This is a genomic window from Armatimonadota bacterium (genome assembly GCA_031459765.1).
GTDB classification, from domain to species: Bacteria; Sysuimicrobiota; Sysuimicrobiia; order Sysuimicrobiales; family Kaftiobacteriaceae; genus Kaftiobacterium; species Kaftiobacterium secundum.
The window spans coordinates 222923-269804 of record JAVKHY010000004.1; the positions used below are offsets into that span (position 1 = coordinate 222923).

45 protein-coding genes and 1 tRNA gene (1 of these 46 only partly in view) are annotated in these 46882 nt (G+C 71.1%); 15 read left to right on the forward strand and 31 right to left on the reverse strand.

Annotated features, from left to right (window positions below):
- On the reverse strand, positions 1-1147 hold the 5' portion of the coding sequence (locus QN141_07575) for a hemolysin family protein (protein MDR7558333.1). Its footprint begins 161 nt before the window's first position; the window shows 1147 of its 1308 coding nt (coding positions 1-1147); its start codon is at positions 1145-1147; the stop codon falls past the left edge of the window.
- Positions 1148-1305: 158 nt separating this feature from the next.
- Here QN141_07575 and paaA point away from each other — a divergent pair, with 158 nt between their 5' ends.
- Genes paaA through QN141_07605 form a run of 6 tightly spaced genes read left to right on the forward strand, consistent with a single transcriptional unit; the run spans position 1306 to position 4625 of the window.
- Entirely contained in the window at positions 1306-2244 is a 939-nt protein-coding gene (gene paaA / locus QN141_07580) for a 1,2-phenylacetyl-CoA epoxidase subunit PaaA (protein MDR7558334.1), read from the forward strand.
- Positions 2241-2777 (forward strand): DinB family protein, encoded by a 537-nt coding sequence (locus tag QN141_07585; GenBank protein MDR7558335.1) that lies wholly within the window; start codon positions 2241-2243, stop codon positions 2775-2777. Before paaA ends, QN141_07585 begins: the two co-directional genes overlap by 4 nt.
- A gap of 11 nt (positions 2778-2788) precedes the next feature.
- The gene (locus QN141_07590; GenBank protein MDR7558336.1) at positions 2789-3121 is read left to right on the forward strand and encodes a phenylacetic acid degradation protein; all 333 of its coding nucleotides are present in this window, start codon (positions 2789-2791) and stop codon (positions 3119-3121) included.
- Positions 3118-3918: a 1,2-phenylacetyl-CoA epoxidase subunit PaaC gene (paaC, locus tag QN141_07595; protein MDR7558337.1), complete on the forward strand. Its 801-nt coding sequence runs from the start codon at positions 3118-3120 to the stop codon at positions 3916-3918. The genes QN141_07590 and paaC overlap by 4 nt, the downstream gene beginning before the upstream one ends.
- Positions 3915-4391, forward strand: coding sequence for a 1,2-phenylacetyl-CoA epoxidase subunit PaaD (paaD, locus tag QN141_07600; GenBank protein ID MDR7558338.1), 477 nt, complete (start codon positions 3915-3917; stop codon positions 4389-4391). Before paaC ends, paaD begins: the two co-directional genes overlap by 4 nt.
- A gap of 27 nt (positions 4392-4418) precedes the next feature.
- Positions 4419-4625, forward strand: a complete 207-nt coding sequence (locus QN141_07605) for a hypothetical protein (GenBank protein MDR7558339.1) — start codon at positions 4419-4421, stop codon at positions 4623-4625.
- A 183-nt stretch (positions 4626-4808) separates the two neighbouring features.
- Here the strand turns inward: QN141_07605 and QN141_07610 are convergent, their stop codons facing one another.
- Positions 4809-5375: an ATP-dependent Clp protease proteolytic subunit gene (locus QN141_07610; protein MDR7558340.1), complete on the reverse strand. Its 567-nt coding sequence runs from the start codon at positions 5373-5375 to the stop codon at positions 4809-4811.
- Positions 5376-5515: 140 nt separating this feature from the next.
- Between QN141_07610 and lexA the strand changes: the two genes are divergently transcribed.
- On the forward strand, positions 5516-6130 hold the full coding sequence (lexA, locus tag QN141_07615) for a transcriptional repressor LexA (GenBank protein MDR7558341.1): 615 nt from the start codon (positions 5516-5518) through the stop codon (positions 6128-6130).
- Here the strand turns inward: lexA and QN141_07620 are convergent.
- The 7 genes from QN141_07620 to mutS are packed head-to-tail and all read right to left on the reverse strand — an operon-like array spanning position 6114 to position 14691.
- Positions 6114-6506 (reverse strand): retroviral-like aspartic protease family protein, encoded by a 393-nt coding sequence (locus QN141_07620; protein MDR7558342.1) that lies wholly within the window; start codon positions 6504-6506, stop codon positions 6114-6116. The genes lexA and QN141_07620 overlap by 17 nt on opposite strands.
- Positions 6503-6901: a DUF5678 domain-containing protein gene (locus QN141_07625; GenBank protein MDR7558343.1), complete on the reverse strand. Its 399-nt coding sequence runs from the start codon at positions 6899-6901 to the stop codon at positions 6503-6505. Before QN141_07625 ends, QN141_07620 begins: the two co-directional genes overlap by 4 nt.
- Before the next feature lie 46 nt (positions 6902-6947).
- The gene (gene hflX, locus QN141_07630) at positions 6948-8249 is read right to left on the reverse strand and encodes a GTPase HflX (GenBank protein MDR7558344.1); all 1302 of its coding nucleotides are present in this window, start codon (positions 8247-8249) and stop codon (positions 6948-6950) included.
- On the reverse strand, positions 8206-9372 hold the full coding sequence (locus QN141_07635) for an LL-diaminopimelate aminotransferase (GenBank protein ID MDR7558345.1): 1167 nt from the start codon (positions 9370-9372) through the stop codon (positions 8206-8208). The genes hflX and QN141_07635 overlap by 44 nt, the downstream gene beginning before the upstream one ends.
- A 50-nt stretch (positions 9373-9422) precedes the next feature.
- Positions 9423-10352: a tRNA (adenosine(37)-N6)-dimethylallyltransferase MiaA gene (gene miaA / locus QN141_07640; GenBank protein MDR7558346.1), complete on the reverse strand. Its 930-nt coding sequence runs from the start codon at positions 10350-10352 to the stop codon at positions 9423-9425.
- Positions 10331-12028: a DNA mismatch repair endonuclease MutL gene (gene mutL / locus QN141_07645; GenBank protein MDR7558347.1), complete on the reverse strand. Its 1698-nt coding sequence runs from the start codon at positions 12026-12028 to the stop codon at positions 10331-10333. The genes miaA and mutL overlap by 22 nt, the downstream gene beginning before the upstream one ends.
- Positions 12025-14691, reverse strand: coding sequence for a DNA mismatch repair protein MutS (gene mutS / locus QN141_07650; GenBank protein MDR7558348.1), 2667 nt, complete (start codon positions 14689-14691; stop codon positions 12025-12027). The genes mutL and mutS overlap by 4 nt, the downstream gene beginning before the upstream one ends.
- 174 nt (positions 14692-14865) lie before the next feature.
- Between mutS and QN141_07655 the strand changes: the two genes are divergently transcribed.
- From QN141_07655 to QN141_07665, 3 genes are all read left to right on the forward strand, one after another.
- Positions 14866-15939, forward strand: a complete 1074-nt coding sequence (locus tag QN141_07655; GenBank protein MDR7558349.1) for a GGDEF domain-containing protein — start codon at positions 14866-14868, stop codon at positions 15937-15939.
- A 127-nt stretch (positions 15940-16066) separates the two neighbouring features.
- Positions 16067-16228 (forward strand): hypothetical protein, encoded by a 162-nt coding sequence (locus QN141_07660; GenBank protein ID MDR7558350.1) that lies wholly within the window; start codon positions 16067-16069, stop codon positions 16226-16228.
- Between the two features lie 165 nt (positions 16229-16393).
- Positions 16394-16807, forward strand: coding sequence for a hypothetical protein (locus QN141_07665; GenBank protein MDR7558351.1), 414 nt, complete (start codon positions 16394-16396; stop codon positions 16805-16807).
- Positions 16808-16862: 55 nt separating this feature from the next.
- Here the strand turns inward: QN141_07665 and QN141_07670 are convergent, their stop codons facing one another.
- The gene (locus QN141_07670) at positions 16863-17705 is read right to left on the reverse strand and encodes a lytic transglycosylase domain-containing protein (protein MDR7558352.1); all 843 of its coding nucleotides are present in this window, start codon (positions 17703-17705) and stop codon (positions 16863-16865) included.
- A gap of 243 nt (positions 17706-17948) precedes the next feature.
- On the opposite strand from QN141_07670, the gene QN141_07675 reads away from it, so the two are divergent.
- On the forward strand, positions 17949-18857 hold the full coding sequence (locus QN141_07675) for a ParB N-terminal domain-containing protein (protein MDR7558353.1): 909 nt from the start codon (positions 17949-17951) through the stop codon (positions 18855-18857).
- Positions 18858-19196: 339 nt separating this feature from the next.
- On the opposite strand, the gene QN141_07680 is transcribed toward QN141_07675, so the two are convergent.
- From QN141_07680 to QN141_07780, 21 genes are all read right to left on the reverse strand, one after another.
- Positions 19197-19290, reverse strand: a tRNA-Sec gene (locus tag QN141_07680).
- An 18-nt stretch (positions 19291-19308) separates the two neighbouring features.
- Entirely contained in the window at positions 19309-21213 is a 1905-nt protein-coding gene (gene selB / locus QN141_07685; protein ID MDR7558354.1) for a selenocysteine-specific translation elongation factor, read from the reverse strand.
- Positions 21198-22574 carry an L-seryl-tRNA(Sec) selenium transferase gene (selA, locus tag QN141_07690; GenBank protein ID MDR7558355.1) on the reverse strand — a complete coding sequence of 459 codons (1377 nt, stop codon included), beginning with the start codon at positions 22572-22574 and terminating at the stop codon, positions 21198-21200. The genes selB and selA overlap by 16 nt, the downstream gene beginning before the upstream one ends.
- A 7-nt stretch (positions 22575-22581) precedes the next feature.
- Positions 22582-22794 (reverse strand): zinc ribbon domain-containing protein, encoded by a 213-nt coding sequence (locus tag QN141_07695; GenBank protein MDR7558356.1) that lies wholly within the window; start codon positions 22792-22794, stop codon positions 22582-22584.
- Positions 22795-22853: 59 nt separating this feature from the next.
- Positions 22854-23687: a PHP domain-containing protein gene (locus tag QN141_07700; protein MDR7558357.1), complete on the reverse strand. Its 834-nt coding sequence runs from the start codon at positions 23685-23687 to the stop codon at positions 22854-22856.
- A complete protein-coding gene (locus QN141_07705; protein ID MDR7558358.1) occupies positions 23677-24471 on the reverse strand; it encodes a TIGR00282 family metallophosphoesterase in 795 nt (264 codons plus the stop codon). Before QN141_07705 ends, QN141_07700 begins: the two co-directional genes overlap by 11 nt.
- Positions 24471-25991, reverse strand: a complete 1521-nt coding sequence (gene rny / locus QN141_07710; GenBank protein ID MDR7558359.1) for a ribonuclease Y — start codon at positions 25989-25991, stop codon at positions 24471-24473. Before rny ends, QN141_07705 begins: the two co-directional genes overlap by 1 nt.
- Positions 25992-26190: 199 nt before the next feature.
- Entirely contained in the window at positions 26191-26409 is a 219-nt protein-coding gene (locus QN141_07715; protein MDR7558360.1) for a hypothetical protein, read from the reverse strand.
- A complete protein-coding gene (locus tag QN141_07720) occupies positions 26406-27404 on the reverse strand; it encodes a hypothetical protein (protein ID MDR7558361.1) in 999 nt (332 codons plus the stop codon). The genes QN141_07715 and QN141_07720 overlap by 4 nt, the downstream gene beginning before the upstream one ends.
- A gap of 4 nt (positions 27405-27408) precedes the next feature.
- Positions 27409-27735, reverse strand: a complete 327-nt coding sequence (locus QN141_07725) for a hypothetical protein (protein ID MDR7558362.1) — start codon at positions 27733-27735, stop codon at positions 27409-27411.
- Positions 27736-27774: 39 nt separating this feature from the next.
- Positions 27775-29994: an AAA family ATPase gene (locus QN141_07730; GenBank protein ID MDR7558363.1), complete on the reverse strand. Its 2220-nt coding sequence runs from the start codon at positions 29992-29994 to the stop codon at positions 27775-27777.
- Positions 29991-31109: a DNA repair exonuclease gene (locus tag QN141_07735; GenBank protein MDR7558364.1), complete on the reverse strand. Its 1119-nt coding sequence runs from the start codon at positions 31107-31109 to the stop codon at positions 29991-29993. Before QN141_07735 ends, QN141_07730 begins: the two co-directional genes overlap by 4 nt.
- Positions 31106-34156: an ATP-dependent DNA helicase gene (locus QN141_07740; GenBank protein MDR7558365.1), complete on the reverse strand. Its 3051-nt coding sequence runs from the start codon at positions 34154-34156 to the stop codon at positions 31106-31108. The genes QN141_07735 and QN141_07740 overlap by 4 nt, the downstream gene beginning before the upstream one ends.
- Entirely contained in the window at positions 34149-34796 is a 648-nt protein-coding gene (locus QN141_07745; GenBank protein MDR7558366.1) for a RecX family transcriptional regulator, read from the reverse strand. Before QN141_07745 ends, QN141_07740 begins: the two co-directional genes overlap by 8 nt.
- 4 nt (positions 34797-34800) lie before the next feature.
- Positions 34801-35859 carry a recombinase RecA gene (recA, locus tag QN141_07750; protein ID MDR7558367.1) on the reverse strand — a complete coding sequence of 353 codons (1059 nt, stop codon included), beginning with the start codon at positions 35857-35859 and terminating at the stop codon, positions 34801-34803.
- A gap of 94 nt (positions 35860-35953) precedes the next feature.
- Complete coding sequence (gene thpR / locus QN141_07755) at positions 35954-36538, reverse strand: RNA 2',3'-cyclic phosphodiesterase (protein MDR7558368.1); 585 nt, start codon at positions 36536-36538, stop codon at positions 35954-35956.
- Entirely contained in the window at positions 36535-37773 is a 1239-nt protein-coding gene (locus QN141_07760; GenBank protein ID MDR7558369.1) for a competence/damage-inducible protein A, read from the reverse strand. Before QN141_07760 ends, thpR begins: the two co-directional genes overlap by 4 nt.
- A 2-nt stretch (positions 37774-37775) precedes the next feature.
- Positions 37776-38570, reverse strand: coding sequence for a DUF4115 domain-containing protein (locus tag QN141_07765; protein ID MDR7558370.1), 795 nt, complete (start codon positions 38568-38570; stop codon positions 37776-37778).
- A gap of 19 nt (positions 38571-38589) precedes the next feature.
- A complete protein-coding gene (locus QN141_07770; GenBank protein ID MDR7558371.1) occupies positions 38590-39519 on the reverse strand; it encodes a pseudouridine-5'-phosphate glycosidase in 930 nt (309 codons plus the stop codon).
- Positions 39506-40411, reverse strand: a complete 906-nt coding sequence (locus QN141_07775; GenBank protein MDR7558372.1) for a PfkB family carbohydrate kinase — start codon at positions 40409-40411, stop codon at positions 39506-39508. The genes QN141_07770 and QN141_07775 overlap by 14 nt, the downstream gene beginning before the upstream one ends.
- Positions 40408-41478, reverse strand: coding sequence for a BMP family ABC transporter substrate-binding protein (locus tag QN141_07780; GenBank protein ID MDR7558373.1), 1071 nt, complete (start codon positions 41476-41478; stop codon positions 40408-40410). The genes QN141_07775 and QN141_07780 overlap by 4 nt, the downstream gene beginning before the upstream one ends.
- Before the next feature lie 231 nt (positions 41479-41709).
- Between QN141_07780 and QN141_07785 the strand changes: the two genes are divergently transcribed.
- From QN141_07785 to QN141_07800, 4 genes are all read left to right on the forward strand, one after another.
- Positions 41710-43026: a BMP family ABC transporter substrate-binding protein gene (locus tag QN141_07785; protein MDR7558374.1), complete on the forward strand. Its 1317-nt coding sequence runs from the start codon at positions 41710-41712 to the stop codon at positions 43024-43026.
- Positions 43027-43168: 142 nt separating this feature from the next.
- Positions 43169-44737, forward strand: a complete 1569-nt coding sequence (locus QN141_07790; protein ID MDR7558375.1) for an ABC transporter ATP-binding protein — start codon at positions 43169-43171, stop codon at positions 44735-44737.
- Positions 44700-45743: an ABC transporter permease gene (locus QN141_07795; protein ID MDR7558376.1), complete on the forward strand. Its 1044-nt coding sequence runs from the start codon at positions 44700-44702 to the stop codon at positions 45741-45743. The genes QN141_07790 and QN141_07795 overlap by 38 nt, the downstream gene beginning before the upstream one ends.
- Entirely contained in the window at positions 45740-46720 is a 981-nt protein-coding gene (locus QN141_07800; GenBank protein ID MDR7558377.1) for an ABC transporter permease, read from the forward strand. The genes QN141_07795 and QN141_07800 overlap by 4 nt, the downstream gene beginning before the upstream one ends.
- Positions 46721-46882 lie beyond the last annotated feature (162 nt).

Consider the following 46882-nt stretch of genomic DNA (forward strand, 5'->3'; position numbering starts at 1 on the left):
CCCCCTCGGTCTCCAGGTTGACGCCGAAGACATCGCTGAGGGTCTGCAGATCGATGGTCGCATCGACGACGATCCGGTCCGGCTGCGCCAGGTAGATGAGCTTCGGCTGCGGGCGTGACTCTCCCGGAATCTCCCCGACGATCTCCTCCAGGACGTCCTCGATGGTGACGATGCCGGCCATGCTGCCGTACTCTTCGAGCACGACGGCCAGGGGCGGTTTCCCCGTGCGCATCTCCTCGAGGAGCTCGACCACCGGTTTGGTTTCCGGCACGAAAAGGACCGGCCGCATCACGGAGGTCACGGGCGCTCCGGCCCGTCCCGCCGCGTACTCCAGCAACAGGTCTTTGGCCCGGACGCCGCCCACGACGTCCTCGGGTCCGGCGCCGAACACCGGCAGGCGGCTGAACCCGCGTTCGCGGATGATCTCCACGGCGTCAGCCACCGTCGCCGTGCCGGGCACCCCCACCACGGCCGTCCGGTGGACCATGATGTCGCCGACGACCCGGTCGGTGAGGCGGAAGACCCGCCGGACGAGCGACTCCTCCTCGTCCTCGACGACGCCGGCCCGCCGGCTCTCTCCCACCAGCATGACCAGTTCCTCGCGATCGAAGGCCACATGGCGGCCGGGTTCGGCCTGCAGCCCGAAGAGGCGCAGCGTCCGGTCGGCCAGGATGTCCAGGAGCCAGATGAAGGGCTTGAAGATCCGGGAGAAGGCGACGGTGGGCGGAACCACGACGAGGGCGACCGCCTCGGCGTTGTGCAGGGCGATGCTCTTGGGGACCAGCTCGCCGAGGATGATGTGCAGCATCGTGATGAGGAGGAAGGCCAGCGTGATGGAGGCGCTGTAGCGGAGGGCCGCCTCCCAGGGACCGGGCAGCGCGGCCAGGAGCGGGCTGAGCAGCGTGGCCACGGCCGGCTCCCCGATCCAGCCGAGACCCAGGCTGGTCATGGTGATGCCCAGCTGGGTGGCCGCCACGAAGGCCTCAGGGTCTCCGGTGGCCCGGTGCACGAGGCGGGCAAATCGCACGCCTCGCTCCGCCATGCTCGCCAGCCGCGGCCGGCGCGCCTTGGCCACGGCGAACTCCGCGGCGGCGAAGATGCCGTTGGCCGCGACGATGGCCACCACCGCAAGCACCTTGAGCACCATAGTATTCCCTCCGCCATCGATGCTTCCCCGCCGCCGGCAGCGCTCCTCTCCGCACCTTGACGCTGTCTTCGCCGCGAGGCTACAATCGGGGCAACGCGCGCTCCGCGATGATGTCCGTCTGCCGTGCGCCCGCCGGAGCGTGCGCCCACCGGAGGCCGATGACGCAGCCGAGTGGCCCGGACGATCCCGAGAAGCTGGCCGCCTTCGAGGCGAAGCTGGCCTCAGGCGAGCGCATCGAGGCCGGAGAGTGGATGCCGGCCCAGTACCGATTTGAGTGCCTCCGCCTCATCCAGATGCACGCCAACTCCGAGCTGATGGGCGCCCTGCCGGAGCGGGAGTGGATTCCGCGGGCCCCGACCCTGGCGCGGAAGATGGCGTTGGTAGCCAAGGTGCAGGATGAAGTAGGCCACGCCCAGCTCCTCTACCGGGTGGCCGAGGACCTGGGCAAGCCCCGGGCCCAGATGCTGGAAGACCTCCTCAGCGGGAAGAGCAAGTTCCACAACGTCTTCCACTACCCTGCGGAGACCTGGGCGGACGTGGCCGTGATCCAGGTCTTCGTGGACGGCGCGGCGATGCAGACCCAGGGGGCGCTGCGGTCCTGCAGCTACGCCCCGTACGCGCGCGTCTTGAAGCGCATCTGCTACGAAGAAGACTTTCACATCCGCCTGGGGCTCGACGTCTACAAGACGCTGGCCGAGGGCACGGCGGGCCAGCGGGCGATGCTGCAGGACGCCCTCGACCGGTGGTGGCAGCCCATCATGCACTTCTTCGGGCCGCGGGACCAGGCCTCACCGCATCTGGAGACGATGATGCGCTGGCGGATCAAGGTGAAGACCAACGACGAACTCCGCCAGCAGTTCCTGCGCCAGTTCGTGCCGCTCATTGTCGACTACGGCCTGCGGCTGCCGGACCCCCGGCTGAAGTGGAACGAGGCCGAGCAGCGCTACGACTACAGCGAGCCGGACTGGGAGGAATTCAAGCGTGTGATCCGGGGCGAAGGACCGAAGACGGCGGCCCGGCTCCGCCTGCGCAACGACTACTGGAACCAGCATGCCTGGGTGCGCGAGGCAATGACGGCCTGGGGGAGGGCGGCATGACGGGGAGGGAGGAGGGGTTCACGCCGATCGCGTTCTACGAGTACCTGGTGGTCGCGCGGCGGAAGCTGCTGGAGTGGGTCCGGCCGCTGACGCTGGAGCAGTACACGAAGGAGTTCCCCTTCGGCCGGAGGACGGTGCGCGACACCCTGGTGGAGATCCCCTTGGCCGAATGGTCGTATGGGACGCGGCTGGCCGGCGAACCGATGCCCGCCTCGCGCGAGGGGCATCCCTTCACCCGGTTCTACTCGACCGCGTTCGCGCCGCTGGAAGCGGCCTGGGAGGAGCTCGCCGACCGCACGCGGCGCATCCTGCGCGAGGAACGCGACTGGGGCCGCAGGATCGAGTACCGGACGGTCGGCACGACACCGCCGATGCAGATCCGCACCACGGCGGCGGGGGTGGCGATCCAGATGATGACGCACGAGGTGCACCACCGCGCCCAGGTCATGGCCATGTTGCGGCAGCTGGGGGCGAACGCTCAGAACCTCGATTACTCCATCCTGATGTTCGAGCGGCGCGAGCTTCCGGCCTAGGGGCGATGCCGATGCCGGCCCTCCCTGACCTGCTGGGCATGGCGGCCGACCAGGCCGCGCGCATCTACGCCGTCTTCCGCCAGGACACCAAGATCGACCCGCACGTCCACGTCGGCGAGGTACAGGCGACGGACGCGGAGATGGCGCTGGTCCTGGCCAAAGAGCAGTTCGCGCGCCGCGACCCGTGCGTCAACCTCTGGGTCGTGTCCCTCCGGGACATCGCGGCCACGGCCTATGACGACGCCGATCTCTTCGAACCGTCCACCGACAAGAGCTACCGCTTCGGCGGGTCGTATCGGGAGCAGCAGCGGATCATGCGGGCCAGGCGCCGGGAGAGCCGATGATGAACCCGGCGGGCAGCCCCGTCCTGGAACAGGCCGACCTCCGCGCGTCCCTGGCGGCCTACCTGCTGGCCCTGGCCGACGACGAACTGATCCTGGGGCACCGGCACTCCGAGTGGACGGGACTGGCGCCGGACATCGAGTCGGACGTGGCCCTGTCGTCGGTGGCGCAGGAGGAGCTGGGGCACGCCCGGCTGTTCTACGAGCGGGCCTGCGACTTGCGGGGCGGCACCCCCGACACCCTGGCCTACGGCCGGAGCGCCGGGGAGTTCCGCAACGCCGTGCTGGTCGAACGCCCCAACGGCGACTGGGCGTTTACGATCGTGCGGATGTTCCTCTACGATCGTGCCGACGCCGTCCGGCTTGAGGCGCTGGCCGCCGGTCCGGTCGCGCCCCTGGCCCAGCTGGCCGCGGCGCTGCGCCGCGAGGAGAAGTACCATCTCCTGTACGGTGAGCAGTGGCTGCGCCGCCTGGCCGGTGCGACGCCGGAGAGCCGCGGCCGGGTGCAGAAGGCGCTGGAGGCGGCGTGGCCGGGAGCGGAGGCGCTGTTCGAGCCCGTGGAGGGGCAGGATGTCCTGACCGCGGCCGGGGTGATGGCCATCGGATCGGAGGACCAGCGCCGGCGCTGGCGGGCGCAGGTGACGCCGGTCCTGGAGTCCGCGGGGCTGCGGGTGCCCGCCCACCCCGGTGAACACCGGCCGGAGCCCAACGGTCGGGCCGGCGGCCACACCGCGGACCTGCAACTGTTGCTGGAGGAGATGACGTCGGTCTGGCGCAGCGAGCCGGGAGTCCGATGGTGACTCAACCCACCGCCACCGAACGCGCCGTGTGGGAGGCCCTGGAGACCATCGAGGATCCGGAGCTGCCCATCGCCATCACCGATCTGGGGCTGATCGGCGGGGTCCGGGTGGACGCCGGAACCGTGCAGGTGACCCTCGTGCCGACCTTCTCCGCCTGCCCGGCGATCGGCGTGATCCGCGAGGAGATCCGCAGCCGGCTCCTGGCCCTGCCGGGGGTGCGCACCGTGGAGGTGGACCTCGCCTTCGCCGAACCGTGGACGATGTCCCGCATGAGCGAGCGCGGCCGAGCCCGGCTGATCCACCACGGCCTGAGCGTCCCCGCGCGTCACGGGGGTGGGGGAGTGGAGTGCCCCTTCTGCGGTTCCACCAATACCACCCTGGAGAACCCCTTCGGCCCGACCCTGTGCCGGGCCATCTACTACTGTCTGGACTGCCGGAACCCCATCGAGCGGTTCCGCCCACCGGCAGACTGACGCACTCTACCCTGGAGGAGTCCGGCAATGAAGGTCACGCGCGAGCGCCTGCTGGATCGGAACGGCCGGCCCCTGGTGCCCGGGACGAAGGTGAAGGTGACCGGGGAGACGGGCCAGCCCGAGGGGACCGTCGTCCGGGTCCTCGACGACTACGCCGTCCTCACCGTCGTCATCCCCGAGGGCAGGGGGCAGGTCGAGCGGATGTACCGCGTCGCCGACGTGGAGGCGATCTGAGCGAAGCAGTTTACTTTACATAACGGACATTATCGGAAGTTGCCGGGACGGCAACCGACAGCCCCGGGCCGGGCGTGTGACCCGCCGACGCCGCCGTGCAGAGCGCCGGCTGCGATGACCTGGTTGGGCCGGGTGCACTCTGGCCGGCCAAAGTTCAGACCGGTGCACTCGGGGCGGCCAGAGTCAGATCGCGGGCCCGCTCTCTCTGGCAATGACCCGATCGATGAGGCCGTAGGCGCAGGCTTCCTCGGCGCTGAGCCACAGCCCGTGCTCCGTGTCCCGCTCGATGCGCTCCAGCGGCTGGCCGGTGTGGCGCGCGAGGAGTTCGTTCATTTGCCGGCAAAGCCGCCGCAGGGCGGCGGATTGGGCGTCCAGTTCCCTGGAACTTCCATAAAACTTCCCGCGGGGGTGCTGGAGGAGGATGCGGCCTGAGGGTAGCGACAGTCGACGGCCCGGCTGGCCCGCAGCCAGGAGCAGCGCCGCCCCTCCGGCCGCCGTCCCGCTGCAGAGGGTTCCTACAGGGGCCTGGAGCGTCTGCAGGATGTCGTAGACGGCAAGCGCCGCCGCCAGCTCCGCCTGGGCGCAGTTGATCCGCACTGTGATGCCGGCGGTCGGGTCCTGCGACTCCAGGTGCAGTAACTGCGCAATAATCAGATCGGCCGCGACACCGTCGAGCGGGCTGCGGATGAAGACGACGCGCCGCCCGAGCAGCCGGTGGAAGATGTCAGGAACTTCGTGGGAAGAACTCATCGCCCCGTCTCGAATCCATCCGCTCCGTTGCCCTCGGCTTCGTTATCCCCGGCTCCGGCGCCGGGCACGAACAGGTGTTTGCTGACACGCCGGGGGCGTGCTATAATGCCTCCGCACGTCGGGCAGCCGGAGGCGCATCGATGGGCAAGGGACTGACGCGGCGACAGAGGGAGATCCTGACCTTCATCCAGCGCTTCACCGACGCGCACGGGTATCCGCCCTCCGTGCGCGAGATCGGCCAGGCCCTGGGCCTGACCAGCAGCTCGACGGTTCACAGCCACCTCTCCGCACTGGAGAAGAAGGGCTACCTGCGGCGTGACCCGAGCAAGCCGCGGGCGCTGGAGATCCTCAAGGACGAGCGGGAGATTCCCTCCAAGAAGGTCGTCCCCCTCCCCGTCGTCGGGCACGTCACGGCCGGGCTGCCGATCCTGGCGCAACAGAACATCGAGGACTACTTCCCGCTTCCCCAGGAGTTTGTCCGATCCGAAGACTGCTTCATCCTCAAAGTCCGCGGCGACAGCATGATCGACGCCGGCATCTACGACGGCGACCTGCTGGTGGTCCGCCGGCAGCCCACGGCCAAGGACCGCGATATCGTCGTGGCCCGCCTGGAGGATGAAGCCACGGTCAAGCGCTTCTTCCGCGAGAACGGTCGCGTCCGCCTGCAACCGGAGAACCCCCGGATGGAGCCCATCTACGCCCGCGACGTCACCATCGAGGGCGTGGCGCTGGCCGTGATCAGGAAGCTGAACTGACCGGCGCCTCGACGTCCAGCACGCCCGCCGGCCCCCGCAGGACCACCGTCCACCGGTTGATGATGTCCCGGCCGAGGATCGCCTCGCGGCCCAGCCCGACGACCGGGAGCGTGATGTCGCTTCCGGCGACCGAGAGGGTGGCCGCGTAGAGGGGAACGCGGACGCTGTCGCCCGTGGCTCCCCGGATCCGGACCTCTCCCGTCGCGGCAAGCCGGAGATTCCTCGCCAGTCGTTCGGGGATCACGGTGATGTCCGCGCCCGTATCGACAATCGCCGGGACGGCCGAACTCCCCCTGCCCTGCCCGGCGCCCACCCGCACGGGCAGGACCGGGATGGACGGGTGGCGGCTCAGGTCATAGGGGAAGCGCGCCTTCACGAGGCGACGACGCGCGGCGAGCGGAGGTGCACCGTCCGCTCCTGGGGCGTCACCAGGGGCATGGCGATCGATCGGTACCCATACCGGGCGAAGACGCGCAGGGCCAGGGCGCCGAAGTCCCGGTCGTGATCGACGACCCGGCGGTTGATGATCGCCACATACTCGTTCCGGTACCGCTTGGCCAGGCGTGCGCGGTGGGCCTCGAACCACTCCAGATCTGGTCGGATCGACCCGCTCCCCTCGTCCCCTTCCCGGCCCAGGGCGCGCACCAGGGCCTGGCGGACGAAGGCGGTCAGGCTCAGCCCCCGCCGGGCCGCTTCCGCTTTGGCTTCGCGCACCAGGGCCCGGGGCATCCCCCGCAGGTACAGCGTCGCCGTCTCCTGCCCCTGCGCCACGGCATGCTCACCTCTGTTAGCATGCTAACATTGCTCACATCTCCGGTCAACGGCGGCGGACCAGCGCCCGCAGGCGTTCGGCCTGTCCCCGGGGCAGCCGGGCCTCGAGGCGGATGCCGTCGGCCGCGTACTCCTGGCGGAGGACCCGACCCTGCTCGAAGATCTGGGACAGCGTGCCGGCCCGGTTGTAGGGCACGGTCAACCGGACCGTGACCAGGTCCTCCGGCAGCCGCAGGGCGATCTCGCGCAGCAGGTTGAGCAGGCCGACCTGATGGAGGGCGGAGATGGCCACCCCCGTCCCGATCTCGGCGAGGATCGCCCGGACGTCGGCCGGAGGAATCCGGTCCGTCTTGTTCACCGCGACGACCGTGGGTTTGTCCGCCGCCCCCAGCTCGGCCAGCACCCGGCCCACGGCCCGCATCTGCTCCCGCCAGTCGGGATGGCTGCCGTCCACCACGTGGACGAGGAGGTCGGCCTCGGTGACTTCTTCCAGGGTGGCGCGGAAGGCGGCGACCAGCTGGGTGGGCAGACGCGTGATGAAGCCGACGGTATCCACCAGCAGCACCGCCCGACCGTTGGGCAGCGTCACCCTGCGCACGGTGGGGTCGAGCGTAGCGAAGAGCTTGTCCTCGACAAAAACCCCGGCGTCGGTGAGCGCGTTGAGCAGCGTGGACTTCCCGGCGTTGGTGTATCCCACCAGGGCGACGGTGGGAATCTGGGCCTCCCGGCGCCAGCGCCGCTGCAGGGCCCGGTGTCGGCGGATCTCGGCGATCTCGCGCCGCAGGTCGGTGATGCGCCGGCGGATGCGGCGGCGGTCCACTTCCAGCTTGGTCTCGCCGGGGCCGCGCGTTCCGATGCCGCCGCCGAGCCGGGAGAGCATCGTCCCGCGGCCCGTCAGCCGGGGCAGCAGGTAGATCATCTGCGCCAGTTCCACCTGCAGCCGGCCTTCGTGCGTCCGCGCCCGCCGGGCGAAGATGTCGAGGACGAGCGCCGTCCGGTCGATCACCTTCCGGTTGAGGAGGCGTTCCAGGTTCCGCTGCTGCACGGGGGTGAGCTCGTGATCGGCGATGACCAGGTCGGCGTCGGTCCGCAGGCACAGGACCCGGAGTTCGTCCACCTTCCCGGCGCCCAGGAAGGTGGCGGGGGCGGGCCGGCGGCGGTGCTGGACCAGCGTGCCGACAACCTCGGCGCCCGCCGAATCGGCCAGGCGCGCCAGCTCCTCCATCTCGGGGTCGCGGGCGGAGTTCTCTCCGTGCACCCCGATCAGGACGGCGCGCTCGGGGCCGGCCTCACGCACCGGGATCTCAGCCACGGCCGAAGGCGCCCCGCAGCCGGTCCAGCGCTTCATCGAGCCGCCCGTCGGGCACCGTGATCGACAGCCGCACGTAGCCCTCCCCTTCGCGCCCGTATCCTGCGCCCGGGGTGAGCAGAACCCCGGTGCGCTCCAGGACCTGGGCGGCGAAGGCCGCCCCGCTCCCGCCGCCGGGGACGGGAATCCACAGGTAGAAGGTGGCCTTCAGCTCCGGGACGGCCCACCCCAGGTGGCGCATCGCCGCCATGACCCGGTCGCGGCGGCCCTGGTAGACACGCAGGCGGTCCTGCACCGGTTCCGGCGGTCCGGTGAGGGCGGCGATGGCCGCGTGCTGCACGGCCCGGAACACGCCGGAGTCGATGTTGGTCTTGATCTTGCCCAGCAGCCCCACCGCCTCGGCGTTGCCCACGACGAACCCGATGCGCCATCCCGTCATGCAGTAGGTCTTGGAGAGCGAGTGGAACTCCACGGCGACCTCTTTCGCCCCGTCGGCCTCCAGGATGCTCGGCGGCCGGTAGCCGTCGTAGGCGATCTCGGAGTAGGAGTTGTCGTGGGCCAACAGCAGGCCGTGCCGGCGGGCGAAGGCCACGGCCTCGCGGAAGAAGTCGTGCGTGGCGGTGGCGGCCGTCGGGTTGTTCGGGTAGTTCAAAAACATCAACTTGGCCCGTCGCAGCACCTCCGCGGGGACCGCGTCCAGGTCGGGGAGGAACCCGCGGTCGGCGCGCAGCGGCATCGTGTAGGGGATCCCTTCCGCCATGATCGTCGCCGAGCGGTAGACCGGATAGCCCGGGTCCGGGACCAGCGCCACGTCGCCCGGATTGAGCAGCGCCCAGGGCAGATGGGCCAGCCCCTCCTTGGAGCCGATCAGAGCCAGGACCTCGGTGGCCGGGTCGAGGGCCACGTTGAAGCGACGGCGGTACCAGTCGGCCACCGCCGTCCGATACTCCAGGGTCCCGGCGTAGGGCGGGTAGCGGTGGCTGCGCGCGTCCGTCGCGCCTTCCAGGAGGGCGTCGATGATGTGCGGAGGCGGGGGCAGGTCCGGATCTCCCACGCTCAGGTTGATGACGTCCACGCCTTTCGCCTGGAGTTCAGCCTGCCTGCGGTCCAGGTCCGCAAACAGGTAGGCGCCGATCTGCTCCAGTCGCCGTGCGGCCTCCATGCGCTGCCTCCCTACGCTGCCTCCTGCGAGGGCTCGATCGCGTGCCGACGTTACTCTAGCACAGCGGCGATCCGGCGGGCTACCTCGTCCGCGCTCCACTGGTCGACGTCGATCCAGCGGATCCGCGGATCGGCGCGAAACCAGGTGTACTGCCGTTTGGCCAGGCGGCGGGTGTTGCGTTTCAGACGGCGGACGGCCTCCTCCAGCGACACCTGGCCGGTGAGATGGGCGACGATCTCCTTGTAGCCCACCCCCGACATCGCGGGCAGCGTCGGGGCGTAGCCCCGCCGCAGGAGGTCCCGGACTTCGTCCACCAGGCCGGCGGCGATCTGGCTGTCCGCACGCTCGTCAATCCGCCGGTACAGCGCGGCGCGGTCCATCGTCAACCCGACCTGCACCACCCGGCCGACGGGATCTCCCCGTCGCTGCAGCTGCGAGATCGGCGCGCCGGTACGCTCATAGACTTCCAGGGCGCGGATCACCCGGCGGAGGTTGCGGGGATGGATCCGCGCCGCGGCCGCCGGATCGACCCGGCAGAGCCGGGTGTAGAGCGTTCCCGGTGCCGACGCCTCCAGCGCTTCCAGGCGCCGGCGGAGCTCCCAGTCGGGGGCCACGGCGGGGATGGCGAATCCGTTGACGACGGCCCGGATATACAGTCCGGTGCCCCCGACGAGCAGCGGCACCCTGCCCCGCCCGCGAATCTGCCGGATCGCCTCCAGCGCCAGGTCCCGGTAGCGGGCCAGGGTGACGACCTCGTCGGGATCCGCGATGTCCAGGAGGTGGTGCGGGACGGCCCGCCGCTGCTCGACCGACGGCTTCGCCGTGCCGATGTCCATGTAGCGGTAGACCGTGCGGGAGTCGGCGGCCACGATCTCCGCCCCCAGGCGCGCGGCCAGGGCCACCGCGGCGGCGGTCTTGCCCACCGCGGTGGGACCACAGATGACGACGAGCGGCGGTTCTAGGAGCGCCTCAGGAACCATCGCTCGACCTGCTCCAGGGGGAGCGTCACCATCGTCGGCCGCCCGTGGAAGCAGGTGAACGGGTCTTCGGTGCCGGCCAGGTCCTGCAGCAGACGCACCATCTGCTCGCCGGTCAGGGGGTCTCCGGCTTTGACCGCCGTCCGGCAGGCCGTGGCGATCGTCAGCCGCTCCAGCAGGTCCCGCGGGGCGCCGAGCCGGGCGCCCTCCGCGGCCTCCGCCAGCAGATCACGCAGCAGGCGCTCCGCGGAAGCCCCCGCGGCGATCTGCGGCACGGCCCGGAGGAGCACCGTGCGCTCGCCGAAGGGTTCCAGATTGAAGCCCAGCGCCTCGAGCGCGGTGCGCACCATTCCCAGCACCGCCCACTCGCCCGGGGTGAGGTCGATCGCCCGGGGCGCGACCTGGGCCTGGGCCACAGCGTCCTGGGCCGCCCGCCCGCGCAGCAGGCGTTCGTAGAGCACCCGTTCGTGGGCCGCGTGCTGGTCGATGACGATCAAACCGTCGTCGCTCTGGGCCAGGAGGTAGGTCCGGTGCAGCTGGCCGAGCAGGCGCATCCGCGGCAGGCGGCCGGCAGCGGCCAGGGCCTCGCCGGCCGGCGCTGCCGAAGGGGCGACGGGCCCGCCGCCCAGAGGCAGCTCGCCGGAGGGCACTCCGACCGGCCGCAGGGCCGCGGCTTCGACGGGCCGGATCAGCCGGGCTCCGCGCAGGACGTCGCGGACGCCGTGCGCCACCGCGCCGAAGATCCGGTGGTCGTCGTCGAAGCGGACCTCCAGTTTTCGCGGGTGGACGTTGACGTCCACGCGGCGTCGGGGCAGATCGAGGAAGAGGACGTAGACCGGATGCCGGCCGGAGGGGACGATCTGCCGATAGGCCTGGTCCACCGCGCCGCTGACGACGCGGCTGGAGACGGGCCGCCCGTTGACGAAGAGATACTGCAGGCTGCGGTCTCCCCGGCTTGTCTCCGGCCGCCCCAGCCACCCCCGCAACCGGAGTTCTCCGTCCTGGCGATCGAAGGCCAGGCCGCGGGAGAGCAGCGCCTCGCCGAGGACCGCCGCGGCCCGGTCGGCGGGGGAGGCCGCGGGCAGGCGCAGCACCGTGGTGCCGTCGTGGCTCATGCGGAAGGAGACGCCGGGATGGGCGAGGGCCAGGCGCTGCACGGCGTCGACGATGAGGGCGAACTCGCGGGCCGGAGATTTCAGGAACTTCCGCCGGGCCGGGGTGTTGAAGAACAGGTGGCGGACGGTGACGACCGTCCCCGGGGGCCCGCCGACCGTCTCTTCGCTTTGGACCTCTCCGCCGGCGATCCGGATGCGTCGTCCCGCCTCGGCGCCGGGTACGGCGCTGGTCAGCTCGAACTGGGAGACCGCGGCGATACTGGGCAGGGCTTCACCGCGGAATCCGAGGGTGCGGACCTCGGCCAGATCCTCCGCGTCGGCGATCTTGCTGGTGGCGAAGCGCCGCACGGCGAGGGCCACGTCGTCGGCATGGATGCCGTGGCCGTCGTCGGCGACCCGAATCAGGGTCGATCCCGCCCCTTCGACCTCCACGACAATCTCCGTGGCGCCGGCATCCAGCGCGTTCTCGACCAGTTCTTTGACCACCGACGCGGGGCGTTCGACGACCTCGCCGGCCGCGATGCGGTCGGCCACGGTGGGGGCCAGGACGCGGATGCGGTTCACGGCGTCTTGGGCCCGTGGCGCTTCATCCGCACCACTTTACCCGGATGCGGGGCGGTGTGGGCGGCGGCGAGACGCTGGCGGGCCTGCTCCCGCAGGGCGTGGAGGACCTGCAGCGCCTCCAGAGGGGTCATCGCCTCCAGGCTCAGCGCCATCAGGGCCTCCTCCACCGGCGAGGGCTGGTGCAGGGGCAGCGGCAGTTGCAGCGCCCCGCTGGCCCGGGACGGGAGCGGCGGCAGGAAGGTCGCGCCGGGCTCACGGATCGTCTGCCCGGCCGCTTCCAGCTGGCGAAGAATGCGCTGGGCGTGCGCGATCACCGGGGCCGGCAGCCCGGCCAGCTGGGCCACGTGGATGCCGTAACTGCGGTCGGCTCCGCCGTCGACCACCCGGCGGAGGAAGATCACCCGCTCCCCTTCTTCCTTGACCAGAACGTTCACGTTGTGCACGCGCGGCAGCACCTGGGCCAGCTCGGTCAGCTCGTGGTAGTGGGTGGCGAACAGCGTCCGGCAGCCGATCTGATCGTGCAGGTGCTCCACCACGGCCCAGGCGATACTCATCCCGTCGTAGGTGCTCGTCCCCCGCCCCACCTCGTCCAGAATGACCAGGCTCCGCCCGGTGGCATGGTGGAGGATGTAGCCCACTTCCTGCATCTCGACCAGAAAGGTGCTGCGGCCCGTGGCAATGTCGTCCACCGCGCCCACCCGCGTGAAGATACGGTCCACCAGCCCGATCCGGGCCGCGGCCGCCGGGACGAAGGAACCCACCTGGGCCAGCAACACGATCAGCGCCACCTGGCGCAGGTACGTGGACTTGCCGGCCATGTTCGGCCCCGTCACGATCAGGATCGCCCGGTCGTGGGTCGACAGACGGGCGTCGTTGGGCACGAAGCGCTCCTCCATCAGGGTGCGCTCCACGACGGGATGCCGCCCGGCGGTGATCTCCAGGACGGGCTCCTCCGCGATCTCCGGCCGCACGTAGGACCAGGCGGCCGCCACCTCGGCCAGGGACAGCCAGGCATCCAGGTCGGCGACGGCCCGCGCCGTCCGGAGCAGCTCGTCGGCGCGCAGGGCGACCTGGTCGCGGACCTGGACGAAGAGGGCGTGCTCCAGATCGCGCATGCGCTCCTCGGCCCCCAGGATCGCCGCCTCGCGCTCCTTCATCGCTTCGGTGACGAAGCGCTCGGCGTTGGCGAGGGTCTGCTTGCGGATGTAGTCGGCGGGGACCAGGGAGAGGTTGGGCTTGCTCACCTCGATGTAGTAGCCGAAGACCTTGTTGAAGCCGACCTTCAGGGATTTGATGCCGGTTCGCGCCCGCTCCTCCGCCTCCAGGCGGGCGATCCAGTCCTTGCCCTCCCTGGCCGCCGTCCGCAGGGCGTCCAGTTCCGTGCTGTACCCGTCGCGGATGATCCCGCCCTCCTGCACGCCGGCCGGCGGCGCCTCCACGATGGCCCGCTCGATGAGCGCCGCCACATCATCGTGGCCGTGGATCTGTCCGGCCGTCTCCCGCAGCGCTGCGGCCGCGGTCCGGGCCAGTCCCTCGGCGAGGAGCGGAAGGCGGCGCAGCGAGGCGGCCAGGGCCCGCAGGTCGCGCGGGGTGGCGGAGCCGTGACCGACGCGCCCGACGAGGCGCTCGAGGTCGGCCACGCCGCTCAGCGCGGAGCGCAGGGCGGCGCGCAGCCCGGCGTCGCGCACGAACTCCTCAACGGCATCGAGCCGGCGGAGGATGGCCTCCCGCGAGGTGAGGGGTTGGAGCAGCCAGGACCGCAGGCGCCGGGCTCCCATCCCGGTCTTCGTCTCGTCCAGGATCTCCAGCAGCGTGCCCTGCACCCCGCCGTCCCGCTGGTTGCCGACGATCTCCAGATTGCGCCGGGTGGCGGCGTCCAGCACCAGGCCGTCGTCGGCGGCATAGGTCGTCAGCCGCCGGATGTGCGCCAGCGGGCTGAACTGGGTGTCCTGGAGGTACTGCAGCAGGGCGCCCGCCGCGGCCACGGCGGCGGGCAGGTGCGCGCAGCCGAAACCGTCTAGGCTGACGACGCCGAAGTGGCGGTGGAGCCGCTGGCGGCCCGTGGTTTCGTCGAAGATCCACGCCGGCTGGACGGTGACGTGGACGGCCGATCCGGCCAGCCCGCGCAGGATCCGCTCCGCCGGTTCGGGGACGAGGATCTCGCGGGGATTGAAGCGGGCGATCTCCTCCGCCAGGCGGGCGTCCCGGCCGGTCCCGGAAAGTTCCGTGACTTGGAACTCGCCCGTGGAGAGGTCGGCCGCGGCGAGACCCCACGCCTCCCGGCCTTGGCTCACCGCCACCAGGAAGTTGTTGGCGTGGCGGGGGAGGAGGCTCTGCTCAATGACCGTGCCCGGGGTGACCACCCGCACGACGTCGCGCTTCACCAGCCCCCTGGCCCGGCGCGGATCCTCCAGCTGGTCGCAGAGGGCGATACGGTACCCGCGTTCCACCAGCCGGGCCAGATACCCCTCGACGGCGTGATGGGGAACTCCGCACATGGGGACCCGCCGCCCCTTGCCGATCTCGCGGGAGGTCAGGGTGATCTCCAGCTCTCGGGCGGCGGCGACGGCGTCGTCGAAGAACAGCTCGTAGAAGTCGCCGAGCCGGAACATCAGCAGCGTGCCCGGAAACCGGGCCTTGAGCTGCTGGTACTGGCGCATCATCGGCGTCAGGTCCACTGGTCCTTCGATGTTCGGCGCCTCGGGGGGCGATCCTCGGAAATTATGAAGTCATCTCGTACTCACTTTCTTCAACCAACCATTTGACGAGGGCCGCTCACCCGGCCTCGCCGTCCCGAGTCCGGCGGCCGGTCCGGGCTCTGCGGGCAGAAACGCAGTGTGAGGACGACCGACAAGCGGGCGATCAAGGAACGGCGGGTCCTCCTGGCCGGCGGCGGGTTGATCCTGGCCCTCCTGGTGGAGCTGGCCCTGGAAGCCGTCGGCTTCAACTCCACGACCCTGAGGGGCTGGCTGATCGCCCTGGGCGCCACCGTCGTCCTGCAGTGCGCGGTCTGGCTGATCCTGCGCCTGGGCTGGGATCGAGCCATCGCCTGGGACCCGCACTACCTCTACGTCCCCATGGCGGCGGCGATCTTCAGCCTCAACCTCTACGCCTACCTCGCCCCCCCGCTGCGCCCGCTGCTGCTGATGGTCTGGTTCGCCATGCCGGCGTTCATGGTCGGCCTGGCCGGCGCCGCGGGCGTCCTCGTCATGTCCACCCTCATGGCCGCCGGCTACGTGGCCAGCGGCGTCCTGCTGGCGGCCCGGGGCTACGATCTCTCCCCGGCCTTCGAAGCGGGCGTGGTCGTGATCTTCCTCATCACCAACGGCTTCACGTCGGTGGTCTACGAACGCCTGCGCCGCGAGCGCATCGAGCGGCGGGTCCTGCGGCAGAAGCTGAGCGAGCTGGCCATCACCGACCCGCTGACCGGGTTGTTCAACCGGCGCCACTTCGAAGAGATCCTCCGTGCGGAGATCGCCCGCATCGCGCGGTACGGCGGACACTGCTCCCTGGCCATGATCGATCTGGACTTCTTCAAACACTACAACGACACCCTGGGCCACCTCGCCGGCGACGCGCTCCTCAAGGAGTTGAGCGCCCTGCTGGCGGGCCACCTCCGCGTGAGCGACGTCTTCGCCCGGTACGGGGGCGAGGAGTTCGGGCTGATCATGGTCAACACGGCGAAGGACGAGGCCATTCTGGCCATGGAGCGTCTGCGCCTGTTGGTCGAGCGGTATCCCTTCCGCGGTGGCGACATCCAGCCCTCCGGCCGCCTCACCATCAGCGCCGGCATCGCCTCCTGTCCCGAAGACGGGCTGGATTATGAAGAACTGGTGCGCAAGGCCGACGCGGCCCTCTATGCGGCCAAGCGCCTGGGCCGCAACCGGGTGGAAGCCGCGCTCCCCGTCTGACCTCCCGGAAACCTCCGTCAAAGTTGCCGCTCCCCCGCCGTCCCCTCCCCCCGGCGGCACGCCGGTTGCTCTTCCCATTCCAACGGGATCGTGCCGGAGGAGCTGGGCACTCGAGGGGGTCGTTCGGATGGTGTACTACGATGCGGTGGACGGCGGTCCGAGCCGGTTTCAGCGCTTTGACTCGCGGCTGCAGACCGTGCTCATCGGCTGGACGGTGAGCGTTACGCTGTTCGTGCTCGCCGTCCACCTGCTGGTGACCAACGCCCGTCTGCTCTCGATCGGACCGTAGGAGCCGTCCGGATGGGCTGGGCACGCCGTGCCCGGCGGGGGACCGCAGAGGGTCGGGGTGACGAACCCCGGCCCTCTGTTTGTCCGGAAAAGTGATCGGCAGCAAGCGATCCGGCACGGAAGTTGCTCCAATCTTCCCTCAACCGCGTATCCCCCCGGGACAAAGGTGGGACGGCTTGTGGGCAAACGGTTGAGGCTGGACGAGGTGCGCTGCGAGATCCAGGACAGCCGGGTCCTGGCCAGGGTACAGCTGAGCAACGGGGGGCTGTCCCACATCGGCCTGGCCACGGGCTTCCTCCCGGAGGCCAACCTGGAACGGGTGGCGGCCCAGGCCACGATCAACGCCATCCGGATGTTCGCCGCCTTCACGGGGGCGGACCGCCCGGTCGTGACCCTGCAGGATGTCGACGTGGTCACCTCGCCGACAACCCGGACGGTGCTCGTGCTGTTGCGGATGGGGCAGGGCGACCAGGCGCGGTTCCTCTCCGGATCGGCGGCCATCCGCGAGGACGCCACCACCGCGGCGGCACGGGCGGTCCTCAACGGACTCAACCGACAGCTGGAAGCCTTGCTGCGCTGAAGCCCGCGGCGGGAAGAGCGCGGCCGGCCGCGTCCCTGCCGCCCGACCGTCTCGGCTATCGGTTCTCGGGTTGGACCGCGTCCTCCGAGGCGTTCGGCGTTTCACCGCCGGTCTGTTCCGCGACCAGGGTCAGCACGCCGTCCACGAGCTGGAACCTCCGGACGAGGCGGACCAGCTTCTCACCCTCGAGGCAGAGGAGTTCCTCGGTACGCGCGGTGACCACGTCGCCCTGCACCTTCTCGACCACGATGAGACGGGTGTCACCGGTGGCGGCGACCAGCCTCCGGCGCGTGCCGGAGAAGGGCACGGAGGTCTGGACCATTTCCGTCTGCGCCGGCTCCGCCCGCGCCGCCGGCGCCGCGGGCGGCGGAGCGGCGACGGCCGGTTTCGACGCCGCCCTCGACTGCGGCAGTCGCCCGGTCACCGGATCGGCGCCGGCCAGGATGCGCCGCACGTAGGCCCGTGACTTGGGTGGAATGCCGCGAGAGCGCAGGACCTTGTTCGGCCCGGAGTGGTAGCCGGCCAGCGCGAGGTCCCAGCGCTGAAAGCGGTTGTAGAGATGGCGGAGGTAGCGCATCCCGCCCTCGATGTTCTGCCGGGTATCATAGGGATTCACGCGGAGCCCGCGCGCCGTGACGGGTCTGATCTGCATCAGCCCGCGGGCCCCCCTGCGGCTCACCGCCGTCTGCCGCCAGCCCGATTCCACGGCGATGAGGTTGTGCGCGATGTGCAGCGGGACGCCGTAGCGCGCCGCGTAGTGCCGGACCAGTTCCTTGACCACGGCCAGGGGGAGGGTCGTGAACCGTGACTTCCGCGGGCGGGCGAAGGCGGGTCCGGGGACGGCGATCAGCACCACCAGAGCCAGCCCGCACGCCAGGACGCGAATCCGCATGCGCATGCTGCCGTACCTCAATCCGGGGAATCGAACACGCAGGGGGACGTGTTCGTCAAGTACTACTACTTCTGCCCGACCGGCCGGGGCGTCAGACCGCTTGTTCGCCGTCTTTGACGCCATTCCTGGCTCCCGCCGACGCTCTTTCCGGGCCGTCAACCCCCCCTCTCGCCGCAGGACGTCGCCGAGCGACTCGCCGAAGAGTACCGCCGGCGGCATACCCCACACCTGGACGACCTGCGCTGACCGATGCCAACCTGGACCACTTTCCCGGAGAAGAAGCTCCCCCGCGAGGCGCAGACCCTCGCCGAGCAGGTCGAGCAGGACGGCGGGCACGTCCTGAGCATCTACCAGGATCCGGTGGGCGAGCACTGGCACCTGTTCTGCCTGCTGCCCATCGACCGGGTGGCGGCCACCCCTTACCAGCGCGACCTGTCCCCGACCCACGTCAGGCGACTGCAGGAAGTGATGAAGAAGATCGATCGCTTCGTCGATCCCATCGTGGCCGTCTCGCCGCGCCCGGGCGCCTACTGGACGCCCAACGGCCACCACCGGCTGGCCGCCCTCAAGAAGCTCAAGGGCGACGTCGTGCCGGCCGTCCTCATCCCCGAGCAATCCGTGGCCTACGAGATCCTCGCCCTCAACACGGAGAAGGCCCACAACCTGAAGGAGAAATCCCTCGAGGTCATCCGGATGTACCGCGCCCTGGCCGAGCAATCTCCGCGGGCCAGCGAGGAGGACTACGCCTTCCAGTTCGAGTCCGCCCACTACATCACGCTCGGCCTGCTCTACGAGGAGAACCGGCGCTTCTCCGGCGGGGCCTTCAGCCCGATCCTCCGCCGGGTGGACAAATTCCTGAAGGTCACCCTGCCGAAGGGGCTGGAGGAACGGCAACACCGCGCCGCGCTGGTCCGGGAGGCCGACGAGATCCTCACCGACGTGGTGGACAAACTCCGCAGGCGCGGCCTGCGCCATCCCTACGTGAAGAACTTTGTCCTGGCCCGCACCACGCCCCTGACCCGCGCCCGCAAAACCCTGCCTTCCTTCGAGACCACTTTCCGCAGGCTGGCCGACAACCTCCGCACCTTCGACGTCGCCTCGGTCCGCTACGAGGACATCGCCCGCTCCGCCCTGATGCCCGGGACCCCAGGGGGCTGAGGCTCGTCAGGTGAGGCCCGCCGGCGGCGCCGGGACCGGCCAGGGTCTTCTCAGCCCGCGCGTCGCTGCAGGGAGATCAGCGTGCCGACCCCGGCCAGAAGGAGGCCCGGAATGATGTACGCCGTGACCCACCAGAAGATGATGAACGCATAGGCGAGCACCTGAACCTGGCCGGAGCCCGGAAACGGGCCCGGTGGGAATCCCTCCGGTGCCATATCGCCGAACCCACCGGAGGAACGCAGCCACAGCCATCCCCCCGTTGGCCCCTGGTATCCCCCTCTGGTTCTGTGGAACAGACCCGGCCTTCTACGGGGGAGAAGAACAGGTTCCTTGCAGAGGTGGCGGAGGGCCGTAGGAATCGAACCTACCGGAGGCCGACCGGCCTCCCGCCGGTTTTGAAGACCGGAAGGGGCACCAGCCCCCGCTGCCCTCCGCGGCACATCGTGAAGAATCAGGCGCCGGCGGGGCGACTGCGGTCCAGCAGGACGCGGACGTCGCCGACGCGGCGCGTCAGCTTGATGCTATCGAAGTACTCCAGGACGGTCAACGCGTACCTGCGGCTGGTGCCCAGGCGGGTGCGCAGAGCGGCCACGGTGACGCTGCCGTGCGTGCGCACCTCGTCGGCCACGGCCTGTTTGATCTCCTCCACCGTGTCGCGGTGGAAGTACACGCCTTGGCCGGCGTCCACGATCGTGCCGTCGTCCAGCAGCGCCCGCCAGGCCCGCTCGAACATCTTGGGATCGGCGGATCGCGCCAGTTCCTCCCTCGACGGCGGGGCGAACCGCCCGTTCCGCAGCGCGGCGGCGATGCGCTCCCGGAGGGCCGACTCTTCGGGATCGACGGTGGGCCGGAAGCCCCGGAGGCGCACCAGCCCGCCCAGGTCGTCGAGCGTCCCCCCGCCGGTGAGTCGGTCGAGGGCCAGGGCATAGGCGCGGTCGTCCCCTCCCCCGAAGACCCGCCGCTTGAGTTCGTCCTTGGCTATCCCGGCCCGCCAGGGTTCGGCCGCGTGGTAGGCGGCCACGGCGTCCCGGATGGCCGTCCCCAGCTCGTCCACCGTCCCGGGATGGAACAGCCGGCCGCGGACGTCGAGAAGACGTCCCGCGGTCACCAGGGTCCGCACCGTCTCGTCGATCTGGGCTCTGGTCGCCGCGACGGTGCGCATGAGGTCCTCCACCGTCAGCCCGGCCGCTCCGGCCCGGCGCACCGCGGCTTCTGCGCGGGCCGGAAGGTCGGCGGGCACGCCGGGTGCGGCGGCTTCAGGCATCCCTCTCCGGCGCAGCGGCGGGTGGGCGTCGAGGACGCGACCGCCGCCGATGGTCAGCATCGGCGAATACCGGCGCACGACGAAGGGATCCCCCGCGTCGGCGACAATGGGGCGCTCCAGCCTGAGTTGCACCAGGCCCCCGTCGCCGGGATCCAGCCGCGCGCGATCCACCAGCGCCGCCCGCCCGATGACCTCGGCCGATCCGAGGTAGACGCGGACCCGGGCCATGTGCGCCAGCGCCGGGACACCGGGCAACAGGCGCAGCTCGACGTCCAGGCGCTCGGTGGGCGTGAAGACGCCGGGCGTGGCCAGCACGTCGCCCCGCGCCACATCGTCCTTTTCGATGCCGGCCAGGTTCACCGCGACGCGCGACCCCGCCTCCGCCGCCTCCACCCTGGCCCCGTGCGACTGCACCCCCCGCACACGCAGCACGCGGCCCGCCGGGAGGAGTTCCAGACTGTCGCCCGGAGCGATGCGGCCGCTCCACAGCGTGCCGGTGACCACCGTACCGAACCCGGCCACGGTGAACGCCCGGTCCACGGGCAGCCGGGCGGGCGCGTCCACGGGCCGGCGGGGGACGGTCTCCAGCGCGGCGTCGATCGCGGCCACGAGATCCGGCATGCCCTGCCCCGTCCTGGCCGAGACCTCGACGATCGGAGCGCCCTCGAGGAAGGTCCCGTCCACCAGCCGGCGGATGTCGGCGCGCACCAGGTCCAGCCATCCGCGGTCCGGGGCCAGGTCGACCTTGTTCAGCACGACGATGCCGGTGCGCACGGGGAGGAAGCGGAGGATGTCCAGATGCTCGCGGGTCTGGGGCATCACGCCTTCGTCGGCGGCGACCACCAGCAAAACCAGGTCGATCCCCGTGGCGCCGGCCAGCATGTTCCTGATCAGCCGTTCGTGGCCGGGGACATCGACGATCCCGACGCGGCGGCCGCCCGGCAGGTCGAAGTGGGCGAACCCCAGGTCGATGGTCATGCCCCGCCGCTTCTCTTCCTCCAGGCGGTCGGGGTCGATGCCGCTGAGGGCTTTGACGAGGGCGCTCTTGCCGTGGTCGATGTGGCCGGCGGTGCCGATTACGTAGTGGCGCACAGCGCGTCGCAGATGGCCCGCTCGTCCCCCGACAGCAGCGTGCGGACGTCCAGCAGCACCGCATCGTGGGCGATGCGGGCGAAGACGGGAGGGCGGTGGCGCCGCAGGGCTCGTTCCACCCCGGCGAGATCGCCCGGGGGCACCAGGACCACGGCCACCGACGGAAGATGCGCCTCCGGCAGGGACCCGCCACCCACTTCTGCCGTCGTCTCCTCGATCCCGATCCGCCACGTCGGCGGAAGGCAGGCGCGCAGCGCCGCCTGAAGGTGCTCCGCCGCATGGCGCAGCTCGTCGGCGGAGCGGGACAGCATCTGCAGCACGGGAATCTCCGTCCAGGCCGTCTCCGGGTCGCGGTACAGCTGGAGGGTGGCGCTCAACGCCGCGTAGTCCAGTTTGTCCATGCGCAGGGCGCGGGCCAGCGGATGGGCGCGGATCTGTTCGATGGCCGCCGCGCTGCCCACCAGCAGTCCGGCCTGCGGCCCGCCGAGCAACTTGTCGCCGCTGAAGGCCACCACGTCGCAGCCGGCCTCGACCGCCTCCCGGACCGTCGGTTCGGGGGGCAGGCCGCGGCGACGCAGGTCCACCAGGCAGCCGCTGCCGAGGTCGTACATCACGGGGAGCCCGTGGCGCCGTCCGATCTCCACCAGGTCGGCCGCCGACACCTCGCAGACGAAACCGTCCATCCTGAAGTTGCTGCGGTGAACCTTCAGCAGCAGCGCCGTCTGCGGCGTGATCGCCCGCTCGTAGTCCCGGGGGTAGGTGCGGTTGGTCGTGCCGACTTCCACCAGGCGCGCCCCGCTCTGGGCCATGACGTCGGGCAGCCGGAACGAGCCGCCGATCTCGACGAGCTCGCCCCGCGAGACGATCACCTCCCGGTCCCGGGCCAGCGCGGCGAGAGCCAGCAGGACGGCGCCGGCGTTGTTGTTCACGGCCACGGCCGCGGCGGCGCCGGTCAGTTCGGTCAGCAGCGGTTCGACGTGCCGGTGGCGGGACCCCCGCCGGCCGGTGTCGAGGTCCACCTCCAGGGTGGAGTAGCCGGCGGCCGCCTCCGCCACGGCCTCCACGGCGCGCGCCGGCAGGGGCGCCCGTCCCAGGTTGGTGTGGAGGATGATGCCGGTGGCGTTCACCGCCCGCGTCAGCGTCAGGGCGGCGCGCGTGCGGGCTTCGCGCAGCGCCCGATCGGCCAGCTCCTCCAGCGCCGGGGGAGGCGCCTCCCCCCGCCGCAGTTCCGCCCGGGTTCTCTCGATCACCGCGCGGGCGGCGTCCGCCAACAGCGTCCGAGGCAGTCCCGTGCCGGCGGCCTCCAGGCGCTGCACCAGGCGCTCGACGGCCGGCAGGTGGCGCAGATCGGCGGCGCCCACGGCGGCTCTACCGGACGATGACCCCGACCAGGATGCCGACGGCCACGGTAATGGCGGTGACGATCAGCCACCGGCGGAGGTCGCTCCGCACGCGGCGCATCAACTCCTCCTCGGGGATGGGGCCGATGGCCGCGGCCGCGCCCGGCCGCAGCCGGATGCCGCACCTGCGGCAGACGATCTTGCCCGGGGGGTTCTCGGTTCCACACTGCGGACAGCGCATCGCGTCCCTCCTGACCTCCGTCCTCCGTCTCTCCGTCCTCCGTCACATCGCCCGGGCCTTCACCCCTGCCCCGCACGCTTTTCCGCGGCGCGCGCCTTCAGACGGTCCACCGCCTCCGGCGGAACGTACTGGCTGCCGATCGCGACCTTCGTGGCCAGATCGCCGCCGTGGAAGTCGGTGCCGCCGGTGACCAGCAACCGGTGGCGTGCGGCCACGTCGAGATAGTGGGCGACCATCGCCGGCGTGTGATCGGGATAGTAGACCTCCAGCCCCTCCAGCCCCGCGCCGGCCAGTTCGGCGATCATCTCGTCCCGGACCCCCCAGCCCGGATGGGCCAGCACGGGAATGCCGCCGGCGCGGAGGATGATCGCCACCGCCTCCTGGGGGGAGAGTTTCATCCGCTCGACGTAGGCCGGCCCACTCCGGCCGATGTACTTCTCGAAGGCTTCCTCCGTGGTCTTCACCGCGCCGGATTCGACCAGCGCCCGGGCGACATGAGGCCGCCCCACCGCGCCGCCTGCGATGGCACGGACCCGCTCGAACCGGATGGGGATGCCCAGGGCGTTGAGCTTCTCGACCATCCGGGCCGCCCGGTTCACCCGGCCGTCCCGCAGCCGCATCAGGAACTGCTGGAACCAGGGCAGGTGGTGGTCGATGAAGTAGCCGAGGACGTGCACCTCGGAGGCGTCCACGTCGGTGTTGATCTCTACGGCGGGAATCACCTCCACGCCGGACCTCCGCCCCGCTTCCAGCGCGGGGTCCACGCCGTCGGTGGTGTCGTGGTCGGCCACGGCGAGGACGGCCACACCCGCCTCCGCCGCCGCCTGCACCACCGCCTCCGGGGCCAGCAACCCGTCCGAGACGGTGGTGTGGGTGTGGAGGTCAATGCGCATGCTCGTCGGTCTCCACAATGCGGGTGATGGACCGGGCCCGGCCCGACTCCTCGTCGATCTCGATCGCCACCGCGTTGAGCTGCGAGGGACCGGAGGCCACCTCGAAACGCACGGGCAGCCCGGTCAGGAACCGCTCGATGATCCGCTCCCGGTCCATGCCCAGCACGCCGTCCCGCGGGCCGGTCATCCCCACGTCGCAGATGAAGGCCGTGCCCCCCGGCAGGATCCGCTCATCCGCGGTCTGCACGTGGGTGTGAGTCCCGACCACGGCGCTGACCCGGCCGTCCAGATACCAGCCCAGGGCGAGTTTCTCGCTCGTCGCCTCGGCGTGGATGTCCACGACGACAACCGGCGTGCGGGCCCGCAGCGCCGCCGCCTCGGTCCGCGCGGCGCGGAAGGGATCGTCCACCGGGGACGGCATGAAGACCCGCCCCTGCAGGTTGAGCACGGCCACGGCGCGGCCGGCGCGATCCGCGGCCACCGCCGCCCCCCGGCCGGGCGTGCCGGGGGGATAGTTCAGGGGACGCAGCAGGCGCGGATCGGCGTCCAGCAGCTCGTAGGCCTCGCGCAGCTGCCAGGTGTGGTTGCCGCCGGTGATCAGGTCCACCCCGGCGGCAAACAGCTCCTCCGCGACGGCCCGGGTGATCCCCGCTCCGCCCGCGGCGTTCTCCCCGTTGGCGATGACGAAATCGGCCTGGAAGCGGCGGCGCAGCTCCCCCAGCCGTTCCGCAAGGATCCGCCTCCCCGGCTTGCCGTGCACATCCCCGACGAAGAGGAGGTGCATCAGCGGGCGTATTCGACGACCCGGGTCTCCCGCAGCACGGTGACCTTGATCTGCCCCGGGTACTCCATCTCCTCCTCGATCTTCTTCGCCACCTCCCGGGCCAGGGTCTGCGCCGCGGTGTCGTCCACGTCAGAGGGCCGGACGATCACGCGCACCTCGCGGCCGGCCTGGATGGCATAGGCCTTCTCCACCCCCGGAAAGGAGGTGGCGATGCGCTCCAGGTTCTCCAGCCGCTTGACGTACATCTCGGCGGTCTCCTTCCGCGCTCCGGGCCGGCTGGCGGAGATGGCGTCCGCGGCGGCGACCAGGATGGCCTCGATGCAGCGCGCCTCCTCTTCCCCGTGGTGGTAGGTGATGGCGTTGAGCACCTCCGGTGGCTCGTGGTACCGCCGGCAGATATCCACGCCGATCGCGCTGTGCGTCCCTTCCACTTCGTGGGTGAGGGCCTTGCCGATGTCGTGGAGCAGACCGGCCCGGCGGCTCAGTTCGGGGTTGGCGCCCAACAGCTGCGCCATCAGCCCGGCCAGCAGGGCCACCTCCACGGAGTGCTGCAGGAGGTTCTGGCCGTAGGAGTAGCGGAACCGCAGTCGGCCCAGCAGTTTGGTTTCCTCCGGGTGGAGGCCGTGCACGCCGGCCTCAAACGCCGCGCGCTCCCCTTCCTCCCGGATGCGCTGCTCGAGCTCGCGCTGGGACTTCTCCACCACCTCCTCGATCCGGGCCGGGTGGATGCGGCCGTCGGCGATGAGTTTCTCCAGGGCGATCTTGGCGATCTCCCGCCGGATGGGATCGAAGGAGGACAGCGTCACGGCCTCGGGGGTGTCGTCGATGATCAGGTCGACGCCGGTCAGCCCTTCCAGGGTGCGGATGTTGCGCCCCTCGCGGCCGATGATGCGGCCCTTCATGTCGTCGCTGGGCAGCGGGACCACGGAGACCGTGACGTCGGCGGTGTGGTCCGCGGCGCAGCGCTGGATGGCGAGGGCGATGATCTCCCGGGCGCGCCGGTCCGCCTCCTCCCGCGCCTCGGCCTCGATCTTCTTCACGATCTGCAGGGCGTCGTCCCGGGCGGCCTGCTCGACCTGGCGCAGCAGCTGCTCGCGGGCCTGCTCGGCGGTCAGCCCCGAGATGCGCTCGAGTTCCGCGCGGTGTCGGGCGAGGGCGGCATTGACCTCCTCGCGCGCCTTCTTAAGTTCGGCTTCCTTCTCGGACAGGGCCCGTTCGCGTTGCTCCAGGGCCTCCGCCTTGCGGTCCTGGGATTCTTCGCGCTGGATCAGCCGTCGCTCGAGACGCTGGAGCTCGGCCCGCTGCTCGCGGATCTCGTGTTCCGCCTCGCGCTTGAGGCGGAACGCCTCGTCTTTGGCCTCAACGATCGCTTCACGTTTCTTCGCCTCGGCCTCTTTCTGAGCGTCCTCGATGATCCGTCGGGCGGCCTCTTCGGCCGATCGAATCCGCGCCTCGGCGACGTATCTGCGCAGGAGATATCCAAGGAGGAAGGCGATCGCCCCCGCCACGAGTACGGTCACCACCAGGGTGGATGTGATGGCGGGTCACCTCCTTTGGGTTGTCGCAGTACGTCGCTTTCTTCTGTCACCTCGTGGTGCCAGACGTTGCCTCGCGCCTGAACGCGCGCTTAACACTACATTCTAGCCGCCGGCGGGCGGCGGGGTCAACCGACGGGCCCCGGAAGCGAATGGCAGAATCCGGAGCGAACCAGCCCGACCGTCACCGGGCCTCGATCCGGCCGACGACCTGGGCCTGGACGGTGTACCCTTCCAGCGTCCGGGGCAGCCGGGATACGGTCTCGGGGCGAGGCCGGTCCAATCCGACCACGATGACCAGCGTCCCGTCCGGCCCGCCGCCCACCCCGACGGAGACCACCCCGGGGAGGGCCATCAACTCCGCCTCATAGCGGGCTCTGACCTCCCGGATGGAGCGGCTCACAGCGTGACCCCCAGAGCGGCGAAGACATGCCCGATGGGTGTGATGACCGTCGTCGTCTCGCTGCCGGCGAAGAGCAGCCCGACGATGCGGTTGTCGGAGTCCAGGACCACCGAGCCGCTGTCCCCTCCCCGGCTCATCGCGCTGGCCAGCAGTTGATCGGTGAACCTGGCCACGCGGTCCCCCCCGTACCGGACATCCACCGTGACGTCCACCTGGAGGATCTCGCCGACGGTGAGCCCCGTGGTCCGACCGCTCTTCCTGACGACGAGGCCGAGCGCCGCAGGCGCGGTCCCCCCAATTGCACCGATCTCCAGGACGGTCGGATCCACCTCCCCGTCCCGCAGCGGCCGGGCGATGGCCGCATCGACGAGGTTCTCGGGGATCTGCGTCGTCGCCGGCTTCAACCGTGCCGGGCTGCGCAGCAGCCGGGCCAGCCAGTTGAACGCCGCCGCCACCGCCCCGGCGGCGGCACCGGCTTCCGCCGCCTCGCGGAACCGGATCGGGACGAAGGCGGTGAGCGCGGCGATCTGGTCGGCCGGCAGCCGGCCGCCGTCGAAGGGACCCGGCTGGAGGATCGGATCTCCGGGAAGCCCGTCGTTTTCGGCCGCCAGCACGTGGTTGTTCGACAGGATGAACGACGCGCCGTCTTTCTTCACCAGGCACCCCAGAGTGCCGGCCGTGACATCCCGGTGACCGATGCTGACGCCGCCGGGCGCGGGACGGACCCGCTCCGTCCGCCGCTGATGAACCCGAATCGGCCCCGTGGCCACGACGTCGGTGGGCACCCCGGCGATCGTCGCGGGGATGCGGTCCCGCGGTGCCAGCTGCGCCGCAGGGAGTTTCCGGGTCACCGAGCACACGATGCTGAGCACCGGCTGGCGGCGGCCGGCCACCGTCTTGAAGCCGAGGCCCGCCGCGACGACGTTGGGACGGGCCAGGAGATCGTGGCGCCTTCGTCGCAGCACCTCGCGGGGCGCGCCGAGGTCCGGGACCACGGCTTCAGCTGTCGCGCCCGGTCAGGGAGAGGACGACCCGCGCGATCTCGGCCTGCCGTCCCTCCCCTCCCGCCTTCCTCTTCGCCACAAGGACAGAGATGAAGTTGAGCACAACGCCCAACAGCAGACCGACGCCGTAGGCGTCGAGGAGGTTGACCTCGCGGTAGGCGGCAATGAGCGCCAGGGCGCTGGGACCGATTCCGACGACGGTCAGGAGGCTGGCGAAGCCGACGACGTCGAGATCGCGTTTCCGGTCGAAGAACCGGCCGAAGTAGAACCCGGCCACGACGCCGATGGCGAAGATGCCGACACTTCCGTCGTGCGCAAACATGGGATCAGCCTCCCCGCGGGGTCCTGCCTGCTCCCGCCCTCATCGCTGCTCCCACAGCGGACCCACCGCCGGCGGAGGTGGTTCGGGGTGCGCCGTCTCTGCCTCCCGCACCGGCGCCATCGCCGGCGCCGCGGCATCGCCCCGCGCCGGCAGCTCGATCAGCCGGTCGGCGTAGGCGTCGTAGTGACGGCTGCAGGTGAACAGGAAGACCTGGTGCTCCGCGGCCAGGGCCCGCAGGACGCGCACCGCGGCGGCACGGCGATGGTCGTCGAAGGTGATGAACGGATCGTCGAACAGCAGCGGCGGCCGCCTGCCTCCCGTCAGCACGGCGACCAGGGCCAATCGGGCGGCGAGGTAGACCAGATCCACCGTACCCCGGCTGAGCTGGGGCTCCTCCGCAGGCACCCAGGCGCCGGCGTCCTCCGACCACACGGACAGCTCGAGGTTCTCCCCCTCCACCTGCATCCGGCTGTAGCGTCCGGCTGTGGCCGTGCGCAGGTACTCGGAGGCCTTCTCCTCGACGACCTGGCGGAGCGGCACCTCGGCGGCGCGGCGGGCCTCCAGCAACCCCTCCAGCGCCATCCGGCAGACGCGGTGGTGCCGGCGGAGTCTGGCCAGCGCCTCCTCCGCCTCGTGCAGCTGCTCTTCCCTGACGGCCAGCTGCTCGGCTTCGGCGGTCAGGCGCTCGACGTCCACGGCCAGCCGCATCTCCCGCCGGCGCAGGGCGGCCAGACGCTCTTCGAGGTCGGGCACCTCGCGCTCCAGTGCCTGGACCTGGAGCGGCGTGAGGCGCTTGGCCGCGACCTCGGGGCTGCGCAGCCGTTCCTCCAGGCCGAAGAGGTCCCGCCGGACGGTCTTCCACGCTTCCACGATCGCTTCGTCATCCCGACCCTCGCGCAGGGTGGCCAGGAAATCGGCCGTCTGCCGGCGCTGCTGGACCAGCTCGCGGTACCGGCGCAGCCGTCCCTCGGCCTCCTCGATGGTGGCACAGCCCAGCCGATCCAACAGCCGCCGGGTTTCGACGGCCAGGTCGTCGAGCTCCCGGGCCAGCGCCTGCCGCCGCCGCTCGCATTCCTCCCGGCGCGCCGCGGCCAGGTGGCGCCGGTGCGCGGCCCGGAGGCCCGTCCGGATCGCCGCCGCGACCACGGCCGCCCCCAGGGCGATCGGGACGGCGGCCCAGGATCCCAGCACCCGCACGGCCAGGCCGCCCGCAACGATGAGCAGCAATCCGGCGGCCGCAGCCAGGCCGGGGAGACGCCACGCGACGGGCTCGAAGGCGGGCTCCTCGAGTTCGCGGCGGACGGCGGCCAGATCCTGTTCGCGGCCGGCCCTCCGCTCGTGCAGCGCGCGCAGACGCACCGTCGCCGCCTCGTCGATCGCCCCGGCCGATGTCGCCGCCTCCAGTTCGCGGTCCAGGGCCACGAGGCGCGTGGTGTACTCCTCGATGCGGCGGACCTTCTGCTCCCACATCTGCTCCTCGCGCCGGCGGGCGGCGAGACGCTCCTCCAGCTGCAGGATCTCGCGGTTGCTCTCCAGCAGCGCCTTCTTGGTCGCATGACTCTCCTCGAGCCGCGACCGCTCCGCGGCCACCGCGAACAGTTCCCGGCGGGCGTGCTCCGCGGCGGCGGCGGAGCGCCGGAGTGCTTCCACCGTCTCACGCAGGGCGGCGACCTTGCGCTCCGCGGCCGCCAGCGCTCCCGGCTCCCTCGCCGCCGCCCCGCGGCTGCCGCGCTCCAGCGTCCTGAGGTAGCCGTCCAGCCGCCGCACCGCCGCGCTGACGTCCTCTTCCCCGCCGCCGATGACGCGACCCAGTTCCCTGCCGATGCTGCTCACGTGGATGCGATCCAGGTGCGCCTGCGCGATGTGCGCCGTGGCATCGAACAGGGCGTCGGTGGGCAGTCCCAGCGCCGCGACGAGACGCTCCTGGACCGCCTTATGCGCCCTCCAGGACTGCCCCAGGCTGTCGGTGAGCACGACCTCGCGCGCGGCGTAGTTCTTGGTCAGGGTGAAGCGCCGGCCGTTCAGTTCGAACTCCAGGAGCAGTTCGGGAGGGTCGTCCGCCCCCCAGGAGCGGTACTGCTCGCGGGACCGGGGCGAGGTCGTGGCCGGGTTCTCGTAGAGCACGGTCCGGATGGCCATGCGCATCGTCGACTTTCCCGCTTCGTTCGGGCCGACGATCACGTTCAGACCGGGCGCAAAGTCGAAGGACGCCTCGGGCAAGCCCAGGAAGCGGCGCAGGACAAGACGGCGGAGGATCACGCCAGCACCTCCCGCCCCTGCAGCACGGCCACACCCATCTGCAGCGCCTCTTCCAGGAGCGGTCGCTCCTCCTCGGACGCCGCGGCGATCTTGTCCTGCATCAGGCGGACGTATCGTCCCAGCACGGTGTCCGGGGAGACCGCGTGCAGGGACCGTTCGTCCACCCACACCTGGGTCCGGTTGGTGATGCGCAGCCGGAAGAACCGATCGGCCAGCTCCTCTTCCAGGGCGCGGGTGTTCAGGATCCGGTCCAGGGGAACGAGACCGGTGAGCGTCACGTCGCAGATCGTCTCCGCATCGGCCGCCGCCTCGATGGCGCGGCGGATGGCGGAATCGTCCGCCGCGGCGACGTCCAGATCGATCCGCCGGTAGACCCGTCGGCCCACCCGCTGCCGCCTGATCTGGGCCGCCCCCGGGGCGGCGATCTCCACGAGCAGGACGTGCCCGGCACCTTCCTGATCGTAGGCCAGCAGCTCGGGCGACCCCGCATACCACGCCGGCGTCGGCGGCCCGACCACTTCCGCCGCCGAGTGCCAGTCCCCGAGCGCCAGATAATCCAGCCCGAGGTCGCGGATCTCCTGCGGGTGGATCACCCCCGGGCCCTCGACGACCCCGGCGCGGTAGAGGGAACCGTGGGTCAGCCCGACGGCGAAGCGGGTCGTCCGACCCCGCGGCCACCCGGCCAGGGGGCTGGTCGCCGCGCCCGGATCGGGCGACCGCCCGATCACCGTGAGGTCCAGATCGGCAAAGGTCACGGTCTCGACAGTGGGACCAAAGAAGATCGTGCTTGGGCAGGCCGTGCGCAGGCGGTCGTGGCCGCCGAGGTACCCGTCGCGACCGACGTCGTGGTTTCCGGCCACGACCGCGATACGGATCTGCGCCTCCTCCAGCCGACGCAGTTCGCGGCCGACCAGGTCCAAGGTGGCGGGGGACGGATGCGGGGAGTCGAACAGATCGCCGGCGATGAGGACCAGATGGACCCCTTCGGCGACGGCCAGGTCCACCGTCCGGACCAGGGCCGCCTCCAGGGCGCGGCGCTGCGCCGCGCCCCTTTCCCCCAGCATCCGAAACGGACGGCCCAGATGGAGGTCGGCCAGGTGCAGGAGGCGGATCACTCCTCGACCTCCGGGTCACCGGTGGCGGTGTACGGACAGATCGAGGCGAAGGCGCAGTACCGGCAGGCGCGGTAGAAGTCCGGGGTGGCCACGAACTGCTGGCGCCGGATTCCCTGGGAGACCCGCTCGATCACGGCGCAGGTCTCCGCCAGCAGCTCGTTGTCCGGGACGGCGCCGCCGACCAGGACGCCCTGCGGCCCGAGGAAGTGGAGCTCGAGGCGGTCGGGCATGGCCCCGTACACCTCGCGGTAGGCCAGGGCGTAGATGGCCAGCTGGAGGCTGTCCCGGGCCCGGCGGTCGGCGTCCTTCTGGGTCCGTACGTCGCTGGTCTTGAAGTCGATGAGCACCACCTCGCCGCCCCGCAGGTCCACCCGGTCCCAGCGGCCCTTGACCCGCGTGGCGCCCACCTGGAAGGAGAAGGGCGCCTCGACGAAGGTGGGGACAAACCCGGAGGCCTCCTGAAAGGCGTAGAACTGCGCCAGCACCTCGCGGCCCTCCTCCATCCGCTGGTCCTCGTGCTCGCGGCTGATGAACCCTTCGTTGATCCAGGCCCGCTCGAAGTGGCGGAGGAGGTCGTCGAGACCGACCCGCTGCCGGCGGGCCTTCCGCCGGTGGTACTCCCGGATCGCCTCGTGGATCGCGGAGCCGTAGACGACGCGGTGATCCCGCATCAGCGGCACGCGCAGGATGTGGGTGTACTTGTACTTCAGCGGGCAGAGAGCGTAGTCGTCCACCTGCCGGAAGCTCACGGTCAGCGGCGTCTCCGGCGGCAGCACCCCCTCCAGCCGCTGCTGACCGTCCTGCGGCGGGGCATGGCGGTGGATGGCCTCGACCGGCGACGCTTTGTAGGCGGCTGTGTCCACCTGGGGCAGATCGAGGGCTTCCAGCACGAACCGGCTGACCTTGCGCGGCCGCAGGCCGCCGTAGTCCCGCGCGCTGGTGAAGTACAGCTCCCGCCGCGCGCGGGTCATCCCGACGTAGAAGAGCCGGCGTTCCTCCTGGAGGTGGAAGTCACCGCCCGGCAGGATGTCTTTCACCAGCGGATCGGGCAGCGGAATGGTCTCGCCGCGGTTCCGCACCGGGAAGCGGTCGGCCACCGCGCTGACCAGAAAGACGATGGGGAACTCCAGCCCCTTCGCCTTGTGCACGGTGAGGAGGTGGACGGCATCCTGGTCGAAGTCGGCCTCGGCCACGGCGGGATCGTCTCCCGCGGCGATGAGGTTGTCCAGGTGGGCGACGAACTCCGGCACACGGTCGTAGGCGGCGATCTCACCGTAGCGCGCCACGAGGTCGAAGAACCGGGCCAGGTTCGCGACCCGCACCTCGTCCTCGGGCAGACCGGAGGTGGCCAGGCGCCGGATGTAGCCGGTGCGCGTGACCAGGTACTCGTAGAGGACGCGGCCGGTGACGTGGTCTTTCATGAGATCGCGCATCTCTTCCAGGTCCTGGAGGAGCTTGGCCACCGCGGCGCGGCTTTCCGGCGCCAGCTCCGCGGCCAGATCGGCGAACCCCTCCTGGTCGAGGTGCCGGAAGACATGTTCCAGTGTGCGGTGCTTCCGGTCGGCGTAGTTGAGAGCCTTCGCCAGGTCCGTCGCCGGGATGAGGTAGAGGGGAGAGACCCCCAGGTAGTAGACGCTCAGGTTGTCGCCGGGCCGGGCCAGCGCCCGGAGAAAGGCGATGGCCAGCCGGATCTCCTCCCGGTTGTAGAGCCCGCGGCTGCCGGTGAAGCGGTAGGGGATGCCGCGCATGTTGAGGGCGCGCATGAACGGATCGGCGTCCGCGTTGCTGCGCACCAGGATGGCGATGTCCCGGTAGCGGGCCTCGCCCCGCTCCACCTTCTCCGCGATCCGCGAAGCGACCCAGTCCGCCTCACTGCTCAGGGTGTCCAGGTGGACGTGCTGCGGCGCCATCCCCGGCGGGGCCACGGCCTGCAGCCGCTTGTCCAGCCCGATCCTCGCCTCCAGCCGGTCGGGGTTGTTGTGCCGGATGAGACGGTACGCCGCGTCCAGGATGGCCTGGGTGGACCGGTAGTTGACGGTGAGCACCACCTGGCGGGCCCGCGGGTAGACCTCCATGAAGTTGAGGATGTTGCTGATCGCCGCGCCGCGGAACTTGTAAATGGATTGGTCGTCGTCGCCGACCACCGTGATGTTGGGCTCGGGCTGCCCGGAGGCCAGCAGCCGGACCAGCTGGAACTGCGCGTAGTTGGTGTCCTGAAACTCGTCGACCAGGATGTACTTGAATCGCTGCTGGTACTCCCGGAGCACGGCGGGGTGCTCGCGCAGCAGCCGCAGCGAGAGCGTGATCAGGTCACCGAAGTCCACGCACCCCTCCGCGGCCAGCAGCTCCTGATAGCGGGCGTAGGTCAGGGCGATCTCCCGCTGCCGCCGGGCGTGCTCGGCCAGCTCCCGGTCGGAGGGGTCCGCCTCCGCGGCGCGGACCGCCTCGTCGGCGAAGGCCAGGTACTCGGCGGGGGTGACGTCCTCGTCTTTGGCCCGGCTGATCAGGGCCAGCATCGCCTCCACATAGCGGGTCGGGTCGCCCAGGGGGCGGTAGTGGTCCAGGGGGAACTCGAAGAGCCGTTCCCGGAAGAAGATGACCTGCTCCGCCTTCGTCAGGATGCGGAAGTCCGGCGTCAGCCCCAACTCCAGGGCGTGATCGCGCAGCAGGCGGTCGCCGAAGGCGTGGAAGGTGCCGATCCAGACGTCCGTATACCCGTAGGGGACCAGGACGTCGACCCGCTCCTCCATCTCCGCCGCCGCCTTGTCGGTGAAGGTCAGAGCCAGGATCTCCGACGGCCTGGCCCGCTTCGTGGCGATGAGCCAGGCGATGCGCCGGGTGATGACGGCGGTCTTCCCCGTGCCGGCACCGGCGACGATCAGCAACGGACCGGATTCGTGGGTGACGGCCTGGCGCTGCTGCTCGTTCAGGTCGGCCAGGATGCCTTCGGCGGCGTCGGACGACCCGGGGGCGGGGCCTGCGGGCAGGTCCAGCACCAGCTGCGCCGATCCTTCGTCACTGGTCGCCCGTCGCAACCGGTCAGCCACCGTCCGTCACCAACATCCGTCCCAGAACCGCCCGCAGCGCGGCCGCCGTGGCCTCCGGGGAGAAGCCGCGGCGGGACAGCACGCCGGCCAGGCGCCGCTGCACGACCTCGGCCGGCTGCGCGCGGTAGCGCCGTACCCTGGCGCGCGCCAGGCGCAGCGCCAGCTGGTACTCGTCCGTCTCGGAGAACGCCTCGCGCAGGGCTGTCTCGATGACCTCGGGGGCGACGCCCTTGCGGAGGAGTTCGCCGCGCAGCCGCAGGGCTCCTGACGGCCGCAGAGCGAGGCGCCCGGCGATCCAGGCCCGGGCGAATCGGGCGTCGTCGAGGAACCCTTCGGCCGCCAGCCGCTCCACGACGTCGCGGATCACCTCAGGGGCGACGCGCCGGCGGCGGAGGCGATCCTCCACCTCCCGCCGGCTTCGCAGCCGCACAGTCAGGAGCCGCAGGGCGATCTCCAGGGCCCCCGCCGCCTCGGCGCGGGCCCGCAGCTGCCGGACCGCCTCCGCGGTGAGCTCCGCTCCGGCCTCCAGACCCAGCGCCTCCGCATCCTCCGCCCGCACCCGGAGGACCACCCCGCCGTCGAGGACGACCCTCCGGCGGCGCCAGCGCCCGGATGGCGGCCCGACGCGCAGGACCCTCACATCGTTACGCCTTTCCTCTGGTGACCGGCTCCTTCCCGGCCGGAGCGGTCTCGCGGATCTCCGGGGCGGCGGCCTTGAGCAACCCCACGGCCAGCCGGACCCGACGGTCGATCTCCCTGGCCAGCTCCGGATTGCTCTCCAAAAAGTCGCGGGCGTTGTCGCGGCCCTGCCCCAGCTTCATGTCGCCGAAGGCGAACCAGGTGCCCGTGCGCTGGACGATGCCGTGCGCGACGGCCACGTCCAGGATGTTGGCCGCCTTGCTGATCCCCAGGCCGTAGAGGATGTCCACCTCCGCCTCGCGGAACGGCGGGGCGAGCTTGTTCTTCACGACCTTGATCCGGGCCCGCATGCCCTTGACCTCGTCCCCGGACTTCAGATTCTCGGTGCGGCGGATCTCCATGCGCACCGAGGCGTAGAACTTCAAAGCCCGTCCGCCGGTCGTGGTCTCGGGCGAGCCGAACAGGACCCCGATCTTTTCCCGGATTTGGTTGATGAAGACGACGGTGGTGCGCGAACGGCTGATGGCGCCCACGAGCTTGCGCAGGGCCTGGGACATCAGGCGCGCCTGCAGCCCGACGTGGGCGTCGCCCATCTCCCCTTCGAGCTCGGCTCTGGGCACCAGCGCCGCGACCGAATCCACGACGATGACGTCCACCGCACCGCTGCGGACCAGCGTCTCGGCGATCTCCAGCGCCTGCTCGCCGGAATCGGGTTGGGAGAGCAGCAGGTTGTCCACGTCCACGCCCACCGCCCGCGCGTAGTTGGGATCGAGCGCGTGCTCGGCGTCGATGAAGGCCGCCACGCCCCCCTCGCGCTGCGCCTCGGCGATGATGTGGTAGCCCAGGGTGGTCTTGCCGGACGACTCCGGGCCGTACACCTCGATCACACGGCCGCGGGGCACGCCGCCGATCCCCAGGGCGATATCCAGACCCAGCGCGCCGGTGGAGATGACCTCCACGGCCAGCCGGCTTCCGGCCTCGCCGAGTTTCATGATCGAACCCTTGCCGAACTGCTTCTCAATCTGGGCGACCGCGAGGTCGAGGGCGCGCTGGCGCTCGTTCATGGGCGTGCCTCCTGCCGGGCTGGATTCAGAGTCGCAGGCAGTCTACCAAACGTTTGTTCGCTTGTCAATGACCTCCGTGGGTCAGGGACGACTACTACTTCTCGTAGGGGGAGAGCGGGACCTCCTCAACCGGTGTGTAGAGTGGTCCCTGAGGCCGCAGGAGGCTCTCCACGACCCGCACGGAGGTCACCTCCTGTGTACCTACCACCGCACCCTCCAGAGCGGCCAGGGCGCGGCTCGTAGCGCCCCACAGAGCGCTCTCCTTGACCCTGGCCAGGGTCAGGTGCGCCGAGAACCCCCTGGGGTCCTTCGGAAAGCGGTGGCGGCTCAATGCCTCTTCCACGCGGCGGGCCAGGTCGACGAGCTCCCCTGCGCCGTCGGAAACGCCGACCCACACCACCTGCGGTCGGCTCAGGCTCGGAAACGCTCCCACTCCCGACACGACGATGCGAAACCGCCTCACGCCGGCGCACCCCTCCCGCACGGCCTGCCGCGCCGCTTCGAGTTGCGCGTCGGAGATGTGCCCCAAAAAGCGCAGCGTAAAATGAAGGTTTTCCGGAGGCACCCAGCGTAGGCGCGCGCCGGCCTGCTCCAGACGGCGTTCCAGGGCCACCACCGCCCCATACAGGGCCGGGTCGAGCGCCACGGCGACGAACACCCGGTGGCCGTCGGCGCTCACCCGCGCAGCAGGTGCAGGCGGACGAGGTTGAGCGCCGCCTGCGAAGCCAGATAGCGAATGCCCTGCCGGCCGGGCTCGGAGCCGAAGGTGAACCGGCGGTGCAGCACGCCGCCGGCGTCGGCCAGCCCGATGAACACCAGACCGACAGGTTTCTCCGCCGTCCCTCCGCTCGGGCCGGCGATCCCGGTGATCGAGACGCCCAGGTCGGCGCGGGCGCGATCCCTGATGCCGGCGGCCATCGCCTCCGCGACCTCGGCGCTGACCGCTCCGCGGGCCTCCATCAATGCCGCTGGAACGCCGAGCAGATCGGTCTTGGCGGCGTTGCTGTAGGCGACGACGCCTTCGAGGAAATAGGCGGAACTGCCGGGCACGCTGGTCAGCCGCTCGGCGAGGAGTCCTCCGGTGCAGGACTCCGAGACGGCGATGGTCAGCCGCCGCGCCTTCAGCAGTTCCCCGACCACCGCTTCCAGGGTCTGGTCGTTTACTCCGTAGACGAGATCGCCCAGGCGCTCCCGCACCAGAGCCTCTCCCCTGGTCAGCTGCTCACGCACCGCCTCGGGCGGACCTTTGGCCGTGATCCGGAGGTGCACCTCGCCCAACTTGGCGTAGGGCGCGATCGTCGGCGCCGTGCTCCGGATGACGTCTTTGATCCGGGCCTCCACCGCCGACTCGCCCTCTCCCGTCACCCTCAGGACCACCGAGGCGATCGACGTCCCGCCGCTGCGCTCGGCCAGGTAGGGGATGACGTAGTCGCGCATCATCCCTTCCATCTCGAAGGGGACGCCGGGCATGATGAAGATCATCCGCCCGGCCGACTCCAGGTGGATGCCCGGCGCGGTTCCCCGCCGGTTGGGGATGACGCGGGCGTGGCGGGGAATCAGAGCCTGCTTGTAGACGGTGTCCGGCGGGACGCGGCCCCGGGTCTCGAAGAACCGCGCGATGTGGGCGGCGACCTCTTCGTCGCGGACGAGCTCCTCGCCGAGCGCGGCGGCCACCGCTTCCACGGTGAGATCGTCCTCGGTCGGCCCCAGACCGCCCGTGATCAGGATCGCCTCGGCCCGGCTCATCGCCAGGTGGAAGGCCTCCTGGATGCGCCGGGGATTGTCGCCGACGGTCTGCTTGAAGAACAGGTCGATGCCGAGCCCGGCCAGGGCCTGCGCGATGAAGGCCGCGTTGGTATCGACGATCTGCCCCAGGAGGAGCTCGGTTCCGACGGAAATGATCTCAGCCCGCATCGTCAGGGCGCGTCGGGGGCTTTGAAGGTCTGCTCCCACACCTGCCGCCGCGGCGGAGGCAGGAAGGGCCGGCCGTTGACCCGGACCTGCACGGCCGGAGCGTTGCCGACCCGGACGGTCAGTTGCCGCCTGGCGTGCCAGCGCCGGACATCGCCTTCCCGGATGATCCCCTGGAAGAGCCGCTCACCGTCGGCCGCGACGCGGATCCACGACTCGCCGGTCGCCGTCACCTCGACGGTGACCCCTGCCGCCGGTTCCGAGGGCGACGGCCGTTCCGCTCCCGGTTCGGGTCCAGGTTCGGGCCCCGGCGGCGGCTCCGGAACGCTGGGAGGAGCCGGCGCCGGTTCCGGCGGAGGCTCGACCGTCGGCGCGGACGGCGCGACCTCGGGAGGCACCGGCCGGTTGAACTCTCGCAGCTGGATGTAACCGACGATGCCGACGACGAGCGCTCCGGCTGCGACGACGAGCGCGACGCGGGCGGCCGCGCGGCGCAGTCGGGAGCGCGGCGCGGCCGGCCGGATCGGGACCTCCACGCCGGCCGGGCCGACGATCGGCGGGAGTTCGGCATCCAGCGGGTAGGCCTCCAGCAGCCGGTCGGGATCGAGGCCCAGCGCGGCCGCGTACGTCCGCAGGAACCCCTTCACGTAGGCGCGGCCGGGCAGACGGTCGAACCGCTCTTCCTCCAACGCCTGCAGGTAGGCGGCGCGGATATAGGTCTGCCGTTCGAGGGCCTCCAGCGCCAGCCCCCTGGCCTCCCGCGCGTTGCGCAGGCGCTCGCCGATGCCGAGGTGGTCCATCCTCGCGGTCTGTGTTCCATCACCTCTGGAGGCTTTCCTGTGCCGCCTCGCAGGCGATGGCGGCGGCGAGGACGGCGTTGGCGCGCAGCAGCGCGAGGTTGGCCCGCAGCGTGCGCCCGCCGGTGATCCGGCCCAGCGCATCCAGCAGGGCCGGGGTCACCTCCCCGCCCCGCAGCGCCCCCACCCGCGCCCGGGCTTCGCTCACGGCTTGAGCCACCTCGTCGGGCGTCAGGGCTTCCCCGGTGGGAATGGGGTTGGCCACGAGGACCGCCCCGGGCTGGCGGAGCCGCCGCTTGTTCCGGAGAATCGCCGCCGCCTCCGCCGGCCGGTCGATCCGACGGGGAGCGGGATATCCGCCGTCAGGGAGGTAGAAGTTGGGAAACCGGTCGGTGCCGTACGCCACCGCCGTCACCCCCGCCGTCTCCAGGTACTCCAGCGTCCTGGCCGTGTCGCAGATGGCCTTCGCGCCCGCGCACACCACGATGGCGGAGTGCCGCGCCAGCGCCGGGAGATCGGCGGAGACGTCCCACGTCTGCTCCGCACCCAGGTGGACACCGCCGATGCCCCCGGTGCTCATCACGGCGATTCCTGCCGCCTCGGCCACGGCCACCGTCGCCGACACCGTGGTGCCGCCGCAGGCCCCCGCGGCCACCGCCACGGCCAGATCGCGTTCGGCGATCTTCCACGCCGAGGGGTCGGCGAGGCGCCGCAGTTCCCCGGCGGTCGCCCCGACGACCACACGGCCGTCCACGACCGCGACGGTGGCCGGGACGACTCCGGCCTTCCGCACCTCCGCCTCGAGCATCCCGGCGGTCTCCAGGCCCGTCGGCGGAGGCAGGCCGTGGGAGACGACGGCGGACTCCAACGCGACGACGGGATCTCCCCGGCGCAGGGCCGACGCGACTTCGTCGGCAAGCACGACGAACTCGGGGAGGTCACCGGCGGCCACGGAGCGCCTCCAGGGAGAGACCGGGGTGGGTCGCGCCTTCCACTTCAAGGGTCATGGCGGCTGCGGCCATGGCCAGCCCTGCGCCGGCTTTCGCCTCCATCCCCGTCAGCAGGGCATAGACCGCCGCCGCCGCGGCGGCGTCCCCGGCGCCGGTGGGGTCGCGTACGGCCACCGGCGGCGCATCCACCCACACCTCCTCCGCCCCAAACCAGCCGAGTCCCTGCGGGCCCATCGTGATGAGCACCGTCCCTCCTTCGGGTCGGAGTCTCCGCGCGGCGCGGGCGGCGTCTCCGCGGGACCGGATCTCCAGACCCGTCAGTGCGGCGGCCTCGGGGACGCCGCAGGCGATCAGGGACGCCCGGGGCAGCACCGGGCGCAGCCGTTCCGCCTTCGCCGCCGACACCGCCAGCAGGCACAGCCGCGTCCCGCCGGCAAGGTCGGCCGCGCGGACAATGGTGGCCGGCTGAAGGTTCGCGTCGACGACCACGGCCCCGGCGTCCTTCAGCAACCAGGCCCGCTCGTCGAGGTCGGAGGGCGCCAGCGCCTCCGCCGCCGACATATCCGAGACCGCCCACAACAGCGCCCCGGCGTGCTCCACGGCCACGTAGTAGTTGCCCCGTCCGTGGATCCGGATCACGCCGCTCGTGTCCACTCCGGCGCGGGCGGCCTCGGCCAGCGAGACGGTCGTCAGGGGATGGGCGTCGGCCGCGGCGATGAGCCTGACGGACAGCCCGAGGCGCGCCAGGTTCTCGGCGACGTTGCGGCCCGCGCCGCCGGGGCCGATCCGCACCCGGCCGGGATTGCTCACCGCCGGCACCGGCGGCCCCGACGGTTCGGCCACCACATCGACGTTCACCCCGCCGATGACGACGACCGGCCCGGGAAGACTCACCGTCGCGGGCGGGCGCGCAGGAAGGCGTCCAGCGCCGCCCGCGTCGTGGGCACCGCAATCCGGCCGTCCACGATCCTGGCCCTCAACTCCTCCAGCACCGGTTTGATCTCGGCGAGCATCTCCGTGTTGAAGTCGTTCTCCGCGTAGGTGATCCCCTCCCCGGCCAGCCCGTAGTGGCGGCACCCGCCGGAGAGCGTCCCGTTCACGAACGCCTTCACCGTCTCGTACACCGCCACATCAACGCGCTTGACCACGCTGGTCAAGATCCGCGACCGGGCCTCGTCCTTCGCCCGCAGGGCCTGGTCGGCGTCGGAGCCGATGACCAGTCTGCGCCTCAGCACCGCGGCCTCGAAGACGCCCCGATCCGCGCCGGCCGTCTGGTAGACGACCTCCGCGCCCCGGTCGAACTGCGTCAGCGCCAGCCGCCTCCCTGCCGCCCGGGCGTCGGACCCGCTCTGTTCCTCGAGGTAGTCCGCCACGACGACCGTCTGCGGCCTGACGTAGCGCGCGCCGGCGGTGTAGGCGATCTCCGACGCTTCGGTCCGGGGCGTCCTGGCCCCGGCCAGGAATCCGATCACCCCGCTGCGGGATTTCAGCGCCGCCGCCGCGCCGGCCAGGAACGCCCCTTCCTGCTCCCTGAACTGCAGGCAGGTGAGGTTGTCCGCGGGGTCCAGACCGGGGAGAACGCCGTCCACGAGGACGAAGCGGGTCGCCGGAAACTCCGCGGCCGCGCGCCGGAGCTCCGGCGCCGCCGCCTCGCCGATCCCGAAGACGAGCCGGAACTCCTCCCCCGCCAGCCGCCGCAGCAACTCCGCCCGATTCCCACCGCCGGGGGACGGTTCCACCTCGCGCGTCAGCAGGCGCGCGCCGAGCTCCTTCTGGGCCCGGGCCAGCCCGGCGTGGGCCATGTCGTTGAAGGCCAGATCGCCGCGGCCGCCGACCTCGAAGACGAGCCCCACCTTGTGGGGAGGTGGTACCGGCTGTCGGGCGAGCGGCGCGCACCCCGCGGCCGCCCCCAGCAGGACGAGCCATACCAGCACCCTGCGCGGGGCGGCGGGGCGGGCCATCGGGTGCCGGAGCCTCATCGGGAGCACTGCACTAGATTCCTGCCGGCGCAGTGGTCTCCTCTGTGCAGCGTGCCCGCGCTCCCGGCCGTCACGCCCGCCGGCGCGTCGCAGGTACGCTTTCCGCCGCGGCGAAGTGGTGTTGGCGGCAGCCGGACGCCGAGGATGGTCCGTCACTGCGCCCCGCGGGATCCTGCCGCGGCGAATTCAGGCTGCCCAAGGAGGACGGAGACCATGAAGTCTCGACCGGGGCTCCTGGCACTCGTCACCGTGGTCGTGATCCTGCTGCTGCAGACGTCCGCCCCGACGCCCGCGCCGGCCGCCGCGCGGGTGTTCAAGATCGCCGTGGTGTCGGACGTCGGCGGCCGCGGGGACCTCAGTTTCAACGACATGGCCTTCAAGGGCGGCGAGGACGCCGAACGCGACTTCGGCGTCCGGATGGTGGAACTGGTCAGCAAAGTGGAAGCGGACTACGTCCCGAACCTGACCACCGCGGCCAGGGATCCCGACGTGCAGCTGGTGGTCGGCGTGGGCTTCCTGCTGAGCGACGCCCTGGCCCAGGTGGCGCAGCGCTTCCCCAACAAGAATTTCATGGGCATCGACACCTTCTCCCAGTCCATCGTCAAGGACAAGTTCCCGGCCAAGTACCCCCTGCCCAACCTGATGGACATCGTCTACGAGGAGCACAAGGGCAGCGCCCTGGTGGGCGCGCTGGGTACGCTGCTCGCCGCGCAGTACAACAAGCCGTACATCGGCGGGGTGTTCGGGATCGAGATCCCCGTCCTCTGGAAGTTTGAGATCGGCTACAAGTGGGGCGCGCGCTGGGCCACGGAGTGGATGCTGAAGAACAAGCCGGACAAGGCCTTCAAGTACCGGTCGGACTTCGTCCTGTGGACCTACACGGGAACCTTCAGCGACATCCCCAAGGGTTACGCGGCGGCGAAGGCGATGTACGCCAAGGACGCCGTCGCCGTCTACAACATCGCCGGGCCGCTGGGGCTGGGCATCAACCAGGCGGTGCAGGAGATCGCCCGGGCCAGGGGGCTGCGCAGCGGGCCGCCCTTCTGGATCGGGGTGGACGCCAACCAGGACTGGATCAACCCCGGCTTCGTCATCGCCAGCATGATGAAGCGCGTGGACAAGGGCGTGTACTTCGCCACCAAGTGGGTGCGGGACGGGACCTTCCGCAGCCTGGTCAAGCAGCACAACGGCGTGGTCGTGCTCGGGATCGGCACCCGGGTGGCCGGGGCCCTGGCCGAGGGCATCTCGGTCAGCACGCTGGCCGACCTGGACGAGTTCGTCCAGATGGGGGTCAACGCGGAGCGGCTGACCCGCAAGAAGGTCCTGCCGGCTCCTCCGGCCGAGATCCGCGCGCGGGTGAAGGCGATGCGCGACGCCCAGCCGGCATGGGTCTGGCAGGCGGTGGCGGAACTGGAGAAGGCGATCCGGGAGGGCCGGGTGACGGTCCCCCTGGTGCTGACCAAGCCGGACATCGAGAAGTGGCGCAACGAGCTGGGCTGGACGCCTGAGCCGAAGCGAAGGGTCAGCTAGCGCGGCGCGTCGCCGGGCAGGGGCAAGCGCGGACTGAGGCGCGGGTGGCGCGGTCCGGTTTGCCCCTGTTCGTGTCCGGCCGCAGCCGCTGCTACCGGCGGCGAGGCGGGGATCCCCGGAGGCGAGATTCCGGAGGACGGCCATGAGCGGAGCGCCCCGCATCGAGATGCGGGGGATCCACAAGATCTATCCGGACGGCACCGCGGCCCTGCGCGGTGTGGACTTCCGCCTGCGTCCGGGGGAGATCGTCGCCCTCCTGGGCGAGAACGGGGCGGGCAAGACGACGTTGATGAAGATCCTCTCCGGTCTGCTGCGGCCGACGCGTGGGGAGATCTTCATCGACGATCGCCCCGTGCAGTTCAGCAACCCCTCCGATGCGCTGCGCGAAGGGATCGGCATGGTCCATCAGGCGTTCACCCTGGTGCCGCCCTTCACGGCCCTGGAGAACGTCGTGCTGGGGCAGGAAGGCGCCGGCCCCCTGGGCCCCCTGCGGCGGGAGGCGGCGCGGGAACGGGTGGCGCGGCTGCTGGCGGAGACCGGCCTGTCCGTCCCGCTGGACCTGGCGACGGAGTCGCTGCCCATCGGGGTGCAGCAGCGGGTGGAGATCCTCAAGACTCTGTACCGGGGGACGTCGGTGCTGATCCTCGACGAGCCCACCTCGGCCCTTACCCCGACCGAGGTGCGGGACCTCTTTGAGTTCCTCCGCGGGCTCGCCGCACGGGGGCGATCCATCGTCTTCATCAGCCACAAGCTCAGGGAGGTGCTGGAGATCTCCGGCCGGGTGGTCGTCCTGCGCGACGGGCAGGTCACGGGAGAGGTCCCCACGGAGCGGGCCACCCCCGAGCATCTCGCCGAGCTGATGGTTGGCCGCAAGGTGGTTCCCCAGGTCAGCCGCTCGGCGAGACCGGCCGGCCGGCCGGTCCTGGAAGTGCGCCGCCTGCGCGTGGCCAGCGACCAGGGCGCCCCGGCCGTGAAGGACCTCTCCTTCCAGGTGCGGGAGGGCGAGGTGTTCGGCATCGCCGGCGTGGAGGGCAACGGGCAGAGCGAACTGGTCCAGGCCCTGACCGGACTGCGGCCGGTCCAGGAGGGGGAGATCCTCCTCGGCGGAACCGTGCTCCGCCACCTCCATCCGCTCGAGGTCTACCGCCGCGGGGCGGGCCACATCCCGGAAGACAAATCCCGCTTCGGCCTGGCCCTGAACTTCGACCTCACCGAGAACGCCATCCTCAGCCGGCAGCGGGAGCCGGCGTTCGTCACACCGTGGGGCCGCCTCAACTGGAGCGCCATCCTGGCCTACGGCCGCCGGCTCGTCGAACAGTTCCGGGTGGTCGCCCCCGGCCTGCGGGCGCCGGTGCGCAGCCTGAGCGGCGGCAACCAGCAGCGGCTGCTGGTCGGCCGCGAACTCAGCAAGCGGCCGGTGCTCATCGTCGCCGTGCACCCCACGCGCGGGCTGGACGTGGCCTCCACGGTGGACATCCGGGAATTGTTGGTCCGCATGCGGGACGAGGGCAAAGGGGTCCTCCTGGTCTCCGCGGACCTGGACGAGATCCTCGAACTCAGCGACCGGATCGCCGTGATGTACGAGGGCACCTTCATCGGCGTGGGCGGCGCCGAGGAGTTCACCCGCGAGGAGATCGGCCTGATGATGGGCGGCATCATCCCGAGAGGACGCGATGCGAGGACGCCGGCGGCTCCCCCGGCCGCTGATTGAACTGACGGCGACGATCGTGGCCGGCCTCGCCGCCGGGGCGCTGCTGGTCTTCGCCTTCGGGCACGACCCGATCCGGGCCTACCGGGCGCTGTTTGTCGGCGCCTTCGGCAGCGTCCAGGACGTCCTCGAGACGCTGGCCTTCGCCACGCCGCTCATGCTCACGGCGCTGACCTTCGCCGTCGGGGTGCGCGCCGGCCTGTTCAACATCGGCGCCGAAGGGCAGATGTACGTGGGAGCGGTGGGCGCCATCGCCGTCGCCGGATTGATCCCGCTCCCGCCGGGCGTCCACCTGGCGGCGGCGACGGCCGCCGGGATGGTGGCCGGCGGGTTGTGGGCCGTCGTCCCGGCCCTGCTCAAGGTGACCCGCGGGGTGCACGAAGTCATCTCGACGATCATGACCAACTGGATTGCGTTCTACCTTTCTACATACCTGGCCCTGGGGTTTCTGACCGGAGCCGGACGCGGCGACAGTACCCGTCCGGCCCTGCCCACGGCCCGCTATCCCGTCCTCACCGAAGACGCCACGCTGACCGCGGTCATCTTCGTGGCGGTGGCCTTCTGCCTCGCGGTTTACCTCTATCTGTGGGGCACCCGCGCCGGCTACGAACTCCGCCTGGCCGGAGAGAACCCCGAGGCGGCCCGCTACGCGGGGGTCAACGCCGCCGGCGTGACGGTGATGAGCTTCGTCATCGGCGGGCTGGCGGCCGGGCTGGCCGGCGCCAGTCAGATTATCGGCCGGCCGCCGGCCTGGGCGTTGTATGCGACCTTGGGCAACGTGGTCACCCTGGGCTTCGACGGGATCGGCGTGGCGCTGGTGGGCCGCAACCACCCCCTGGGCGGGGTGCTGGCCGCCTTCCTGTTCGGCGCGCTGGCCCACGGCGGCCGGCTGATGGAGTACCAGGCGGGCGTGCCCTCCGAACTGGTGCGGGCCCTCAACGGCCTGATCGTGATGACCCTGGCCGTTCCGGAGCTGTGGACGCTCCTGCGGAGGAGGTTCGCCCGGTGACCGCCCGCCGCCGCGCCGGGACCGCGTTGCTCGTCGCGGGCGCCGTCGCCCTCTTCGCCTCCCTGCTGCAGCGCCTGGGGCTGGGGCCGATTTCGCTGCTGGAGGCCGGGTTGCTGGCCATGACCCCGCTGGCGCTGGCCGCGGTGGGCGAGTGCCTGAACGAGAAAGCCGGCGTGGTCAACATCGGACTGGAAGGCATCTTCATGATCAGCGCCGTGGCGGGGGTCTGGACGGCGGAGGTCTTCAGCAGCGGGCTGGCCGGCCTGGCGGGCGGCGGGCTGGTCGGCGCGCTCGTGGGCGCGGCGCTGGGGGCGATCAGCGTCTACGGGCGGGCGGATCAGATCATCGCCGGGATGGGGCTGAACATCTTCGCCCTGGGCTTTATCCCCTTTTTGTTGATCAGCCTGTGGGCCTTCCCCGGCATCCACCTGTTCCCCAACGAGCTGATGGTGCCGCGCTGGTTCACGCCGCTGGGCCAGATCAGCCCGGTCACGGTGGGGGCGGTGGCCGTCGCCGTCCTGGCCCACCTCCTGCTCCACCGCACCGTGCTGGGCTTCCGCATCAAGGCCGTGGGGGAGCGGCCGGAGGCGGTGGACGTGGCCGGGTTGCGCGTGGACCGCCTGCGCCTGTTCACCAGCACCCTGGGCGGCGCGCTGGCCGGGATCGGCGGCGCCTTCCTCCCGCTGGGCTGGTTCGGCGCGCTGGTCAAGGAGATCTCCGCCGGCCGCGGCTTCATCGCTCTGGCCTGCGTGGTGTTCGCCGGGCTGGAGCCGATGCTGGCCCTGGGGGCGGCGCTGCTCTTCGGCTTCGCCGACGGCTTCGCCTCCGCGGTGGCCGTCACCCCCGGCGTGAAGGAGCGCATCCCCTTTTACTTCGTGAGCATGATCCCCTATATCACCACCCTGGTGGTCGTCGCCCTGGTCATCGGCCAGCGCCGCTTCCCCCGCACCGTCGGCCGCCCCTACGCCCGCGAGTAGCCGGAGCCCCACCCCGCCGGAAGATTTTTCCTTGACAAAAGTGGGTCCGCGTAGTCCAATTAAGGGGTTGCACACACCCGGCCGTTACGGCGAGGCAGGCTCTTTGAACCCTTCCGGCCCCAGGCATCTCAGGTAACGACCACGGCGCCGCCGCGGATCCCC

Bases quoted from the DNA above. Each gene is read 5' to 3' on its own strand.
- paaA (MDR7558334.1), top strand. From the start codon at position 1,306: ATGACGCAGCCGAGTGGCCCGGACGATCCCGAGAAGCTGGCCGCCTTC.
- QN141_07585 (MDR7558335.1), top strand. From the start codon at position 2,241: ATGACGGGGAGGGAGGAGGGGTTCACGCCGATCGCGTTCTACGAGTAC.
- QN141_07590 (MDR7558336.1), top strand. From the start codon at position 2,789: ATGCCGGCCCTCCCTGACCTGCTGGGCATGGCGGCCGACCAGGCCGCG.
- paaC (MDR7558337.1), top strand. From the start codon at position 3,118: ATGATGAACCCGGCGGGCAGCCCCGTCCTGGAACAGGCCGACCTCCGC.
- QN141_07605 (MDR7558339.1), top strand. From the start codon at position 4,419: ATGAAGGTCACGCGCGAGCGCCTGCTGGATCGGAACGGCCGGCCCCTG.
- QN141_07610 (MDR7558340.1), bottom strand. From the start codon at position 5,375: ATGAGTTCTTCCCACGAAGTTCCTGACATCTTCCACCGGCTGCTCGGG.
- lexA (MDR7558341.1), top strand. From the start codon at position 5,516: ATGGGCAAGGGACTGACGCGGCGACAGAGGGAGATCCTGACCTTCATC.
- hflX (MDR7558344.1), bottom strand. From the start codon at position 8,249: ATGAAGCGCTGGACCGGCTGCGGGGCGCCTTCGGCCGTGGCTGAGATC.
- QN141_07635 (MDR7558345.1), bottom strand. From the start codon at position 9,372: ATGGAGGCCGCACGGCGACTGGAGCAGATCGGCGCCTACCTGTTTGCG.
- miaA (MDR7558346.1), bottom strand. From the start codon at position 10,352: ATGGTTCCTGAGGCGCTCCTAGAACCGCCGCTCGTCGTCATCTGTGGT.
- mutS (MDR7558348.1), bottom strand. From the start codon at position 14,691: ATGATGCGCCAGTACCAGCAGCTCAAGGCCCGGTTTCCGGGCACGCTG.
- QN141_07660 (MDR7558350.1), top strand. From the start codon at position 16,067: ATGGTGTACTACGATGCGGTGGACGGCGGTCCGAGCCGGTTTCAGCGC.
- QN141_07670 (MDR7558352.1), bottom strand. From the start codon at position 17,705: ATGCGCATGCGGATTCGCGTCCTGGCGTGCGGGCTGGCTCTGGTGGTG.
- QN141_07675 (MDR7558353.1), top strand. From the start codon at position 17,949: ATGCCAACCTGGACCACTTTCCCGGAGAAGAAGCTCCCCCGCGAGGCG.
- QN141_07695 (MDR7558356.1), bottom strand. From the start codon at position 22,794: ATGCGCTGTCCGCAGTGTGGAACCGAGAACCCCCCGGGCAAGATCGTC.
- QN141_07700 (MDR7558357.1), bottom strand. From the start codon at position 23,687: ATGCGCATTGACCTCCACACCCACACCACCGTCTCGGACGGGTTGCTG.
- QN141_07705 (MDR7558358.1), bottom strand. From the start codon at position 24,471: ATGCACCTCCTCTTCGTCGGGGATGTGCACGGCAAGCCGGGGAGGCGG.
- QN141_07725 (MDR7558362.1), bottom strand. From the start codon at position 27,735: ATGTTTGCGCACGACGGAAGTGTCGGCATCTTCGCCATCGGCGTCGTG.
- recA (MDR7558367.1), bottom strand. From the start codon at position 35,859: ATGAACGAGCGCCAGCGCGCCCTCGACCTCGCGGTCGCCCAGATTGAG.
- QN141_07760 (MDR7558369.1), bottom strand. From the start codon at position 37,773: ATGCGGGCTGAGATCATTTCCGTCGGAACCGAGCTCCTCCTGGGGCAG.
- QN141_07765 (MDR7558370.1), bottom strand. From the start codon at position 38,570: ATGGACCACCTCGGCATCGGCGAGCGCCTGCGCAACGCGCGGGAGGCC.
- QN141_07780 (MDR7558373.1), bottom strand. From the start codon at position 41,478: ATGGCCCGCCCCGCCGCCCCGCGCAGGGTGCTGGTATGGCTCGTCCTG.
- QN141_07785 (MDR7558374.1), top strand. From the start codon at position 41,710: ATGAAGTCTCGACCGGGGCTCCTGGCACTCGTCACCGTGGTCGTGATC.
- QN141_07790 (MDR7558375.1), top strand. From the start codon at position 43,169: ATGAGCGGAGCGCCCCGCATCGAGATGCGGGGGATCCACAAGATCTAT.
- QN141_07795 (MDR7558376.1), top strand. From the start codon at position 44,700: ATGCGAGGACGCCGGCGGCTCCCCCGGCCGCTGATTGAACTGACGGCG.